The following is a 41,619-nucleotide window of genomic DNA, read 5'->3' on the forward strand; positions in this document are numbered from 1 at the left end:
GTATATTGCTGATTATTAATCAGATAATTAAGCAAGTATGAAAGCCTACCCAACCAACCTAACTGATATTCAGTACGAAGCTATTGAAAAAATAGTAAATGATAACAGGAAAAGAAAGCATCCTTTAAGATGTATTGTAGACGCATTATTGTACATCACCAAAACTGGTGTTCAATGGAGATTGCTGCCTAAAGATTTCCCTAAGTGGCAACTCGTTTATTATTATTTCAGAAAATGGACAGCAGAAGGGCTTATTGAAGAAATACATGATTTTTTGCGTGATAAGTTAAGAAAGGAAAAAGGAAAACATGTTTCACCAAGTCTTGGATTAATTGATAGTCAAACTGTTAAAACTTGTTCTTTCTCGTTATCAAACGGTTATGACGGAAACAAGAAAATTAAAGGAAGAAAAAGACATATTATTACTGACACATTCGGATTTATTATAGCTATTGTGATTCATAACGCTGATATTCAGGACAGAGAAGGAGCTAAATATGTTCTTGAAGAATTAAGATATAAGTACCCTAGATTGACAAAAATATTGGCAGATCAAGGTTATACCGGTAACTTAGCTGAATGGATTTTAAAAAGTTTGAATTACACTTTGGAAATTGTAAAAAAAGTGGCAGGAATTAGTGGATTTAATGTCTTACCCAAGAGATGGATAGTTGAACGAACTTTTGGATGGCTTGGTTTTCAACGAAGATTGGTTAATGACTATGAATTCCACCCCGAATGCAGTACAAGCTTTGTGCACTTAGCTATGATTAGAATTATGCTTAACAGAATAAAAAAATAAATTTTAAACAACCTCTAAGTAACTTTAACAATTTATGTCAGAAGTCAAACTAACAATTACCTACCCTCACATTGCCAAAGCACAAAAAAATCCAAAAATGGGCGGAAAAAGGACGGGGTTAGAATTGTTTGTGCGCTACTTAGCTTTTCCAAGAAACAAGAGAGTCATGGTTATATGATAGCAAAAAAGATTTACTAACGAAACCATAGCTTTCTGAACCCTAACCCAAAGTTTAAAACAAAAAAAGTTCAAGTCAGTTCAATTCTATTTAACTTTGCTGCATTAGGGATGAAAAGATTATTGGTTGCAAACCGTGGGGAGATTGCCCTGCGAATTATGCGGACGGCGCGGGAGTTGGGTATAACCGTTATTGCAGTGTATTCTGAGGCTGATAGGACTTCCCCCCATGTGCGTTATGCCGATGAAGCCTTTTGCTTAGGAGAGGCTGCTTCGGCTCAATCCTATTTACGAGGTGATGCAATTATTGAATTGTGCCAAAAACACCAAATTGATGCGATTCATCCGGGCTACGGTTTTTTGTCTGAAAATGCCGGTTTTGCGCGTAAAGTCAGGGAGGCCGGAATCACATTTATTGGCCCAAGTGCTGAATCTATGGAAACTATGGGTAGCAAAATTGCCGCAAAACAAGCTGTTCGTAAATATGGAGTTCCGTTAGTACCCGGCGTAGATGAAGCCGTTTTAGATGTTCAAACAGGGAAAAAAATAGCTCAAGAAATTGGTTATCCAGTGCTAATCAAGGCATCAGCCGGCGGTGGCGGAAAAGGTATGCGCATAGTACAAGACCCAGAAACTTTTGAGGAGCAGATGAACTTAGCCATATCAGAAGCTATTAATGCCTTTGGGGACGGCTCTGTGTTCATCGAACGTTATGTAGCATCTCCCCGTCATATCGAAATTCAGGTATTGGGAGATCTACATGGAAACATTGTGTATCTATTTGAGCGTGAATGCTCTGTGCAACGCCGCCACCAAAAAGTAATAGAAGAAGCACCTTCATCTATTTTGTCTCCAGAACTCCGAAAAGCAATGGGCGAAGCCGCTGTAAATGCTTGTCGCGCTTGTAATTACTTTAATGCCGGCACCGTTGAATTTTTGGTAGATGAAAACCTAAACTTCTACTTTTTAGAGATGAACACTCGCTTGCAGGTAGAACATCCTGTAACAGAGATGATTACCGGATTAGATTTAGTAGCGGAGCAAATCCGTATTGCAGAAGGCAACCCGCTTACGTTTTCGCAAGAAGACCTCAAGATAAACGGACATTCGCTGGAAATTCGCGTTTATGCCGAAGACCCACTAAATAAATTTTTACCGGATATTGGTACGCTAACCGTCTATAATCGTCCGGCAGGGCCGGGAATCCGTGTTGATGACGGCTTTGAAGAAGGAATGAACATTCCGGTTTATTATGATCCAATGATTGCTAAGCTAATCGTACACGCACCTGACCGTAAGGCAGCCATCCAAAAAATGATCAGAGCTATTGATGAATACCAAATCGTGGGGGTAAAAAATACCCTTGACTTCTGTAAATTTGTGCTGAATCATCCGGCATTTGTGTCCGGAAACTTTGACACTCACTTTGTCCAAAAATATTTTGATCCAGAAAATTTACATCCTGAATTAACTGAAAATGAAATTATAGCAGGATTATTGTTAGCACAGCAGTTCTTGCAAAAACAGCATCAGAATATCCAACCCCTAAATAACACAACTACTGCTTCGGATTCTAATTGGAGACGAAACAGGACATAAACCATTTTTCTTATTTTTTGAATTTGACTATCGAATTTATCCCGTTAATTGTTCGTTATATAACAAAAAGAAGTTGCGCTATATTAGCGTTTATAGGTATTTTTTTTAATATAACCGGTTGTTATTCAAAACCATGTAAGTCATGCCCTGAGTATATTCAGGCTTTTTTGCAGTATAAGACACATTATCCATTTATTCATTACCGGCAGAATTATTGGCAGTGGAAGGATGTGCAGGCGGTTCAGCCTTTTTTTGAGGCTTTAAAGCATACAGATTCACAAAAGGTTAAGATAGTTCATATTGGGGATTCCCACGTTCAGGCAGATGTCTTTACTGGATTTATCAGGGGGAGGCTGCAAGATATTTTTGGCAATGGTGGGCGCGGGCTGGTTTTTCCCTATGCGGCTGCGAGGACGCACTCCGCCGTTGATTACCTTACTTATGTTACTGGAAAATGGGAATACGCTAAAAATATTCATTATGAGCCCAAATTTTCACTGGGGCTTACTGGCGTTACCATAAGAACCCAAGATCAACGGGCAACATTCCGCTTTAACTTTCATTCAAATACAGCTAAGACCGCTAAAACGCTGCTGAAAATATATCACCCGCAAAACAAAACCGGCTCTTTTATACTAAATCTAAAAACCAGCCCTACGGAACTCCCTATAAAAATCAACTTGGACACCGCAGACACAGCACTTCCTTACACAAAACTGTTATTTGATAAACCCATAGACTGGTTAGAAGGAAGTTTTTCAGGATCAAATGGAGGCTATTTCTTTGAAACATACGGATTTAGCTTAGAAAATCCAGAAGAAACTGGTATTTTGTATCATTCAGTAGGGATTAATGGCGCGGGTTTATACAGCATCTTAGCGCAAGATTTAATGGCTAATCAAATCGCTGAAATTAACCCAAACTTGGTTGTAATAGACTTAGGTGCAAACGATTATTATGGAAGCAACATTAACGAAATTGAATACGAGCAAAATTTACGAAAAATCATCCAAAACATTCGTGAAGCCTGCCCTAATACTTCATTCTTGATTGGATGCTCGCAGGATATTTACCGCTATCATTACAACATCACCGATTGCGAAAAAGCCTCCCAGATTGCACAAAAAGTTGCCTTTGACCTTAACTGCGCTTTCTATGACTACTACAACGTTGCCGGAGGAAAAAACGTAATGTTAGAATGGGAAAACTACCAATTAGCTAAAAGAGATAGAGTACACCTAACAAACGAAGGTTATTTGAATAGAGGAGAACTCTTTGCAAATGCTTTATTAACATCTTATTATGCTTATTTAAAAAACGAAAATCCGGTTAATTTACAGATTAATGAAAGTATTATGGATGACTCTACCGATAATATTACCCGACCCGAAATGAATACAGACAGTTTAGGGGTTACGGTTTTCTTTGCCAAACAAAATATTACTAAACCAGTATCTACCTATAAAAATCCATATATGAATACGGCTACGTATGTTGCCAGAACGACCCGAAGTTCCACCCACACCGTACAGCACGGAGAAAACTTAGGTGCTATCGCCCAAAAATATCATGTTTCCGTAAAAAATATAATGCTCTGGAATAACCTGCGCAATACGACAATTTTTCCAAAACAAAAACTAATTATCCAGCTTCCGCCTACTAACCAATTTCAGCCCAGAACGCCTACAACACAAACAAAACCTCCAGCTACCAGCCAAACAACAACTCCAAATTCAACCCAAAAGAGCTTAAAACCAACTCAATATACGGTAAAAAATGGTGATAATCTATGGATTATTGCTAAAAAGCACGGAACTACCGTTGAAAAAATACAAAAACTAAATCCTAAAATAGGATCAACCCTAAGAGTTGGCCAGATAATATTGATACCGTAGAGATTATCAGCAGAAATTGCTTGCTAACTTACCTTAGTTCATTAAATTTAATATCATAAATCAGCCAAAAGAGATTTATACTTATAGTTGCTAAATTACCCGTTAACAAAACCCTAAACACAAACAAAGTTTTAGAAAATACTTTACTTTAAAGTTGGATTTTGTATTTTTGGCGCGTAAATTAACTTTTATGGACTATAAAGCAATCCAGGAGATTCTTCGTTTTGTAAACGAATCAGAACTTGCAGAGGTAGAAATTGAGCATAAAGACTTTAAAATCAAGGTTAAAAGAAAGTCAGAACCTGTAATTATTGCGTCTCAACCGGCTGTTTCACCAACGGTAGTTTCTGTTCCGGAAACTAAACCAGTTCATCAGATACCAGTTACGCCAGCTATTTCTATCCCGGAAACCACAACTTCTTCGCAGCCAAAACCCTCTAAAAATTATATTTTTAAATCACCTTTGATTGGTACATATTACAAATCTCCCGGGCCAGATAAAGATCCTTTTGTAAAAGTTGGCGATGTTATTCACAAAGGAACAGTGCTGTGCATTGTAGAAGCCATGAAGCTATTTAATGAAATAGAGTCAGACATAGAAGGCCGTATAGTCAATATTTTGGTTGATAATGCCAGCCCTGTAGAATATGATCAGGCTTTGTTTGAAATAGAACTCTCCTGATAAAGTTACGGTAAGTAGTAATTATAAGCAAAAAGTTGTGTTTAAGAAGATTTTGATTGCCAATCGGGGTGAAATTGCCTTACGTATTGTGCGCACGTGTCGGGAGATGGGAATAGAGACGGTAGCGGTGTATTCTACTGCGGATAAAGATAGCTTGCACGTCCGTTTTGCCGATGAGGCTGTGTGCATTGGTCCACCTCCAAGCCGAGATAGCTACCTAAATATGCAAAATATTATTTCGGCAGCAGAAATTTGCGGAGTAGATGGAATCCACCCGGGATACGGCTTCCTTTCTGAAAATGCACGTTTTTCCCAACTTTGCCAAGAATACGGAATCAAGTTTATTGGTCCGCCTCCCGGAGTAATTGCTATTATGGGCGATAAAGCTACGGCCAAAGATACGATGCGTAAAGCAAATGTGCCGGTAGTACCGGGTTCTGACGGCTTAATATTAAACCCACAAGAAGGAAAAAAAATTGCAGATGCAATCGGGTATCCTGTAATCATAAAAGCCACAGCCGGCGGCGGCGGAAAAGGAATGCGCCTCGTTTGGAAACCAGAGGACTTTTATGACTCCTTTAATATGGCGCAGCAGGAAGCATTAGCCGCTTTCTCAAATGATGGTGTTTATATCGAAAAATATATTGAAAAGCCAAGACACATTGAAATTCAGGTAGTTGGAGATCAATATGGTAACGTCTGCCATCTTTCAGAAAGAGATTGTTCTATTCAGCGAAGACATCAGAAGTTGGTTGAAGAAGCACCCAGCCCGGCACTTACCCCCTCGTTACGCCACAAAATGGGTGAAGCAGCCGTAGCTGCCGCCAAATCCGTAAACTATGAAGGTCCGGGAACAATCGAGTTTCTATTAGATAAAAATGGAGACTTCTACTTCATGGAAATGAATACCCGAATTCAGGTAGAACACCCCGTTACGGAGGAAATTTTCTTTTATGACCTCATAAAAGAACAAATTAAAGTAGCCGCAGGAGTTCCGGTATCCGGTAAGCATTATTATCCGGAAAATCGTTATGCTATGGAAGTGCGTATCAATGCCGAAGACCCGTTCAATGACTTTAGACCATGCCCCGGCAGGATTACTCAATTCCATAAGCCGGGCGGGCACGGTGTGCGAGTAGATACCCACGTATATGCCGGATATATGATCCCACCTTACTATGACTCAATGATAGGAAAACTGATTGTTTCAGCTTTCTCCCGCGAAGAAGTTATTGATAAAATGTCCCGCGCATTAGATGAGTTCGTTATCGAAGGGATAAAAACAACCATTCCTTTTCACCAACGTCTGATGAAAAACGAAGCCTTTAAACGAGGAGATTTTTCTACAAACTTTATTCAGGAACACTACCAAGAGTTATTAGGTTAATGTGCTGATAATAAGCATAAACTGATTGCTTTTAAATCAGCATTACCGACCAAAAGAATCTATGGGTATAATCCCGCCGCATCAATAAATTTACCGTAGAACTTGTCCAAAAAACACAATCATTGCTTTTTATATTAGCGTATATTGCTAACGATATTCGGCTATTATAAAAATCAAGATGAAACTTCCTGTTCACGACAAAAGATTTCTCTTTCTACTGTTGGCAATCACTATTGTTGTTGCCTTAGAAGTGTTGAGTATTATGGGGATTGACATTCCCATGCCGTATTCGCCTGTTATATTTGCTGTTTTTATCATTGGCATTGGTTATGAAATTTTGTGGAAAGGTGTAAAATCGGCCATAAGTTTTGATTTTTCCAGTATCAATTTGTTGATGCTTATTGCTGTTTTGGGGGCATTTTACTTAAAAGAATTTCCAGAGGCCGCAGTTGTAATTGTGTTGTATGTCTTAGGAGAGCGTCTTGAGGATATTGGTATCGAGAATAGCAAATCAGCATTGGATGAGTTGGTTAGTAAAGCCCCTAAGACAGCTTTTGTAAAAGCACAAAACGAATTTATTCAGATTGATAAAATACCGGTTGGTACTATTATTCAGGTGAAGCCCGGAGAAATGATTCCGCTTGACGGAAAAATTATTTCTGGAGAAACTGCCGTTGATGAAGCAGCTATTACCGGAGAGCCAATACCAAAAGATAAACACAACGGCGACAATGTTTTTGCCGGAACGCTTAACAAAAGTGGCTTTATAGAACTTGAGACTACCAAAATATCAGCCGATACAACTTTTTCAAAAATCATCCGTCTTACCTTTGAAGCCTCTGCTAATAAGAGCGATACCCAAAAATTCATTCAGCAATTTTCTAAATACTATACTCCGTCTATCATTGTTCTGGCTGTTCTTCTTTTTATAATTCCTGTATTTGCGTTAGATCTTGATACAAATATTTGGTTACAACAAGCTATTACTTTGTTGGTTATAGCTTGCCCGTGTGCGTTGGTTATTTCTACTCCTGTTGCTATTTATGCAGCTATTGGCAACGCATCTTCAAAAGGAGCATTGGTAAAAGGAGGTAAATACATTGAGGCACTGGCCGGCATCAAAGCTATTGCGTTAGATAAAACGCGGACAATTACTTTTGGGAATCCTGTGGTGAGTGATGTAATTCCTTTAAATGGTACAAGCCGTGAAGAGTTATTGGCTTGCACTGCCGGAGCCGAAATCTTTAGTGAACATCCACTTGCGCAGGCAATCGTTGATGCCAGCCAAAAAGAAGGATTTGCACCACACCAAACGGAGCAGTTTAAAAGCATTATTGGAAAAGGAGCAACCGCAAAATGCTTAGTTTGCGAAGATGAAACTATATTACTGGGGAAATTTTCTTATATTAAGGAACATGAAGAGATAAATCCAGAAACCGAAAAAATAGTAGAACAGCTTTCGCAGGATGGAAAAACAAGTGTAGTGGTGAGTTTTGGAAAAGGCGTTGCCGGAATAATCGCCCTTACAGACGAAATAAAACCAGACAGCATAACCGCATTGAAAGAACTAAAAGATTTGCAGGTTGAACCCGTAATGCTGACCGGAGATAACGAAAAATCAGCACAATATGTGGCTAAACAAGTGGGGATTAACAAAATCTTTGGCGAATTACTGCCTGAAAATAAAGCAGAAAAAATCAAAGAACTGTTGCAGCAATATCAAAAAGTAGCAATGGTTGGCGACGGGGTAAATGATGCGCCGGCATTAGCCCAAAGCACCGTTGGCATTGCTATGGGAGCATCTGGCAGCGACACCGCAATTGAAACAGCAAATATCGCCTTGATGAACGATAACCTCTCACTTATCCCATTTTTAGTTCGCCTCAGCCGCAAAACATTACAGCGGATAAAAATAAACACCATCGGAGCTATCACCGTAAAATTACTGTTCATCGTATTAGCCTTTTTGGGTTACAGTAATTTAGTATTTGCCATCACGGCTGATGTGGGAGTTACATTGGTCGTGATTATACTAAGCCTAAGCCTGATGAGATTTAAATAAAGTTAAGCCTTTGGGCACTGATTAAGCTATATCCTCCCTAAAATAGCTTGGTTTTATAGTCTTGCAAAAAAACTATTTATCGTGATAGTAATGAAATCTTAGTGCAGCCCATTCATTATCAGTTACTTCAGAAATAAATGTAAACCCAAGCGATTGATATTTATCTACTATTACGGGAATATCTGCTTTATAAAATCCAGACAGCATCAAAGAAGCACTTGGTTTCAGTAATGATAGATAAAGAGGTGCTTCGTCTAACAATATATTTCGGGTTATATTTGCTAATATCAAATCAAAGGGCGGCTCTGAACTCAAAATCTGTGCTGTTCCTAATTGAACTTTTGTATTAACGATATGATTACAAGCAATATTCTCTTGGGTATTTTCTATGCACCAATGGTCAATATCTACAAATGAGACAGAAGTTGCACCTAATTTAGAAGCTAAAATCCCCAAAATACCCGTTCCACAGCCAACATCTGAGACCCTCTTTTGGGAACAGTTAAATTGCTGTAATAATTTGATAACTAATTGTGTAGTAGCATGATGCCCGGTACCAAAGGACATTTTAGGTTGTATGCAAATGTTATGCTGAAAGTCTTTATTAGGAGCGATAAATTCCGGATGGATAAAGCAAAAACTGCTTATTTCCACTGCCGGGTAGTTTTGTTCCCAAGAAATATTCCAGTTTTCACGAGGGATTAACCGCGATGAATAAGCCGGAGATTCAGGAAGATAAGTCATAATCTGCTGAATAATAGACTCTTGGTATAAGTTTGCCGGCATATATGCTAACAAAGTGTCCGGCTGCTCTATAAAACTTTCAAAAACATCATACTCTTGCAACCACGCTAAATAAATCTCAACCATTTCTGTATTTGACGCTTGGATAGTTACTTCATAGTAATCAATAAATTGATTTTCTGCCACTTTTATAGAATTTTTCAGTACACGCCAAAAATACATCTATTTAAGAGCCGGCGTAATAAGTTCTTATAAAAATCAAAAGAATAGGCTAATAAAGCTATATTCGTTTTTTTATATGCGCTTGATTATTTATTAAGAATAGTTGTTTCAAGATATAACAATTTAGTTATCAATTATTTAAAATTTTTATTATGTATCGAACTATTTTGTTTTAAAAAAATGCTTAACTTTGCGGCTCGAAAACGCAACCACAGAGAGTTGTCTGAGTGGTCTAAAGAGCACGCCTGGAAAGTGTGTATATGGCAAAACCGTATCGAGGGTTCGAATCCCTCACTCTCTGCAAAATATTAAAGCAACCGAAATTCTTCGTTTGCTTTTTTTGTTTGTAATAAAACTTGGCCGGTTAGCCTTAAATTTTGTTTCTTCGAAACATGAAACATTTTTGGGAATATTATCTACAAAAGCACTTTACATTCAAAGATATTTTTGAAACGCACCCTGATAATAAAACCGTTACACAGGGCTTCTCTGCTTATGGAAAGTTAGCGTTAAAAGTAATACGCATAGTTCCCTACTTGTGCCTTATTGCATTTCTGTTTAGCTTTTACTATGATTTTGAAGAAGTTGTTATTCAGCAAGTTAAATGGTATGATAAACCAATTTCATTTGAAGGGATTATCAGAACACTTGCTATGTCCGGAATCATTGGTTACTTCACAAACTATGTAGCTATCAAGATGTTATTTCACCCAAGAGAAAAACGCCCTATTTGGGGGCATGGCCTTATCCCTTCCCAAAAATACAAGATTGCCCAGCGAATTGCCGAAGCTATTCATGAATTTGTGGTTAATGAATCTATCATCAAAAAAAAACTAAAAGAATCTCAAATTTCACAAAAGATTACAGAACGTTTGACCAACGGCACACAACAATTATTGAACGATAAAGAATTTCTGAAAGAATTAAGCAAATATGCCGAAAACACCTTAGAGAAATACCTCCAACAACCCGAAGTTAAAACAAAGATTATTAGTAATTTAGACCAAAAACTGAAAGAAAACTTCTCAAAAGGATTTTCTAAAATCTTATTAAAATCTTATACAGCTATCAATTCTACGGAATACCAAGCCAAATTGAATAAAACAGTTGATGAAATTCCCGCTGCGGTTGCTGCCCTCATTGAAAATCCAGAACCTTATATGGTGGATATTTTTAAGCAACTAACAGAGCAGCAAGCTAATATCGCTACGAAGATAGATACCTTATTGATAGCAGTTTTAGACAATTTAAAAATACAAGATTGGCTAAAGAAACAATTAATGGAATTTGACGAAGCGCGTTTAGAACTGATGATAGAGCAAGCCACCAGCGAGCAGCTACAATACATTCAATACTTAGGAGGTGTTTTGGGAATATTGGGCGGGCTAATTTTATGGCAGCCCATTTTAATGACAATAGGAATCGGATTCCTTGTAGGCATTTTGTTGATAATAGACTTTTGGTTATATCGGAAGGCAGTGAAATAAGCACTTTTTTTGATAAAACAGAACAGTATTGGTTTGTTTTCAGAATTAAGTTATTAACTTTGCGATTATTTAACATTTAATAGTGCAATATGAAGGTTAAACACCTATTCACCTTTGGAGCAATGCTTTTAGTAGCTGGCGCAGCATTTGGCCAGTCGAAGACAAAGCATGTAAAGAAAAGCACGTCGTTGGTAACGGAAAAAGTTGATTACCAAGCCGTGTGGGCTAAACGAATTCTGATGGAGTCAGGAAAATATGTAGGTCCGCTACAGCGTATCGAGCCTACAACACCTATCGGACCCCAGCAGCCAACCGGAAAAACCCAAATTAACTTAGGGGCTGTTCCTGTAGGAACTGCATCCAATGCTTACACTATTTTGCAAGTTACCCAAAACCAAGTTTACTCAAGCGACCAACTTGGTGTTGTTGGTTGGGGACACCGCCAAAATATTGATATTCACGGCTCAGGAACAGATGCCGCTATCTATAACGGATTCTTACGCACAGACTTTCAAAAAGACGGTGATCCTAGCTGGACCATTGACAAAGGACCGTTTAACAACCGTTTAACAAGCAACCGTGCCCGTTACCCACAAGTAGCTTTGTATAATCCTGCAGGAAATACCGACTTCTGCAATGCTCGTGTTGTTTGGCACGCTGCTACTACTAACGGAAATGGCTGGGATAACTACCAGTGGGGTATTGCCAAAGGAATGTGCGGCACAGTAACCTCATCTCAAGAATATTTAGGGCTTGGAAAAATCCATAATACCTTAATACCCGGCGGCTTAGTTCAAGGAAAACCCGGCGAATTTTGGCTCTCTGATAGATCCTATAATAGCGCAGCAAACGTTACCTTAGACTCCGTATATTTATTTAAAGGAGTAGTTACAGGTAATAATGACTCTATTGTATGGGCTAAATATGCTACCTTCCGCCCGGGATTCTTTATAACTAAACCTGCTAATAACGGAACAGCTATATATGAAACCAATATAGGTTTCTCACCAGACGGAAGGTTTGGCTGGTTTTCTATGATAGGTATTGTAGATAACCCAAATGTACCGGGATCTACTCACCCAACAATTGTATTATACAAAACCGAAGATTATGGAGTAACTTGGACTGGCCCTATTAAGTTATTTTTACGTGATTACAAAGTAGTTACGGATGCTATTTTAACAGAATTTAGAGACTCAACAGGAAATTCAACATTTAGCACCGGAATTCCGTATCTTACAGACCATGATATCGCCGTTGATTTTCGTGGGAATCCACACATTTTTGCTACGATTTTTAATGCAGCAGATTCTTTCCCACATCCAGACAGCGTAGGTTATTATCAACCCGGTGGATCTAAGGCCGCATTTGACATCACTTCTTATGACGGCGGAGCTACTTGGTGCCCTAAAATGATTGCTGAAGTTAATGGTGCTGTAGGTGCAAGTGGAGATTTACAGTGGAGCAATTATTCACAAATCGCCAGAGATGAAACAGGACATTATATCTTTTACTCATGGTCAGATGATACAAGCGAAGTAGCTGCCTCTAACCCAAATACCAGCTTAAACTCACCAGACTTATGGGGACGTTCTTTCCACATAGATGATGAAGCTATTACACAAATTGTTAAATGGAGCGACGGAGACCCTACTTGGGCCAAAAATATCATTTATCCAACAATTTCTCCAACAGTTAGAAATAGATCAGGCGTTTTTCAAGTACCAACAGTATTTCTAAAAATCAGAACGAATGATACTTCTCCGGTAGATTTCTTCTATATCCCTGAAATCAAATATACCCAAGCTATGTACGAAGCCCCCGCAACCGATGTTCAGGTGGTTGCAGTTACCAATCCAGTTAGTGGTTGCAATCTTTCTACAGGAAATGTATCAGTTGAAATTAAAAATGTAGGCTCTGCAAACCTTTCTGATGTTGAACTTTCTTATACCTTAACAGGGCCTTCCGGAAATCCGATAACAGTTGGGCAGCCATTTACCGGAGTAAATTTAGCTCCCGGTGCTTCTACAACTTTAACCTTTACCAATACTTATAATATATCCAATACAGGAGCTTATTGCTTTACAGTAAAATCCAACGCAAAAGGAGATTACAACTGCCAAAATAATATTGTAGAAAAATGTGTAAACAATATCTCTGCAACTGTATTTAGTACTGACACTTTATCTGGATGTGGTGAATACACCATCAATACCGGCTTAACAGGTGTTACTCATACTTGGACGGTAGCTGGCAATGTGATTTCAGGAAATACCTCACCTGCAATTACTGTTACTACATCAGCTGATGTTAGTGTTTCTGTTGACGGATCAAGCTTAGGTTGCTCTACCATTGCTGATAATGTGTATGTAAATATCTTAGATTTACCAACATTAACACTTGCCGGAGATACACAAATTTGCCAATCTCAAGCATCTGCATTTAAGTTTACCGCAAACACAAACAACCCGGCTGACCAAAGCTATGTTTGGAAAAAAGGAATTTCAGGAGCCGTTCTGGGAACGTCTAATGACCTATCAGCAGCAACTACCGGCCAATATACTGTTTATGTTACCAAAAACTCAACAGGTTGCGTAGTTTCTAAAACCGTTGAACTGAAAGTATGGAATGTTGCCATAGATCTTGGCAAACCAGACTCAGCAAGTTGTAATGGTATTCAGTTAGATGCTGGAAATGCTGGTGCCAACTATGTTTGGTACTATAATGGTAGCCAAATTTCTACGAACTCTACTATATTTGCGAACCAAAGCGGAAAATATTCTGTCATCGTTAATGACCCACTTAATTGCAAAACTGCTACTGACTCCATTAACTTGACTGTTTCCCGCCCAGTAACGGCTATGTACAAAATCACACCGTTCCCATTGGTTAACGTAGATACTTGTACCGTTATCACATTAGAAGACACCTCTTTAACTACCGGAACACCTGTTGACTATCGTGTATGGTACAACGTTTCATCTTCAGGACGGACAATTCTTTATGGTAGTTTAGGAACTACACCGGCCGGATCCGGTACCCAAAAAATATGCTTGAGATATTCAAAAGTGATAGCTTCTGCTAAACAAGTAAACTTGGTCGTAAAATCAGGTGCTTGCGTTGATACCGCCGATGCTCGCACTTTCTTAGTAAAAGTTCCAACCCTAAATCCGGGTGAAAAATGTATTCCTACCCAGACAGATTCCTGCAAAATGAGCGTAGTATCTATTGATAGCGATTTCTTAACTTCTAACTTACAGGTATATCCTAATCCAAACAATGGTACTTTCGTTGTTGAAATTAGCATGACCGAGCGTGAAGATTTAACCTTTGATATTTACGACCTACGTGGTATCAAAGTAATGTCTGAAACAGAAAAAGGAGCTATGGAAGTTCGCCGCCAAATAGATATTTCTCACTTACCACAAGGTATTTATATCTTGAAAGCTTATACAAAAGACGGAGTTACAACCCGCCGAATCATCAAGCAGTAAATAGTTTGATGACCTAAATAGCGAGAGCCGATGAATTATTCATCGGCTCTCGCTATTTAATAGGTATAATATTCTAACGCATTAAGCAGATTTCTTTATTCCCAAAACTATATCAGCTAAAGTCTATGGACATTTAAAGTTACAGATACGGGCTATTAACGCCCTTAAAAGTTGTTTTTGTAGAAACATATTACGAAATTTGCGGTATGGTGCTAACGCAAGAATACATCAAGGAAAAGGTAGTAAAAGACTTTACTCGCGAAGAAGTGCTTGGAGATTATCGTTTAGTATTTCAGAGCCGTCAAGCGAGTTTGTTGGGGCGTAAAGAGGTTCTAACCGGTAAAGCAAAGTTCGGTATTTTTGGAGATGGTAAAGAATTACCTCAAATTGCATTAGCAAAATACTTCCGCCCAGGAGATTTTCGTTCTGGATATTATCGGGATCAAACATGGATGTTTGCTAATGGAATGTCTTCTATCCAAGAGTTTTTTGCTCAATTATATGCTCATACGGACGTAGATGCAGAGCCCTCTTCGGCAGGCCGCTCCATGAACGGCCATTTTTCTACCCGATCTTTAAACCCAGATGGCACTTGGCGTAATTTAACCTTGCAGTTTAATTCTTCATCCGATATTTCCCCCACAGGCTCTCAAATGCCCCGATTGGTGGGATTGGCCTATGCCTCAAAACTATATCGTGAAATAAAATCCCTACACTCATTAAATCAATTTTCAAATAACGGAAATGAAGTTGTTTTTGCAACCATTGGAAATGCCAGTTGTGCAGAAGGAATGTTCTTTGAGGCCGTTAATGCTATTGGAGTGCTGCAAGCTCCAGCAATAATTTCTATTTGGGATGACGGATACGGTATTTCTGTTCCAAACGAATACCAAATGACCAAAAATTCTGTTTCCGAAGTTTTGAAAGGTCTTCAACGCGAAGAAAATAAACCGGGTTATGATATTTACGTAGTGCGAGCATGGGACTATGAAACTTTATGCAAAACATATCAAATGGCGGTAGAACAAGCCCGTAAGTTTCATATTCCAGCTATCATTCACGTGATAGAAACCACACAGCCGCAAGGACACTCAACATCGGGAAGCCACGAACGCTACAAATCGAAGGAAAGATTAGCTTGGGAACAAGAATTTGACTGTGTCAAAAAAATGCGGGAATGGATTATCCAGCAGGACTTTGCTACTGCCGAAGAATTAGATACTTTTGAAACAGAAGATAAGCAAATTGTAAATAACTACAAAAAAGCTGCATGGAGTAGCTACTTAGCTCCAATAAAGCAGGAAATCACCGAAATATCAGCGATTCTACAAGAAGTTGGTTCAGAATTAACCCAGCATCAGAATCTTTGTAATTCTTTGGCGAATGAACTTCAGAAGACATCTGAGCCATTTCGGAGGGATATTTTTGTTGCTATCCGAAAAGTTTTAACGGCTACTACCCAAAACCACCAGTCAAATTCCAGAAAACGGCTGTTGAGTTGGTACAAAGATCAGCGAAAAGCTAACTTTGAGCGTTATAGTTCTTATCTATACAGTGAAACTGCGGATTCTGTGTTGAAAGTACCGGCCATTCCGGCGAAATACCACCCGGATAGCCCACAAGTGGACGGGCGGGAGATTTTACAAGCCTGTTTTGATGCCGCATTAAAGCGGGATTCTCGGGTACTTGCTTTTGGGGAAGACGTTGGCTATCTGGGAGATGTAAATCAGGCTTTTGCAGGGTTGCAAGAAAAATATGGCGTTTATCGAGTAAGTGATACCGGAATCAGAGAGGTTACTATCGTAGGGCAAGGTATCGGATTGGCTATGCGCGGCTTACGCCCAATTGCCGAAATTCAATATCTGGATTATCTGCTGTATGCGTTGCAAATTATGTCTGATGACTTAGCTACCGTTCAATATCGAACAAAAGGCGGACAAAAAGCTCCCTTGATTGTTCGTACACGCGGCCACCGCTTAGAAGGAATTTGGCACGCCGGATCCCCGTTAGGAACTATCATCAATGCACTTCGGGGCATACACGTATTAGTTCCGCGTAATATGACCCAAGCTGCCGGATTTTACAATACTTTATTACAAGCAGAAGAACCTGCGCTAATTATCGAAGTACTGAACGGATACCGCCAAAAAGAGACTTTACCTGACAATATCGGTGAATTTACCGTTCCTTTAGGTGTACCCGAAACCTTACGGCAAGGTACTGACATTACTTTGGTTACTTATGGAGCAAATTGCCGAATAGCATTAGAAGCCGCCGAAATATTACAGCAAATGAAAATATCAGTGGAAATAATTGATATACAGACACTTATTCCATTTGATATTAATCATCAAATTGTAAAATCATTACAGAAAACCAATAGAATAGTTGTTTTGGATGAAGATGTGCGTGGTGGAGCTTCTGCGTACATATTGCAGCAAATTTTGGAAGACCAGCAAGGATACCGTTGGTTAGATTCCCAACCGATTACGATAACCTCACAAGACCATCGTCCCGCCTATGGTTCAGACGGTGATTATTTTTCTAAACCCAATATTGAAGATATAATCATAAACTTGTATAAGATGATGCACGAGTTTAATCCTAATTTATATCCTGATATTTTTTAATCTACATGATATTGCTGAATTGGATAACCCTGCTATTAGTGCTTTTTTCGGATAGCACCCGCTCAAACTATACCCGTTACGAAACCCAAAACATTCAGCCATTTCGTAAGGTATTTGCATTCAAGTCTCCGGTTGAGGCTTCGACATTTGTTCAACAATATAAAATCACCTCTTCTTTCAAAACAGAAGAAAAAAAGATTCAATCTAAAGTAGAAGGCAACTTTGAAATAAACAGATTATTGCGCCTGCATATTGAAAATAATGCAAAAATCAGGTTGGTAAATGGTTTTAGGATTCAGATTTACTCTGGTTCAAACCAAAAGGAATCTGCTCAGGTTCGTTTGGAGTTCTTGGAGAAATTTCCGGGCGTTCCTGTGTATAATTTATATGAACGTCCTTACTTTAAAGTACGTGCCGGCGAATTTGTCTCACGATTAGAAGTAGAGGCATTTTTAAAATCTGTAAAACAATATTTCCCGGGTTCGTTTATTGTTCCAGATAAAGTTGAACTCATAAAAGGCAATTAGTATTTAGATTGCTCGAAGTTCAACATCATTATTTTTGCCTGCTTGGAGTCGGTTTGTTCTATCCAGATTATAGAGTAAACCCTTGATTTATAGATACTTATTATTTCTTGATGCACAATTTTTGGGTCATCAAGGATGCGAGTATTCTGATTGATAGGGTCTCCTGTCCAGAGGTCTAATTGCCGGAAGTGTGCTAAATTGTTTCCAGTATAGTTTTGCTGTATCCAAACTGCTGTGATGGTGTTGTTGTATATTAGTAAATCTGTTTGTGGGTTCTCCGGTAAGTTTTCACCAAGTTTAAGCCCATTGGAATGGAATATAGGTTTTCCCATTAAGTTAAGCCGTTGAATGACCAGCGAATTTTTGGCTACCGGATTCTGTTCGCCTATCCACGTGATAACTGCGCCGTAACTTTGGTCTATCAGTATTTTGGGATAAGTTTGTTTTCCGTAGTTTTCGCAGACAAGCTGCCCTCGTTCTCCCCAGAGTATTTCGCCACTCCACGTGATTTTTTGGGTACAAATTTTTTCAAACTTGTTACTAAACCTATCTTCACTCCACGCAACTACTATTCCGGTGGGGTCGCTATCAATATTTTGATTTCGCTGATTATATGAAGCTGGAGCTAATGCCTTTTCCCACAATAAATTACCTTGTAAAGATAGTTTTCCAACATAGATATTATAGAATCCGCTTCGGTCGTCCATCCAACTTAGTGCTATTTTTTGGTCATCAACTTGTTTTATTTTGGGTGTCGTTTGATAACCTGGGCCGGCTGCAATAGGGATTCCGTTTTCTGCCCAACGGATATTTCCCATGAGGTCATAATATTGACCATAAATATCGAATCCATGTGTTTCAAAATTACGTGCATCATTCCAGAGAACCATAATTCCTTGATTTGTTTCGGTAATTTTAGGGGAGTTTTGGGAACGGGGGGCTGTGCAAACGGGAACGCCATTTTGAGGCCATACAGAAACACCGGAAGAATCTACTTTTTGTAGGTATAGATTTTCGTCTTTACCGGTTCTTCTATCTACCCAAACCACAAAAACGGCATTATTTTTTGCCAATAAAACCGGCCTTGATTGCTCTCCCTGAGCGACACAAACAGCTAATGGTTCTGCCCAGAGCGGTTTTCCCAGAAGGCTCACCCGAAGCATATAAATATCCGGTTCTTTTTCTCCCCTGCGGAAATCCTGCCAAGCAATATAAAAGTCATTCCTTTGTCCGTCAGCTATCACAATTTGGGCAATATGAGCATATACAATACGCTGATTTGCAGATGTTTGTATCCCCTTGGTTTTTCTTTCTGTGCTAATTTTAAGTTGGGTAATGCCATCATTTAAGAAACCTACCCAGATTTCACCTTGATTATTAGCTGTTATGGTAAAGTTAGCTTCTGCGGGAATTTGACTTATTAGAAATCCGTTAAGTTCTCCCAGATTTTTTCCGTCTGTATTTAATTGTTGGGCAAATAATTGAGACGCTGACTGCCGGAAATCGTGCCAAACAGCCCAAAATGTTCCTGCATCTCCTTCTGTAATCAGAATATTTGTTTGCTTGCCGGGGCTGCTACATAATACTTGTCCCTCAGTGCTCCACAGCGCTTTACCGGTGTATAAATCCATCTTTTGCCAATATAAATCGGCATTACCTTTCCGGTAGTCTTCCCAAAATAGATAGACGTAGCTTCCGAATTTGAATAGGTTTGGATTCAGTTGGTTATCAGAAAAGCTACAGACTATGGTTTCAAATACGATAGTTCCGATTCTACTGATTCGGACGAAGTAGAGGTCAGTTGCCTCTGTTTGCAATCCGGAGGCTTCATATACGCACATAAAGCCTCCGTAACCGTCCCCTACAATAGTTGGATTCCTTTGATTATGAGGGTGGTCTGGCAGTAGCAATAATCCGTCTTTTTCCCATTCAGGGTTTCCTGAATGGGAAATTTTTTGGCCATATAACTGCCATTGCTGCTGATTCCGGTAATCTTCCCAAATACAAATGACACTTTTTCCGGGTTCTAAGGCAAGTACCGGCCTGACTTGTGTCCCTTTTGCCCGTGAAATATAAACACCACTTTTATCCCATTTATAGCGACCATTTAAGTCAAGGTATTGAATACCAATATCTTTTTCTGCATTATGGTCTATTTCATGTATCCATGAAATATAAAATCCGCCGGCATTATCCGGTAAAATCTCGATACATCGCTGAATACCGGATAATTGCAGGGCACAAATGCCGGAATCGCCCCATAATTTTTGCCCAAAAATGTCTATCCTTTGGCAAAAAATATCAGTTTCAAGGCTATCATCTCTTCGTTCTTCCCAAGCTATTATTAGGCCGTTACTTAGGTCTTTGGCGACAATCGGGTTATGTTGGCTGAATTTGGACTGCGTAACAATAGCTGGAGAAACCCACTGTTCCTTACCATTTTGAGCAGTATAACGTACCTGAATTTGGGAAAAATTTGTTTGGGAAGCTACGCTTCTAAATACCCAATAAACGCCCCCTTTCCCGTCACTAACGGATTGTAGATTGCTGATAACACCGGCTTGGGTCTGAATTAACTCAAAAATACTCTTGGGATTGACATTGCTTATCTGTGCATCACAAAGGTTTAACAGCAAAAAAAATATAAATACTAATAAGTTCCTGTTTATCATAAAGTTAGCTAAATAAATAGCCTCTTGCTGCTTTAACTATTTGATAATTTATCTAAAATCTTTTGGGCAGTAAATAAGTCTTCTTCTGTGGTAATTTTAATATTGTCAAAAGCTCCCTGAGCTATCGAAACCGAAAATCCGGCTGCTTCAAACAGGCTGGCATCATCAGTAAATGGTTGATTATGAAGATTTTGATATGCTTCTATAAGATAATTAAATGAAAATATCTGTGGAGTTTGCACTTCATAGTATTCATCTCTATTGCAAGCTATTGAGCCGTTTTGGGTGATTTTTCGGAGTGATGATTTAACGGGAATAGCCGGAACAGCCCCCCCTTTTAACTTTGCTATTTGAAGAATAGATTCTATTAATGTATTGTTTATCAATGGTCTGCAAGCGTCATGAATAGCAATCCACTGTAAATCGAGGTTAGAATTTTGTATTGACTTTAAAGCGTTCCAGACTGATTCTGTGCGCGTTTTTCCACCGAAAATAATATTAATTGGGATTCTCCACTGAAGCTGTTTTTGCTGCACCAATTTATCCCAATATTCAGCCCAATCTTGTGGGAGAACTAACCATAGGTTAGAAACTCCTGGATACATTAGAATCTTTGTTAGTGTGTGGGCAAGTATCGGCAAGCCATTAATATCTATAAACTGCTTAGGTATTTGGCTGCCCATTCTGGTGCCTATTCCGCCCGCAACAACGATTACTCCAAACATGGTAGTTAAAGTTGCCGTAGATACAACTGGTGTAATAGTGGAGCTATTTTAAACTGGTCGCTTTTAAAAGTATGCTGCATAGCTTCCAAAACGGTATAAACATTTTTGATTCCAATAATTTCAGCCCATTCAAATGGGCCATAAGGATAATTTGTGCCTAATTTCATAGATAAATCAATGTCTTCTTCTGAGGCGCTGCCTTCTTGCAGCATAAAAAAAGCTTCATTGATAATTTTACAAATTACTCGGGGCGTAACCATTCCAACTTGGTCTGCTACAAAATAAAATGGAATTTCATTTTTGGAAAGTGTAGCTGCTAAATAATGCTGCTCATCTGTTTCGTATGCCGTTAGTTCTAAAACAGGGCGGCTTAAAAAATAGGGCAATGCATTGCAGCCAAATAAGAAACATTCTGGCTCTAAGCTCGTTTCGGCTACGGATTCCAATAAGGTTCTACATACCGAAGCAACGACCACCAATTTTTCTTTTAGGTGAAAATACCGGGTAATTTGTATCGGCGCTTCTTCCGTAGATAAATCAACAATCAAATCATATTGTTTTTCATTACCAGTTAAATAGGATTCATAATCAGGGTTAAATTTATGCCAAAGGCTTTTTTTTGCCTCTTCGAGCATATTTTCTTGAACGATAACTAAAGTTTTCATGGTTTTGTAGTATTTCCAATTAAGAAAAAAGGTTCAAAAACAGTTCCGATGAATAATTTGTGTTTCCAAGGGGCGGCTGTGCTGGCTCCGGATACAAAGTTACCGGAATCATAGTATATTTCTTGAACTCTACCTTCGATTCCTTCAATTTTTAGGATTTGGCTTGGGCTTGTTTTGTTAAAATATGCGTGTTGAATAAACTTGAAGGGTTTGGGGTGGCAGGCTACCCATAAATTTCCGAACGAATCCCATTCAATATTATCAGGGCTGGTTCCTAATCGAATATCTTTTTCAAAAACAACTTCTTGCGTTTTGGGATTTCGGGAATATACCCGAATACACTTATCTTGAACAAGGCTCACAAACAAATATTTTCCAGAAGAATCTAATGTTATCCCATTGGGATACAATAACTTAGGAATTAATACTTGAAATTCTCCTTGATGATAAATAACGACATTTGCTTTTCGGCAATGCCAAATTCCCTCCCAAAGTTGGCCAAAACTTTTGGTGGAGTAATGGTCGTTGGTAATCAAAAAGGTATTTTTTCCAGCAATAGTTATGTCGTTAGGAGATCGTAAGAAAGTGCTGTTTTCAAGTGTTTGTTTATGAATAAGTTGCTTATTTTTGTAATCAAAAACCTCAATAGTTGTTTGTTTTTTTGAGCGGTGGTTGATAACGGCTAAGGTTGCGGATTCACTATCCCAGCGTTTAAAAGCAATGCCGTGCGGGTGAAAGGGGTGTTCTTGTGAAAACTTCAAAGCCAATGGCAGTATTTTGGGAATAGTATCTTGCGCTTGTAGCGCAAAAATTTCCCCTAAACAGTTGTTAGAATGTTTTTTAAACCTACATCTACGGTCATCACAAGAAATAAAAACAGTTCCGGTTGTTGTGTCAATGGTAATATCTTCTGCTCCGGGTGCGCCCATCATCTTGTACCAAGAATACGATTGGGCAAAAGAAAGTCCAGCGTCTAAGAGCAAAAAAAAGATTAATAATCTTTTAAGCATAATGAATACTACTTAAAAATTGCTTTAACTCCTTGCGAAAACGACAAACCGGAAATCCCATAATATTAAAATAATCCCCATGAATTTCTCTGACAGCATTCAACCCAATCCATTCTTGAATCCCGTATGCACCGGCTTTATCATAAGGTTTATAGTTATCTACATAAAAATCAATATCTTCCGGAGAAATTGTATCAAAAACGACTTCTGTTTTTTCTACAAAACTGTGATATAAAGATTGATATAAAAGCGTTACACCTGAAAAAACAGTGTGCGTAACGCCGGATAGCCTTTGTAGGAATGTAACGGCCTCATTTCTGTCTATTGGTTTATTCAGAATCTGATTATCAAGCCAGACAATGGTATCCGCAGTGATAATAACGGCTTGTTGTGATTCTTCTTCAAAACAGGTGGCCTTTTTTTGGGCTAAAAACAAGGGGATTTCAGCCGCAACAAGGTTTTTAGGCCAAGTTTCTTCAATAGATTTTACCAAAACAGTAAATTTGTAGCCGGCTTCCGCTAAAAGCCATTTTCTACGGGGCGAATTAGAAGCCAAAATCAGCGGAATTTTCGTCATCATCAGCAATGGAATAAAAAACTAATCCGCAAATAACTTTGGGATAAAAATAGGTGGACTTAGGCGGCATTTTAGCATAATCATTACAAACAGCCAACATCTCATCCATACTAACTTCATTGACTAAAAAACCAACCGAATTTTTATTTGTATGAACTTGCTCAATAACTCCGGAAGCATCTTTCCAATATTGAATTATTTTTGATTCTCCTTGTTTGGAATAAGGTATATTCAAAATTTTATCAAAAATAAAGTAATGAAGCCGAGTGTAATCCAATATTTTGAGTGAATCAGGAATCGGTAAATCAATTTTTTGTGGATTTGTAAATTCTGGTTTTAGCCGAAGTTTGTAATAATTTTCATCGGTACACAAAGCAAAAATACCTTTTTTATGTTGAATTTCGGTAAGTACGGGAGTTCGGGTATCTAAATAATCAATGGAAAAAAAACGTTCCAACTGCTGTAATAAACTGCTTACGTTCAGTGAATCAGGGAGTTGAACCAGCCGGTGAGTGGGTAAAATACGTAAATCATCGCTCCGTAGATTGGTTAGATACATTAAATGATGGTTGGTAGGATGCTCTAATGAAGCATTGGGATGTTTCTCAAAATAGCGGGCAGCAACTAACTCAGAGCCTTCTAAACGATGATGCCCGTCAGCTAAATAAACCGGTAAATCAGCCATAACAGCCTGTATTTTCTGAATAACTTCCGGATGCTGAATAATACCTAATTTATTAACAACATTCTGATAATCAATAGTTTCTAAAATTGGATGCTGTATAAATTCATCTAAATAGGGCTCAATCTGAAAACGAAGATCTTCATATAACCCATGCGTGGGGGCAATATTTAGCTGAGTCTGCTCCAATAAGTTGATTCTGTCATTGACAGAATGACTTAATGTATTTTCATGCAGCACAATATCCCGTTGATTTTGGGTATTTTTTAGCTGAACAGCACATATAAAACCCTTACGCTCAAAGGTTTTACTGTGATTGTATAAGCTAAATTTTTGGTAATACGGATAAATAGCCGGTAGCGGATCTTGAATGATGATTTTTGATTTTTTCCAGTCATGTAGTTTATTCTTAGCTTCTTGGATAGAACGAGGAACAGAAAGGTGCATCGCATTATAAGGAAGGCTGTATAGTTTTTCTCGTTGATCTTGAGTTACTACATCAAACAAAGGGGCGATTACGTCCTCTAAGTTAGTTTTCTCCAAGTTATACCGATAAGCCCGAAAGGGACGTATTTTAGCCATAACGCTGCAAAAGTATCAAACTTAACCATAACTTTGGTTTTTTTAAGCCAATACAGTTGCTTAATATCAACAATATCTTTGTTACCTTTGCCGTTCCATGATTCAAGATAAAAGATTTTTGTTTTTATCAAGCACCCACAGAAAGTGGCGTATTTTCTACAAGGCGCTTTGTCTCATTTTATTACTGTATGCTTTGGTGGTTGGTTTAACTAAGACCCTGCCGGATATTGGCGGCAATATCCAGCAAAGTTCTCGGAACCTGTTTTATCACGTGCCGATGTGGTTTACGATGTATTTAATGATGTTTTTTTCGTGGATTTTCAGCGTTTTGTATCTATGGAAAAGGTTTTTGTGGCTTGATAGAGTAGCCTCCGAAGCGGCAACGGTGGGTATTTTTTTTGGAATGTTGGGGCTAAGTACCGGCATTGTTTGGTCTCGGGTTACTTGGGGGGAATTATTACCGGATTTTGATACCGATGCTTGGTGGATCTGGGACCCAAAGCAAACACTTGCATTGGCTTCGGTACTGATGTATGGAGCATACCTATTTTTACGGTCAAGTATGGATGATTCACGAAAAAAAGCCTTAGTATCAGGAATATACAATATGTTTGCATTTGTAAACTTAATTCCATTAACGTACATAATTCCAAAATTAGTGGGAGGCTTACATCCCGGTACTTCTGAAACAGCACCCGTGTTTTCTGCCAAAGGCATTGGAGAATCTTACCGACTTGTTTTTTATCCGGCAATTATCGGATTTATGCTCTTAGGATGCTGGATTTTGGAACTACGCATACGAACCCAACAAATCAAAACGTATTTATTAGAAAAACAAATAAATATGCAATAATTTGGAAATCATGTTATTAAACTTATTTTTTATACTACAAGCCAGCAGTTTTCTATTTGTTAGTGAACGTATTTTTACGGTCATGACAGTAGTGCTGATTATCTTCAGTGCAGTTGTCCTAATGCTTATTCGGGTTGAAAGAAAGTTAAACCGAATAGAAAAGCATTTTCAGGATGGCAAAAAATAAAACTACTTTTATTTGCCAAAATTGCGGCCAATCCCATGAAAAATGGCAGGGAAAATGCCGCAGTTGTGGACAATGGAATACGATACAAGAAGAAGTTGTTTTGCTTTCTGCCTCTGGCAAGGTCTCTCCAGTACTTCGTTCCGAAAAAAAACCACAAAAGTTATCGGATATCAAAACGATTGAGGAGCAACGGATTGTAACTCCGGATAATGAGTTTAACCGAGTGCTTGGCGGCGGAATTGTACCCGGCTCTGTAATTTTACTGGGTGGAGAACCCGGCATCGGAAAATCTACATTATTGATTCAGATAGCTTTACAATTAAGCCCGCACCTGATTCTGTATGTATCTGGTGAAGAATCCGAACGGCAAATCAAAATGAGAACAGACAGAATCCCCTACATCAATCCCAATTTATACATTTTATCTGAAAATATCTTAGAACCTATCATCAACTATATTCAAGAATATTCGCCAGATTTGGTAATTATAGATTCTATTCAAACACTTTACAATCAGCAACTTGATTCTGCTGCGGGGAGTGTTACCCAGATTCGGGAATGTACTATGCAGTTATTAAAAATTGCCAAAGAAAAAGATATTCCGATTTGCATGATTGGCCACGTAACCAAAGACGGTTCCCTGGCAGGGCCCAAAGTGCTGGAACACACAGTAGATACAGTATTAAACTTTGAAGGAGACCGGCATTATAGCTACCGGATTGTACGGACTACCAAAAATAGGTTTGGATCTACTTCTGAATTAGGTATTTATGAAATGCAGCAAGATGGATTACGGGAGGTTTCCAACCCTTCGGAGATATTTTTAGCCCAAACTGACCAGCACGTTAGTGGAGTGGCTGTAGCCGCTACCTTAGAGGGAAACCGTTCTTTATTAGTTGATTGTCAGGCATTGGTATCAGAGACGGCTTATGGAAGCCCGCAGCGAGCACCCATTGGCTTTGACCTACGCCGCCTGCAAATGCTTATAGCAGTGCTTGAAAAAAAATGCAACCTGCGTTTGGGAAATCAAGATGTGTTTGTAAACATCGCCGGCGGAATACGCTTAGATGACCCCGGATTGGATTTAGCTATCGCTACTTCTATAATATCTGCTTATTTGAATATCACCCTACCGGAAAAAATTGCCTTTGCCGGCGAAATCGGCTTAACAGGTGAAATCAGAATTATTTCCCGCGTAGAACAACGTATCTCGGAAGCCCAAAAGTTAGGATTTAAAGCTATCGTACTCTCTGATAACAATAAACTGAGCAAAAACCACTACGAAAATATTGAGATAATAACCGTAGAACATATCAGAGATATTGTCGCTACTTTTTTTAGATAAAAGTTTAGATTACAAAAATTAACACTCAAGCTAATATAGTTGATTAAGTAATTCATTTAGAGCTTTTTGGTTCTCTTCATGAGAAAATGAGTTCAAAATATCCTGTTTTTCGCGCTTAGTTAAATGGAAATTTAGTGAAGCATTTCGCGTTTCTTTTACTGGAAGATATTGAAGTTCAATGAGTTGAAAATTAATCGGATAATTTTGCTTACATTGAGCTAAAAGTTGGTCGTTGATAAAACTCTTTGAGTTAGCAACTGAACGATAAGATTCTCCGATAGTGCTGAGAAGGCTTCCAAAAACAGTTTCAGTGCTTAGTTTTTCAATAGTTGCTTTTCTGGGAGTATCTCGAAATTGGACGATAATTATTCCGGATGTGTTTTTACCGATCCAATCTCTGAAGTACCAACAAAATCGTAGTGCTGTGCTAATGCCAAAGTTGTCGTTTGCGCCTGCGTCCATAAGCCGAACATGGTTTCGGGTTGGTATTTCAGGAAAAGGAAGTACGTATGGAAAACTGGCATTTGCTCGTATGGCTGAGGTCATCCAAAGAGAATCTGGCTGTTGGTCTTTGCAGATTTCCCGAAACTCAACGCCGTCTATCTCGGTACTAAAAGATGGGTTAAATATAGTGGGTTTGCAAAGCCATGAAACCTTTTGGGGGGTGAGATAGAGTTTCCGGCCATCATTAACAATTGTGGGTGAAAAAATAAGCCAAGGGATAATCGCCTTATATTCAGGTTCTAAATATCGCCCAATAGGTTTATCCTCAAAGCAATGAGTATTTTTGGAAAGTTTTTGCTCAAAAGCGAAACCTCTATCTTGGCAGTATGTTTTGTCCTGAAAAGTAAATTCTATGAGCGGTCTGAAACTATTTAATGTACTGAAAGAAATAATGGGATTTAGCAAATCACCTGCGATGAGGTTGGTAATTTCTAAGGTATTTTGGGGTGTATTTGTAGAGTCTTGGTTTTTTTTGAGCAGAAATTCTCTGAAAACAGATAGCCCAATCATACCGCCGGAGGCTCCGGTCATAAGAGCAGTATGTTTTAGGAGATGCCCTCCGGTGATTCTGTTAAGGGTATCTAAGCAGTATCCTGTCCAAACGGCAGAGCGTAAGCCGCCTCCACTTGCGCAAAGTAGAACCATTTTAGGCTTGTTGCTGTATTCTGCTGCACCACAATTTATTTTCCAGTTTTCTAACCAGCCAACGGTATATAGCGAATCTTCGGTAACTCTTTCATCTGTAATATTACCATGAATAACCGAAGAATTGTATTCTGGCAGTTTTCCGGAATAAGAAATCCCAAATAATTGATGCTGCCCAAGAGAAAAAAACCAATTATTCACCAAAAAGGCTATCCCGATAATCACTGGCCACATAAAATGCCCCAAACGCCGAAACCAATATGAAATTGCACCAACACCCATTAACACAATTGAAAATAAGGCCAAAAAACTGGATGCTGCCGGGATTTGGAACAATTCAAATCCCTGAAAAAAACTCAGTAAAAATAAACTCAGTAAAAACAAACCTTCTGCAACTAAGGCATTTGCATGATGCTGATTTAAGATTCGGAGTAATTTCAGCGGATTTATGCGCGACCCCGGATGGATTTTTTTGATCAATAAACCACTCAAATAATATTGGACGTTGGTACCAATTTGCACATAATTTCGAGCCTGCTGAATGAGTTTTTTTCGTTCTTTTAAATCACGCCTTTTGAGTAACTCCGGTAAATCTACGTTAGAGTATGAAAAATAAACCACTGAAACGATAATTACAACCAAAACCCCGCAAATAAAACCCGAAATAAGTTCAAGTTCATTACTAAAATCACTCTTGATATGTGCTCGGTAAAACTCAGTCCAGTAAATAGCCAAAAATGCTACTGGAATAATCGAATTATTTAAAACAAAAGTTCTAAATGGTTTAGGCTCAATTAAGATAAAGAAGAAGTGATGCCCATCCAAGATGTAGGCTGTAAGGTGGTAGGCTAAGGAAAGCCCAGCAAAGGAAAATCCGAGCCAAGCCATTGAATAAAAGGAGGTTTCCCCTAAATAATCTGGTTCTAAAAATAAATAGGCAGCTCCAAAATCCTGCAAAACATTTTGGGTAACAACGCCGGCTAAAAAAAACCAAAAAAAAACCAATATCCAATGATGCCGAAGTTGGTGGAAAACCAATTGAATTGGAAGTGAATAATATATCCCCCGCAGAAACAACCACAACTTCATAGTTTAGCCAAAAATAGCAAAGAAAGCTTTGTCATAAACTTTTCCGATAGATTTTTCCGCAACTTTAGCAATATTACAAGAAATAGGTTATCGCAGCGAAACCGTAAGCTCCTGATAGTAAACAAGTTTCTACTTGTTTTTCGTTTTCGATACCGCCTAAGGCAAAAACAGGAATTTGGGTAATTGCTGTGGCTCGTTTTAAATAATCAACTCCCAAACAAGGTTGCTCCGGGTGGCTACGGGTATTGAAAATTGGGCTTAAAAAAACGTAATTACAGTTTTCTGATTCTGCCACCTGCACAGCATTTATTGAATGACAGGAACGCCCAATAAATTTATTCTTAAATACAAAATAAGGCTCATTTTCTTTTAGCTGAAAACCAGACCATTCCGCCTCATAAAACCCAGAATGATTATTTAATAGCGGTAATTTTAATTGCAGAAGTTCCTGAAAAGTATCTGCAATGATTTTGGCCGGAATCTGCCTAAGCATTAGCGCGTCAGCACCTTTCTGAAAAGCAGTTTCTGCCCACCTTAATAATTCCCCTTCTTTCTCTATACTTGGAGTTATTGCAATCTTATGAAATGGAATTTTAATCACTCAAAAATTAGTTTAATATTCTGATAATGAGTTTGTTTACCGTTTTATGCCTGATTTTAATTCAAATAACAAATATCATCAAGAGGTTAATAAAGAAGTTTTTCTGCCCAAAAGATTACTCAAAGTTAGCTAAACTTAAAACAAACGTACTGCTTAAGGCAATATAAACATTACCTTAAATACTTATTCACTTGTTCTTAACAGCGATTTTTTTTCTATAAAGAAAAGGTATTTTTGCAAGAACATATTCAGAATTACCTTAGAAATTATGATTTCATCAGTTGAAAGCATAAGAAATTTAGGGGATTTTCAGGCTTCAGGATTGCCCAGAAGAGTAATTTTAGATGAAATTTACGAAAATCTGTGTGCAAAACTTTCTGCCAAAGAAAATCCCTTTCAATTACTAACCGGCTTTGACCCAAACCTTTTGCAAACCATAGAAACAACGTTACTTGCTAAACAGCATTTTTTATTGTTTAGCGAAAGAAACAACTCTAAATCATTGGTTGTTAATTCAATAATAAACTTGTTAGACGAATATGTTCCCTATATTGCGAATATTTTAGGTTCTGAGCATCCTTGTTTTCCACATACGCAGCCAGCCAAAAACTGTTTAGCACAGGATAAAGAAAAAACTGCGTTGCAATGGCTGAACCGAAATGACCGCCTTCAGGTAATCTATGGTAATGCAATATCAGAAACAGAAGACTTGTTTAACTTTCAAAATTTTAACCAAAAAATTATTGTTCTTAAATATTTTGATAAAATCCCTCCTAAGCAGCAGCTAAAACTGCTAACATTACTTGGAAATTCAGAATTTATTCATAATCAACATATTCCGGATTGTTTGATAATTGCTATTGTAGAAAGTTTGGATTACAGTGTAATCCAAACTTTAAATCCGGAATTAATAGATTTATTTGGGGCGTTTTTGAATATTTGTCATTCACCGGACAATAGCCATTTAAAAACCACTCAATCCATAATAGATAAAAAGAAATATCTTGGTCATACAAATGCTTATCAAGAAATTATTTATGCTTTGCAGGCAGAATGTGTGATTCAGTTGCGTCAGGAGCGTGGATTTGTTGATTTTCCGGCGAACCGGATGTTTAAAATGCAGTTATTTCTAAATGCGATTGCAGAAAGACGCGCCCTAACAGAAACCTGCTCAAAAGATAATATACGGATAATAGACTTTTATTCGCTTTATCCAACAATATTTCCAGAATATTCAGGAGAATTAAAGCAAGATGAAAAACAACCTAATAAATTTAACACCCTGATTAGTAATGCAATAAAAAAAGTATTTATTCATTATTTTCCTGATCCAGATCGTTATAGGCGCTCTAAACAACCAATTCCTTACATTGGCTTACTCCACTGGTTTAATGCAGGGAATACTGTTTCGGTTAGCACATTCACTTCGGATATAGCTTATCAGCAGCAACTTATACAGGTTCCCGGCTTGTTTGAATTTGTGAAAAATCATTATCCCGCGATAGCTAACCCAGATATTTATTTGTTTATGGAGTTTTTGTTACATGGCTTAACGGAATTTTCTTTTTTAAATAAAACAGTTAAGTATGGGGAAATTACATTTCAGGATTTGATTGGAAATATTTTCCGCAAACCAATTGATGACGAAATATTCTTGGCCTAATCATTTGGCTTGGTTGATTTCATTACTTTTTCATCCAATCCATTCATTTCTTTATTGGTTATTGTTTGCTAATGAACTTTCTCTTGCCCTATTTTTAGGTACATATATTTTCCCAATAATTTCTATCTATTTGTTTATCAATAGATTTAAAAACTTTAATTTAAATGGTTTAACTCTTTTTCAGCGGAGGGGAACTTATTTGATTCAGCTATTTTGGAATCTTTTGGCGATATTTTTTTTCATAGAGCCAAGATTTACTGATGCTAAAGCTACGCTTTATGTAAGCGTAGCTTTACTATTAATTATGTTTGGCATAGAGTTTTGGAAAAGGACATCCCTTCATATAGCGGGCAGCGTGGCTTTATTGGGCTTAATTTTATATTCAGGGTTTACCAACATAGTTCTGGTTGGGTTTATGTTGGTGGGGATAGCAGCAATAGCTTGGGCGCGGTTACGCCTTAAAGCCCACACCCCAGAGGAAATCCTTCGGGGTGTGGGAGTAGGTTTGGTTAGTTTTGCTTTAGCAGCAGTTATTTTCTGAACAACAATTTTTACCGGTTAGCTTATTGGGATGTAAACGGTATAAGTTGTTCCTTTTCCTTCGGTGGAGGCTACTTCGATTTTTCCTTGGTGGAGTTCGACTATGGCTTTGGAAATGCTCATGCCGAGTCCTGTACCTTTTTCTCCGGAGGTTCCAGCACGGTGAGATTTACTGAATTTATCAAACAAGAAAGGCAGTTTATCTGCCGGGATTCCGATACCGGTATCTTCTATGGTGATTTTAGCGGCTGGTTTTCCGTTTAACTCTCCGGTTGCAGTTGTGAGAGTTACGGTTCCTCCTTTTTTGGTAAACTTAACTGCATTGGACAGTAGATTATTAATAGCTTGGCCTATTTTTGACTCATCAAAGGAGCAGGTTAGGGTAGGGGTTAGTTTGGTTCGTAATGAAATACCTTTGGAGATGGCTAAGGGCTCAAAAGTACTTACTAAACCCTCCAGAAAGTTAGATAAGTCTTTGGTAACAAGAGTTAGTTGTACCGATTCGGATTCCAATTTTCCAATATCTAATACATCATTAGCCATTCGTAATAAGCCACTTACAGATTTTTGAATAATGCCGCCGAATTTGGTTACTTGATTTATATCCTTAGCGATGTCTTTATCTGTTAGGAGTTCAGCGAGGCTTGAAATACCGGTTAGAGGAGAGCGAAGGTCGTGAGAAACAACCCGGACCATTTCTTCTATTTTTTGGGTTCTTTCTTTAACTAATTGTTCTAAGTTTTCGTGCAAGTATTCATTTTCACGAATTTGGAGGTAGTATAAGCACGCTGCTTCTATTGTTTTTTGAAATTCTACGGGGTCCCAAGGTTTAGCTATAAACCGGTGCAAAGCAGCTTTGTTTACAGCTGTTCCGACATCATCTCTTTCGGCTTGCCCGGTCAGTAAAATGGTGATACTATTGGGAAACAAGGTTTTAGCTTTAACAAGGAAGTCAACGCCTTTCATGCCTGGCATAATTTGGTCTGAAATAATAACACCAACGTCTCTTTTTTGCTCTAATATCTCCTGTAAAATATCCATTCCTTCGTCTCCGCTTTCGGAAACCTCAATGGTAAATAGATGTGTTAAAAACTTTAGTTGGTCTCGAACAGTTTGTAGGACTTCCTGAACATCATCAACGATGATGAGGTATGGTTTAGGGCGTTTGCCTGCGATAATTTCCTGAACAATAATGGATTTATCGGCGATGATTTCTGGCATAGAGGCTTTTATCTGCGTTTTGGTTTATAGCGTAGGGGAACAGTTTTGGGGTCAAATATGTAGGTAATTCCGAATCGGGTATAGACATAAGAGTCTTCGCTTGTGGAGTTACCGCGTTTGATACGGGCATAGTCTGGGCGTTGGCCAGGGGCATAGCGATAAGATAGTGCAAAAGCCTCACGTGGCATTTCCCGCCGCATCAATGCAGAATCGGGATAGTAAGAACTTACGTCATCTAAGTAATCTGTAAAGGTCTTACGGTATCCAAATTCATAATATAAATCAAATTTATCATTTAGGCGGTATCTTACACCGATTCCCATTGGGATGGTTATCTGATACAGCGAATATGGGCTTGGGTTTTTTCCTGTAGAAAGATACTGTCCTTCTGTTCCTAATGGTTGTAGATTATACCATTTTCCCTGATAGCTTGCTTGAGGGTTCATCTTGAATAAGCCAACTCCGAGTAATAAATAGGGTGTAAATTTTGAGCGGTGGAAATAATAATAATGTGCAGAAGCATCTCTGAAGGCTTTGGCTTTCCCAAAAAGTTCATAAACACCCTGAACAGATAATTCTAATATATTAGAGCGAAAACTTAAATTTCTATCTCGAGTATTAGAGTTACTGGGGGAGTTTTTGTCGTTATTACTTACGCGGCCGATGTTTAGTTCTCCGCGAATCCCAATATTTGGATGAAACTGATATACGCCTTGCAGCCCAATAGCCGGATTGGGAGATTTAAAGCCCAACAGACCGTCGTCAATATCTCCCTGATAAGTCATCATCCCAATATTGCCGCCTAATTTGTAAACCCGTTGTGCCGTTAAAGAACCGGTTATCAGCAGTAACCCCAGCAAGAAAATCGTAATTCTCATTCGGTTTTTAAAAGTGCCGCAAGATAGCTATTTTTATGGATACATAAAGAAAATTTTTGAACACTTATTAGTTTTCAACATTAGTTTTTAGGCAATTTATAAAGTATAATAACAGAATTATAAACCATCATTACAACGATATTTAAAGACTACGCTAAATAAATTTAAAAATGTGATAAAAATCATAGCTTGGTGGAAATAATACATACAAATTTGCACTGTGTTTTGTAAAGCATAATGAATGAAGAAAAGAAAACCTATTCTATAAGAGTCCGAATTTGGGTTGATGAAGAAAGCGGCCCCTTTTTGGGCATAGGAAAGGTTATTCTGCTTGAAAAAATCAAAGAAACGGGTTCCATAACAAATGCGGCAAAGGCAATAAAAATGGCATACCGGCAGGCTTGGCAATTAGTAGAAGATATGAATAAACGTTCAAAATTACCATTAGTAGAAAAAAAATTGGGAGGAAAAGGCGGTGGCGGCGCTTTACTTACACCTGAAGGAGAAAAAGCAATACATGAATTCTATAAAATTGAAAAAGAAATAAAGCAATTTGTACTCACAAAATCACGTGAATTAGAATTCTGATTTTTTTTAAAATGCACTATTCCCTAAAAAACATATCGAAAATATGAAAGCAAATCACAGCATTAATATCAGAAATCAGATAGTTACAACTTTTTTATACACTGCGTTATTCCTAAAAAAAACATACCGAATTAAAAAATATGAAAAAACAAATCTTATTGGTAGCGATCATGATTCCAATCCTTGTGTTATCACAAAATCAGGATACACTTAAAAATGACTATCTTGATACCTTAGGAACAAAGACATTTCAGCTTGGCGAAGTTGTAATATCTGCCAATTCAAAAGACGAAATAGCAGGGAGAATAACCCAGACAACTATGGAAGCCCAAAATAGATACGAGGTTTCGCGATCATTGAATATGCTGCCGGGCATCAGTCTAACATCTTTTGGCCAACGTAATGAATCCATGATTTCAGTTAGAGGATTTGATTTACGGGCAGTTCCGGTTTATATGGACGGCATCCCTGTCTATGTTCCTTATGACGGCTATGTAGATCTGGCAAGATTTACCACCTTTGATTTATCGGTAATTGACGTTTCAAAAGGCTTCTCTTCGATGCTCTATGGGCCTAACTCTTTGGGTGGAACGATCAATTTAATCTCCAGAAAACCTACCCAAAAATTGGAGTATGACGGATCTTTGGGAATGATAAATACAAATGGCTATAGAGGAAATCTGAACATCGGTTCTAATATCGGAAAGTTTTATCTACAAGGAGGATATTCTTATTTACACAGAGACTCATACAGAATGTCGGGTGATTTTAAATCCAATATACATGAAAACGGTGGTGAACGGGATAATTCATACCGCACAGACCAAAAAATAAACTTCAAAATAGGTTGGACACCGAATGAAAAACAGGAATACGTTCTCGGATACATTAATCAGCAAGGGAAAAAAGGAACTCCTCTTTATGCCGGTAACGATACTCTAAACTCGCTTTATACCAAACCACGCTTTTGGCAATGGCCATATTGGAATAAAGAAACATACTTTTTCTTGTCAAATACTAAACTAAATGAGAAAAATTACCTAAAAAGCCGGATTTATTATGATATTTTCAAAAATTCAATCAATAGTTTTGATGACTCAACCTACACTACCCAGAATAAGCCCTACGCCTTTCAAAGTTGGTACAACGATTTTACCTATGGAGGAAGTATAGAATACGGAACAAATATTATCCCCAAAAATGAGTTAAAGTTTTCTGCGCATTACAAAGAAGATATTCATAGAGAAAATAACGTAGGCGAACCTGTAAGACATTTTGAGGATAACACAATAAACTTTGCCCTTGAAGATGCCTATAAAATCAATGATAAAATTGTGCTAATTCCCGGAATAAGTTATAGTGCCAGAAAGAATATTACAGCACAAAATTATGATAGCAAAAATCGAACTATCTCTGATTTTGCCAAAGCAGGAACCAGCCCAGCCTTGAATGAGCAATTGGGAATATTCTACTACGTTAAAGAAAATCATAAAATAAGTGCCACAGCATCGCGAAAAACCCGCTTCGCTACAATCAAAGACAGATATTCTTACCGCATGGGAACTGCAATTCCTAATCCAGACCTGAAACCCGAAACATCAGATAATTATGATTTAACCTATACCGGTAAATTCCTAAAAAAACTTACGCTTCAAACTTCCCTCTTTTACAGCCATATTACGGATGCTATTTTGAGCGTAAATAATGTTCAACCGGGTAAATCACAAATGCAAAATGCAGGAACAGCAGAATTTATGGGCGTTGAGGCTTCTGTAAAATATGATATTCTGAAAAACCTCTTAATAAGTACCAATTACTCATATATCGAAAGACATAACCTAACAAACCCAACAGTTCTTTTTACAGATGTTCCTTATACAAAGGTATTTACATACTTACAATACAAACCAATCAAGCAAATCAGAATAATATTAAGTTCTGAATACAACTCACTGCGTTACAGCACAAGTTATGGCACAAAAGCACCACAATATACCGTTTTCAACGCAGTTGTATCCGGGCAAGTATGGAAATACCTGAGCATCGAAGCAGGGCTAAATAACATTCTTGACAAAAACTATATGCTTACCGAAGGCTATCCCGAAGAAGGAAGAAACTTTTTTGTAACCCTAAGATTTTTTAACCACAACTAAAACAGCATTGAATCTTTAACACCAAAATAAATATTAAGTATCATGAAAAAAACATCATTCACAATTTCAGCTCTGATAATTGTGCTCCTTTTTTACGCTTGCAGCAGAAACGTGAACCCAACAAAGTCAAGAACTACCGAAGGTCAAACAACAACAATGGGTGAAAAAAAACGAGGTAAGACAGATGCCTGTATGACACCAACTTCAGCTAAAGACAGCGCAAAATACATCAGTAAACAAGTAACTGTCAAAGGAGATGTAGAGCATCCTCTTATATTAACAGTAGATTCACTAAAAGCCATGAACGTAGCTACCATTGAAAACTTCAACGTTATTTGCCAGAGTGGAGCAAATATGAAAGAAAACAAAACCTGCAAAGGAGTGCTTTTAAAAGAGATACTTGAAAAAGCAAAAATAGTGCAGCATAACCACAAAGACAGAAACTTTTACATCGTTGCCCGCGCTACCGATAACTATAAAGCAACATTTTCTTGGGCAGAAATATTTAATAATCCAACAGGCGATAATGTGTACATCCTGTTTGAAGAAAATGGCCAACCCATTAAAGAACAGGGAGATATGATTTTGATTTGTAAAAATGACATAAAAACAGGCCCTCGCCATGTTTATTGGCTAAAAAATATTGAAGTAAAAAGAGTAAATTAGAAACAGAATCAATAAACCTCTACGAGGCTAAATTAAACCAATAACTTGTTGGCCAAAAAGCAGCAAGATCTGTATTCAATTATGAATCACTGCCTTAATTTTTGGAGATATTTTATTGGGGAAAAGTTAAAAAAAGATTTGGATTGTATTCTGTATTGCAGTAATTTTGCAGCACAATTTGATTTTTCATTTTGCCCGGTCGTATAAAGGCAGTACAGCTGATTTTGGTTCAGCGTGTGGGGGTTCGAATCCTCCCTGGGCAACGAGAGTATGGATTCCCGGATAAAGATATTTTCAGGTAGTGCCTCGCGGGAATTGGCCAGTTGTATAGCAGACTCTAGCGGAACCACCTTAGGAGAAGTTAATATTACGCGGTTTAGTGACGGCGAAATACAACCCCAATATTTAGAATCGGTGCGTGGTTATGACTTATTCATTGTTCAATCTACTTACGGAACTTCGGATAACTTGTTAGAACTACTGCTCCTGATTGATGCCGCTAAACGCGCATCAGCATATCAAATAACAGTAGTGATGCCGTATTTTGGTTATGCACGTCAAGACAGAAAAGATAAATCAAGGGTTTCAATAGCCTCAAAGTTGATTGCTAATATACTTACAGCCGCCGGTGCCAATCGCGTTGTTACGATGGATTTACATGCAGGCCAAATTCAAGCCTTTTTTGATATCCCCTTAGATAATTTAGACGCAAGTGCTGTCCTGATTCCACATATAGAACAGCTAAATTTAACGGATATAATTATAGCTGCACCAGATATGGGAGGAGTTACTCGCGCAAGAACTTATGCTAAACATCTGCGCTCAGATATGGTTGTGATAGATAAGCACAGAGAACGGGCTAATCAAGTGAGTAGTATGCAGGTAATTGGAGACGTAACCGGCAAAAATGTCATCCTCGTAGATGATATTGTAGATACCGCAGGTACGCTATGCAAAGCCTCTGACCACTTGATAGAAAAAGGCGCAAAATCAGTGCGAGCAGCTATTACGCATGGCGTTTTATCCGGAGAAGCTATCCAAAGAATCGAAAACTCAACACTCACCGAATTAGTCGTTACAGACACAATACCGCTAAATAAAACTTCTCCCAAAATCAAAGTTGTTTCAATTGCTCGTATTTTTGCCCAAGCATTAAACAAAATTCATAATCTTGAATCTGTTAGTTCTTTATTTTTAAAATAAAAAAAGTTACGTTATATGAAATCTATTCAATTACAAGGTACTGAACGTACCCATAGTTCTAAAGCCGACATCAGAGGCCTGCGTAAACAAGGGTTAATCCCGTGTGTACTCTACGGAAAAGATACTAATATTCAGTTTTTTGCACCGGAAAAAGAATTACGAAAAGTAATCTACACCCAAGAAACCTATTTGGTGCAGCTTGAAATTAATGGGAAAACCTACGAATCAGTAGCGAGAGAATCCCAATTTCATCCGGTTACAGAATCTTTACTGCACATGGATTTCTTCTGCACTAGGCCGGATAAAGCCATTGACATATTTTTACCCCTTAAAGTTGAAGGAAACCCTGCCGGTGTTTTAGCAGGCGGAACCCTGAATGTAAAACAGAGAAGATTACGCGTTTCCGGTTTAACAAGCGTTTTACCAAGCCATATTTCTGTTGATATTTCCCATTTAGAGTTAGGGCAATCTATGAAAGTAGGTGCCATCGTAATTGAAAATATAACAATCTTAACAAGTCCGGATGTTGGTATTGCTACCATAGAGATTCCTCGTAGCTTACGCCAAAAATAAAACCCAAATACTCCAAACATAACCGTTTTATATCTTATTATTAACAAAGCTATTTTTTTGCAACCTTTTTATTCATGCTGGCGTATAGATACTCTGAAAATGCCTGAATATAGAGGATGAAAAATGATAGAGATACTACAGAGATTGGCATAGCGGGTTTTGTTTTAAGTTGGTTAGAGTTCCACATTGTAGATAATTTTTTTAGATATTCTGAAGAAAGAGTTTTATTTTTCGCCTTACAATTCAAGTTACAAAGGAATTATCTTAGAATAAAACCTCCATGTTTAACTAAAAAATAATAATACGATAACTAAATGAGGCACTTGAAAAAAAAGAAACAGGAACATCTTACTTCAAAACCCTTAACAAAAGGAACAAAAGAGGGCAGCGAATTGTATTTAGCTCCTGAGACATGGATTTTTGTCAGTCAGATATTTCAATCCATTTTTGATAAACGTATAAAGCGTTTATCAAAAAATCAAAGTAATCAGGTCAGAAAATTTTTATTAGAAAACAAACCACAATAAAGGATGAGGCAGTTAAAAATAAGTAAACAGATAACCAATAGAGAGTCTCAGTCCTTAGACAAATACCTACAAGAAATTGGACGTGTGGAGCTTTTGACACCCGACGAAGAGGTAGAGTTGGCGCAACGCATCAAAGAAGGCGACCAATACGCATTAGAAAAACTTACGAAAGCTAACCTACGTTTTGTGGTTTCAGTAGCTAAACAGTATCAAAATCAAGGACTTTCATTAGGCGACCTTATTAATGAGGGAAATTTAGGTCTTATTAAAGCAGCAAAGCGTTTTGACGAAACACGTGGCTTCAAGTTTATTTCTTATGCAGTTTGGTGGATTCGTCAAAGTATATTACAGGCGTTAGCTGAGCAATCCAGGATAGTTCGTTTACCCCTTAATCGGGTTGGTGCGCTAAATAAAATAGGTAAAGCTTTTGCCAAACTTGAACAAGAGTATGAAAGAGAGCCGGCACCTCATGAAATTGCGGAGATATTAGATGGAATGACGGCTACCGAAGTTTCTGACACCCTGAAAATTGCTGGCAGGCACGTTTCTATGGATGCCCCATTTGTTCAAGGAGAAGAAAACCGACTGCTTGACGTTCTGGAAAACGATGAAGAACCTCGCCCAGACCAAGGTCTGATGAACGAAAGCCTTAGCAAAGAAGTAGATAGAGCTTTGAGTATGCTTACGCAGCGAGAAGCAGAAGTCGTGAGATTGTATTTCGGTATCGGCATAGAACACTCCCTAACACTCGAAGAAATCGGAGAAAAATTTGACTTAACCCGTGAACGAGTACGGCAAATTAAGGAAAAAGCTATCCGAAGGCTCCGCCACACATCCCGCAGCAAAACCCTGAAATCGTATCTTGGCTAAAAAATCATGCGCTTGGCAACGCTTATTGAAGGATTATTATTCGTTGCCGAGCAACCAATTAGCCTAAGCGAGATTACTGAAATCTGCCTCTCAGCAGACCCAGAAACAACGATCGAAATAGTAGAGAAAAATATCGAACTGCTAAAAATACAATATCAATCTGAAAACTACGCCTTTAATATCGTAAAAATAGCAGAAGGCTACCAACTATTAACTAAATCAGAACTAACACCCTATTTACGTAAAATATTAGTTCATAAAGAACAACGAAAAGTCAGCAAGGCAATGTTAGATGTTTTAGCTATAATCGCATACAAACAACCTATCACGAAGCCGGAAATTGAACTTATACGCGGAGTAAATTGTGATTATGCCCTAAGTAAATTACTTGAAAAGAATTTAATAGAAATTTCTGGACGTGCCGAAGCCCCCGGAAGACCATTATTATACCAGACATCGAATATCTTTTTGCAACATTTTGGCATCAATAATCTTTCTGAACTCCCTAAGATTTCTGAACTTCCGGAATTGTCCCCAACAAAAATAATTGAATATAACCCTGACAAACTTCCTAACAACTAAACAACTTGACGAGAGTCAATTAAGCCTAATACTATGAGTAATAATCCGCACAACAAGCACCGTACCAAAATAAAAAAATTGGGTTCGGGGGGCAGCCATTCGTTTTTTCATAAAAAATCAGAATCATCCGGCTCTTTTGAAGAAAAAAGGTTTCATAATAAAAGAAACGATTTTGATAAATCTAACTCAATAGATAATTCTAAGTCATCCTACTCACAAGATAGAGAGCGTTATCCTAAGCGGGAATCTTCTTATTCACAAGACAGAGAGCGTTATCCTAAGCGGGAATCATCCTATTCACAAGACAGAG

Annotated in this window: 36 protein-coding genes and 2 tRNA genes; 27 read left to right on the forward strand and 11 right to left on the reverse strand. The window is 38.1% G+C overall.

What is annotated here, in order from left to right; translation table 11 throughout:
- Window positions 1–37 precede the first annotated feature (37 nt).
- From LC115_01715 to LC115_01745, 7 genes are all read left to right on the forward strand, one after another.
- Complete coding sequence (locus LC115_01715; protein ID MCZ2355399.1) at window positions 38–802, forward strand: IS5 family transposase; 765 nt, start codon at window positions 38–40, stop codon at window positions 800–802.
- 34 nt (window positions 803–836) lie between these two features.
- Window positions 837–980: a hypothetical protein gene (locus LC115_01720; GenBank protein ID MCZ2355400.1), complete on the forward strand. Its 144-nt coding sequence runs from the start codon at window positions 837–839 to the stop codon at window positions 978–980.
- 110 nt (window positions 981–1,090) lie between these two features.
- A complete protein-coding gene (gene accC, locus LC115_01725) occupies window positions 1,091–2,578 on the forward strand; it encodes an acetyl-CoA carboxylase biotin carboxylase subunit (protein MCZ2355401.1) in 1,488 nt (495 codons plus the stop codon).
- Window positions 2,579–2,745: 167 nt separating this feature from the next.
- Window positions 2,746–4,473 carry a LysM peptidoglycan-binding domain-containing protein gene (locus tag LC115_01730; GenBank protein ID MCZ2355402.1) on the forward strand — a complete coding sequence of 576 codons (1,728 nt, stop codon included), beginning with the start codon at window positions 2,746–2,748 and terminating at the stop codon, window positions 4,471–4,473.
- A 190-nt stretch (window positions 4,474–4,663) separates the two neighbouring features.
- Complete coding sequence (accB, locus tag LC115_01735) at window positions 4,664–5,155, forward strand: acetyl-CoA carboxylase biotin carboxyl carrier protein (protein ID MCZ2355403.1); 492 nt, start codon at window positions 4,664–4,666, stop codon at window positions 5,153–5,155.
- Window positions 5,156–5,192: 37 nt separating this feature from the next.
- Window positions 5,193–6,542, forward strand: a complete 1,350-nt coding sequence (gene accC / locus LC115_01740; GenBank protein ID MCZ2355404.1) for an acetyl-CoA carboxylase biotin carboxylase subunit — start codon at window positions 5,193–5,195, stop codon at window positions 6,540–6,542.
- A gap of 178 nt (window positions 6,543–6,720) precedes the next feature.
- On the forward strand, window positions 6,721–8,604 hold the full coding sequence (locus tag LC115_01745) for a cation-translocating P-type ATPase (GenBank protein MCZ2355405.1): 1,884 nt from the start codon (window positions 6,721–6,723) through the stop codon (window positions 8,602–8,604).
- A gap of 72 nt (window positions 8,605–8,676) precedes the next feature.
- Here LC115_01745 and prmA read toward each other — a convergent pair whose 3' ends face one another.
- Window positions 8,677–9,534 (reverse strand): 50S ribosomal protein L11 methyltransferase, encoded by an 858-nt coding sequence (gene prmA / locus LC115_01750; protein ID MCZ2355406.1) that lies wholly within the window; start codon window positions 9,532–9,534, stop codon window positions 8,677–8,679.
- Window positions 9,535–9,783: 249 nt separating this feature from the next.
- Here prmA and LC115_01755 point away from each other — a divergent pair.
- From LC115_01755 to LC115_01775, 5 genes are all read left to right on the forward strand, one after another.
- A tRNA-Ser gene (locus tag LC115_01755) sits at window positions 9,784–9,871 on the forward strand.
- A gap of 91 nt (window positions 9,872–9,962) precedes the next feature.
- Window positions 9,963–11,057, forward strand: coding sequence for a DUF445 domain-containing protein (locus tag LC115_01760; GenBank protein ID MCZ2355407.1), 1,095 nt, complete (start codon window positions 9,963–9,965; stop codon window positions 11,055–11,057).
- Between the two features lie 89 nt (window positions 11,058–11,146).
- Entirely contained in the window at window positions 11,147–14,551 is a 3,405-nt protein-coding gene (locus LC115_01765; protein MCZ2355408.1) for a T9SS type A sorting domain-containing protein, read from the forward strand.
- Window positions 14,552–14,757: 206 nt separating this feature from the next.
- The gene (locus tag LC115_01770; GenBank protein ID MCZ2355409.1) at window positions 14,758–17,181 is read left to right on the forward strand and encodes a transketolase; all 2,424 of its coding nucleotides are present in this window, start codon (window positions 14,758–14,760) and stop codon (window positions 17,179–17,181) included.
- Window positions 17,182–17,186: 5 nt separating this feature from the next.
- Window positions 17,187–17,708: an SPOR domain-containing protein gene (locus LC115_01775; protein ID MCZ2355410.1), complete on the forward strand. Its 522-nt coding sequence runs from the start codon at window positions 17,187–17,189 to the stop codon at window positions 17,706–17,708.
- On the opposite strand, the gene LC115_01780 is transcribed toward LC115_01775, so the two are convergent.
- The 6 genes from LC115_01780 to LC115_01805 form a co-directional block, all read right to left on the reverse strand.
- Window positions 17,705–20,344, reverse strand: a complete 2,640-nt coding sequence (locus tag LC115_01780; protein MCZ2355411.1) for a hypothetical protein — start codon at window positions 20,342–20,344, stop codon at window positions 17,705–17,707. The two genes, LC115_01775 and LC115_01780, sit on opposite strands and share 4 nt — an antisense overlap.
- A gap of 68 nt (window positions 20,345–20,412) precedes the next feature.
- Window positions 20,413–21,105 (reverse strand): 2-C-methyl-D-erythritol 4-phosphate cytidylyltransferase, encoded by a 693-nt coding sequence (gene ispD, locus LC115_01785; protein MCZ2355412.1) that lies wholly within the window; start codon window positions 21,103–21,105, stop codon window positions 20,413–20,415.
- A 5-nt stretch (window positions 21,106–21,110) separates the two neighbouring features.
- Window positions 21,111–21,770 (reverse strand): 3-hydroxyacyl-CoA dehydrogenase, encoded by a 660-nt coding sequence (locus LC115_01790; protein ID MCZ2355413.1) that lies wholly within the window; start codon window positions 21,768–21,770, stop codon window positions 21,111–21,113.
- A complete protein-coding gene (locus LC115_01795) occupies window positions 21,767–22,780 on the reverse strand; it encodes an SMP-30/gluconolactonase/LRE family protein (GenBank protein ID MCZ2355414.1) in 1,014 nt (337 codons plus the stop codon). Before LC115_01795 ends, LC115_01790 begins: the two co-directional genes overlap by 4 nt.
- Complete coding sequence (locus tag LC115_01800; GenBank protein ID MCZ2355415.1) at window positions 22,773–23,360, reverse strand: Maf family protein; 588 nt, start codon at window positions 23,358–23,360, stop codon at window positions 22,773–22,775. The genes LC115_01795 and LC115_01800 overlap by 8 nt, the downstream gene beginning before the upstream one ends.
- Entirely contained in the window at window positions 23,326–24,621 is a 1,296-nt protein-coding gene (locus LC115_01805) for a DUF1015 domain-containing protein (GenBank protein ID MCZ2355416.1), read from the reverse strand. The genes LC115_01800 and LC115_01805 overlap by 35 nt, the downstream gene beginning before the upstream one ends.
- A gap of 97 nt (window positions 24,622–24,718) precedes the next feature.
- Here LC115_01805 and ccsA point away from each other — a divergent pair, with 97 nt between their 5' ends.
- From ccsA to radA, 3 genes are read left to right on the forward strand one after another with little or no spacing between them, the layout of a single operon-like run.
- Complete coding sequence (ccsA, locus tag LC115_01810; protein ID MCZ2355417.1) at window positions 24,719–25,474, forward strand: cytochrome c biogenesis protein CcsA; 756 nt, start codon at window positions 24,719–24,721, stop codon at window positions 25,472–25,474.
- Window positions 25,475–25,484: 10 nt separating this feature from the next.
- A complete protein-coding gene (locus tag LC115_01815) occupies window positions 25,485–25,661 on the forward strand; it encodes a hypothetical protein (GenBank protein ID MCZ2355418.1) in 177 nt (58 codons plus the stop codon).
- The gene (gene radA, locus LC115_01820) at window positions 25,648–27,006 is read left to right on the forward strand and encodes a DNA repair protein RadA (GenBank protein ID MCZ2355419.1); all 1,359 of its coding nucleotides are present in this window, start codon (window positions 25,648–25,650) and stop codon (window positions 27,004–27,006) included. The genes LC115_01815 and radA overlap by 14 nt, the downstream gene beginning before the upstream one ends.
- Window positions 27,007–27,036: 30 nt before the next feature.
- Here the strand turns inward: radA and LC115_01825 are convergent, their stop codons facing one another.
- Both LC115_01825 and LC115_01830 read right to left on the reverse strand, forming a co-directional pair.
- Window positions 27,037–29,244 carry a hypothetical protein gene (locus LC115_01825; protein ID MCZ2355420.1) on the reverse strand — a complete coding sequence of 736 codons (2,208 nt, stop codon included), beginning with the start codon at window positions 29,242–29,244 and terminating at the stop codon, window positions 27,037–27,039.
- Window positions 29,245–29,317: 73 nt separating this feature from the next.
- On the reverse strand, window positions 29,318–29,845 hold the full coding sequence (locus tag LC115_01830) for a thiamine phosphate synthase (protein ID MCZ2355421.1): 528 nt from the start codon (window positions 29,843–29,845) through the stop codon (window positions 29,318–29,320).
- A 268-nt stretch (window positions 29,846–30,113) separates the two neighbouring features.
- Here LC115_01830 and LC115_01835 point away from each other — a divergent pair, with 268 nt between their 5' ends.
- Complete coding sequence (locus LC115_01835; GenBank protein ID MCZ2355422.1) at window positions 30,114–31,508, forward strand: hypothetical protein; 1,395 nt, start codon at window positions 30,114–30,116, stop codon at window positions 31,506–31,508.
- On the forward strand, window positions 31,486–32,049 hold the full coding sequence (locus tag LC115_01840; protein ID MCZ2355423.1) for a hypothetical protein: 564 nt from the start codon (window positions 31,486–31,488) through the stop codon (window positions 32,047–32,049). Before LC115_01835 ends, LC115_01840 begins: the two co-directional genes overlap by 23 nt.
- Window positions 32,050–32,066: 17 nt before the next feature.
- Here the strand turns inward: LC115_01840 and LC115_01845 are convergent, their stop codons facing one another.
- Entirely contained in the window at window positions 32,067–33,269 is a 1,203-nt protein-coding gene (locus LC115_01845) for a hybrid sensor histidine kinase/response regulator (GenBank protein ID MCZ2355424.1), read from the reverse strand.
- 8 nt (window positions 33,270–33,277) lie between these two features.
- Window positions 33,278–34,147 (reverse strand): porin family protein, encoded by an 870-nt coding sequence (locus LC115_01850; protein ID MCZ2355425.1) that lies wholly within the window; start codon window positions 34,145–34,147, stop codon window positions 33,278–33,280.
- 237 nt (window positions 34,148–34,384) lie between these two features.
- Here LC115_01850 and LC115_01855 point away from each other — a divergent pair, with 237 nt between their 5' ends.
- The 10 genes from LC115_01855 to LC115_01900 form a co-directional block, all read left to right on the forward strand.
- Window positions 34,385–34,735 carry a LysR family transcriptional regulator gene (locus LC115_01855; GenBank protein ID MCZ2355426.1) on the forward strand — a complete coding sequence of 117 codons (351 nt, stop codon included), beginning with the start codon at window positions 34,385–34,387 and terminating at the stop codon, window positions 34,733–34,735.
- A 140-nt stretch (window positions 34,736–34,875) separates the two neighbouring features.
- Window positions 34,876–36,888, forward strand: coding sequence for a TonB-dependent receptor (locus tag LC115_01860; protein MCZ2355427.1), 2,013 nt, complete (start codon window positions 34,876–34,878; stop codon window positions 36,886–36,888).
- 42 nt (window positions 36,889–36,930) lie between these two features.
- On the forward strand, window positions 36,931–37,554 hold the full coding sequence (locus LC115_01865) for a molybdopterin-dependent oxidoreductase (protein ID MCZ2355428.1): 624 nt from the start codon (window positions 36,931–36,933) through the stop codon (window positions 37,552–37,554).
- Window positions 37,555–37,746: 192 nt separating this feature from the next.
- Window positions 37,747–37,817: transfer RNA gene (locus tag LC115_01870), tRNA-Gln, on the forward strand.
- Window positions 37,818–37,824: 7 nt separating this feature from the next.
- Window positions 37,825–38,757 carry a ribose-phosphate pyrophosphokinase gene (locus tag LC115_01875; protein ID MCZ2355429.1) on the forward strand — a complete coding sequence of 311 codons (933 nt, stop codon included), beginning with the start codon at window positions 37,825–37,827 and terminating at the stop codon, window positions 38,755–38,757.
- 15 nt (window positions 38,758–38,772) lie between these two features.
- Complete coding sequence (locus LC115_01880) at window positions 38,773–39,330, forward strand: 50S ribosomal protein L25 (protein MCZ2355430.1); 558 nt, start codon at window positions 38,773–38,775, stop codon at window positions 39,328–39,330.
- A gap of 314 nt (window positions 39,331–39,644) precedes the next feature.
- Window positions 39,645–39,857, forward strand: a complete 213-nt coding sequence (locus LC115_01885) for a hypothetical protein (protein MCZ2355431.1) — start codon at window positions 39,645–39,647, stop codon at window positions 39,855–39,857.
- 3 nt (window positions 39,858–39,860) lie between these two features.
- On the forward strand, window positions 39,861–40,727 hold the full coding sequence (locus LC115_01890) for a sigma-70 family RNA polymerase sigma factor (GenBank protein ID MCZ2355432.1): 867 nt from the start codon (window positions 39,861–39,863) through the stop codon (window positions 40,725–40,727).
- 6 nt (window positions 40,728–40,733) lie between these two features.
- The gene (gene scpB, locus LC115_01895) at window positions 40,734–41,309 is read left to right on the forward strand and encodes an SMC-Scp complex subunit ScpB (protein MCZ2355433.1); all 576 of its coding nucleotides are present in this window, start codon (window positions 40,734–40,736) and stop codon (window positions 41,307–41,309) included.
- A gap of 33 nt (window positions 41,310–41,342) precedes the next feature.
- Window positions 41,343–41,619 (forward strand): hypothetical protein (locus LC115_01900; protein MCZ2355434.1); only part of this gene is annotated, 277 nt, incomplete at its 3' end.

The organism is Bacteroidia bacterium, assembly GCA_026932145.1.
Classification (GTDB): domain Bacteria; phylum Bacteroidota; class Bacteroidia; order J057; family JAIXKT01; genus JAIXKT01.

Bases quoted from the DNA above. Each gene is read 5' to 3' on its own strand.
- LC115_01715 (MCZ2355399.1), top strand. From the start codon at position 38: ATGAAAGCCTACCCAACCAACCTAACTGATATTCAGTACGAAGCTATT.
- LC115_01720 (MCZ2355400.1), top strand. From the start codon at position 837: ATGTCAGAAGTCAAACTAACAATTACCTACCCTCACATTGCCAAAGCA.
- accC (MCZ2355401.1), top strand. From the start codon at position 1,091: ATGAAAAGATTATTGGTTGCAAACCGTGGGGAGATTGCCCTGCGAATT.
- accB (MCZ2355403.1), top strand. From the start codon at position 4,664: ATGGACTATAAAGCAATCCAGGAGATTCTTCGTTTTGTAAACGAATCA.
- LC115_01745 (MCZ2355405.1), top strand. From the start codon at position 6,721: ATGAAACTTCCTGTTCACGACAAAAGATTTCTCTTTCTACTGTTGGCA.
- LC115_01760 (MCZ2355407.1), top strand. From the start codon at position 9,963: ATGAAACATTTTTGGGAATATTATCTACAAAAGCACTTTACATTCAAA.
- LC115_01765 (MCZ2355408.1), top strand. From the start codon at position 11,147: ATGAAGGTTAAACACCTATTCACCTTTGGAGCAATGCTTTTAGTAGCT.
- LC115_01770 (MCZ2355409.1), top strand. From the start codon at position 14,758: ATGGTGCTAACGCAAGAATACATCAAGGAAAAGGTAGTAAAAGACTTT.
- LC115_01775 (MCZ2355410.1), top strand. From the start codon at position 17,187: ATGATATTGCTGAATTGGATAACCCTGCTATTAGTGCTTTTTTCGGAT.
- ispD (MCZ2355412.1), bottom strand. From the start codon at position 21,105: ATGTTTGGAGTAATCGTTGTTGCGGGCGGAATAGGCACCAGAATGGGC.
- LC115_01790 (MCZ2355413.1), bottom strand. From the start codon at position 21,770: ATGAAAACTTTAGTTATCGTTCAAGAAAATATGCTCGAAGAGGCAAAA.
- LC115_01795 (MCZ2355414.1), bottom strand. From the start codon at position 22,780: ATGCTTAAAAGATTATTAATCTTTTTTTTGCTCTTAGACGCTGGACTT.
- LC115_01800 (MCZ2355415.1), bottom strand. From the start codon at position 23,360: ATGATGACGAAAATTCCGCTGATTTTGGCTTCTAATTCGCCCCGTAGA.
- LC115_01805 (MCZ2355416.1), bottom strand. From the start codon at position 24,621: ATGGCTAAAATACGTCCCTTTCGGGCTTATCGGTATAACTTGGAGAAA.
- ccsA (MCZ2355417.1), top strand. From the start codon at position 24,719: ATGATTCAAGATAAAAGATTTTTGTTTTTATCAAGCACCCACAGAAAG.
- LC115_01815 (MCZ2355418.1), top strand. From the start codon at position 25,485: ATGTTATTAAACTTATTTTTTATACTACAAGCCAGCAGTTTTCTATTT.
- radA (MCZ2355419.1), top strand. From the start codon at position 25,648: ATGGCAAAAAATAAAACTACTTTTATTTGCCAAAATTGCGGCCAATCC.
- LC115_01825 (MCZ2355420.1), bottom strand. From the start codon at position 29,244: ATGAAGTTGTGGTTGTTTCTGCGGGGGATATATTATTCACTTCCAATT.
- LC115_01835 (MCZ2355422.1), top strand. From the start codon at position 30,114: ATGATTTCATCAGTTGAAAGCATAAGAAATTTAGGGGATTTTCAGGCT.
- LC115_01840 (MCZ2355423.1), top strand. From the start codon at position 31,486: ATGACGAAATATTCTTGGCCTAATCATTTGGCTTGGTTGATTTCATTA.
- LC115_01845 (MCZ2355424.1), bottom strand. From the start codon at position 33,269: ATGCCAGAAATCATCGCCGATAAATCCATTATTGTTCAGGAAATTATC.
- LC115_01850 (MCZ2355425.1), bottom strand. From the start codon at position 34,147: ATGAGAATTACGATTTTCTTGCTGGGGTTACTGCTGATAACCGGTTCT.
- LC115_01855 (MCZ2355426.1), top strand. From the start codon at position 34,385: ATGAATGAAGAAAAGAAAACCTATTCTATAAGAGTCCGAATTTGGGTT.
- LC115_01860 (MCZ2355427.1), top strand. From the start codon at position 34,876: ATGAAAAAACAAATCTTATTGGTAGCGATCATGATTCCAATCCTTGTG.
- LC115_01865 (MCZ2355428.1), top strand. From the start codon at position 36,931: ATGAAAAAAACATCATTCACAATTTCAGCTCTGATAATTGTGCTCCTT.
- LC115_01875 (MCZ2355429.1), top strand. From the start codon at position 37,825: ATGGATTCCCGGATAAAGATATTTTCAGGTAGTGCCTCGCGGGAATTG.
- LC115_01880 (MCZ2355430.1), top strand. From the start codon at position 38,773: ATGAAATCTATTCAATTACAAGGTACTGAACGTACCCATAGTTCTAAA.
- LC115_01885 (MCZ2355431.1), top strand. From the start codon at position 39,645: ATGAGGCACTTGAAAAAAAAGAAACAGGAACATCTTACTTCAAAACCC.
- LC115_01890 (MCZ2355432.1), top strand. From the start codon at position 39,861: ATGAGGCAGTTAAAAATAAGTAAACAGATAACCAATAGAGAGTCTCAG.
- scpB (MCZ2355433.1), top strand. From the start codon at position 40,734: ATGCGCTTGGCAACGCTTATTGAAGGATTATTATTCGTTGCCGAGCAA.